The sequence below is a fragment of the Candidatus Francisella endociliophora genome, from assembly GCF_000764555.1.
Lineage (GTDB): Bacteria > Pseudomonadota > Gammaproteobacteria > Francisellales > Francisellaceae > Francisella > Francisella endociliophora.
Genome location: NZ_CP009574.1, coordinates 173,015 through 230,685, shown reverse-complemented (window position 1 = coordinate 230,685; position 57,671 = coordinate 173,015). Strand labels below are relative to the sequence as shown.

Here is a 57,671-nt window from a genome sequence, read left to right as displayed (position 1 = left end):
TTGAGTTAGAAGAAAAAGGTTATTCTTGGTTAAACAGCTAAAGGTTAAATAATGTTAATTGATAATAAATCTCTACCTACTACCAAGCAAGAAAGCTGGAAATACACAAATATAGCATCGATCTATAATAAAAATAATATTTCAGAGATATTAAAAGAATCTCCACAAACAAAAAACTATCTTGAGGGTTTTAAGTTTGATACTCAAGAAAATGTTGTAATAATTTTAGATGGTGTATTGGCTATTGATTATAATAAAAAGTTAAATCATATTAGTGCATTAGAATTACATAAAGATAATAGAGATATGTCGCGTTTAGCGATAGAAAATTCTAAGCATTTTAGTATTGATATTCCTAAAGATACTAAAGACTATTTAAGTCTTATTTTTATCAATACAGATATGGCAAAAGATAAACTTACAAATATCTCTCTAAAGCTTGATGTTGATATGTTTGCTAGTCTAGATCTTGATGTTGATTTTGTAAATCTTACAGAAAGTTCAGCTATAAATTTGTATTTAGACATCAATGTTGCTGAATCAGCTAAAATAAATTTTACTAATAATGCAGATAATCCAAATAATACAAATTTAATCACGACAGCAAACTATTTAGTAAACCTTGATAGAGCTGCTGAATTTAATGGATTTAACTTATTGAATAAAGATGCTCTTTTGAGAAATGATTTTGTAGTAAATCTTAATAAAGAATACTCGAGATTTGATATTAGAGGGTTATATTTACTAAATGATAGTGCTATTGCAAATACTTGCTTTTTAGTAAATCATAATGCTTCACATACTTATAGTAATGTGAACTTTCGAGGAGTTGCTAATGGCAGCTCTAAAGCATGGTTTAATGCTAAGGCTATTGTGAATCATGGTATACAGAGTATTCAAGCATTCCAGAATAATAAAAATATTCAGCTAAGTAATAAAGCTGAAATCAATACAAAGCCAGAGCTAGAAATATACTCAGATGATGTTGTTTGTACTCATGGAGCAACTATTGGTGAGCTTGATAAAGAAGCGTTATTTTATTTACAATCTAGAGGATTAACTTTAGAAGCAGCCCAACATTTACTTTTAGAAAGCTTTGTTAAATCTCAATTAACATCTGATGATTTTCCTTTTGAAAATGAAATTAAAGAAGAAATTATTGAATCTTTAGATGAGATTCTAGCTTCTATTATCTAAGCATATTTGCTATTTCTCATTAATAATACTCACAATTTCTGCTAAACTGAATTTAGTTTAGTAAAATTTGTGAGTTACTTATGAAAAAGATTCTTCCAATTGCATTATTCGGTTGTTTAGCTACAAATGTTGCTTTAGCTGGTAGTGATAATGATTGCCCTAAATATAATACTATTACATATACTACACAAGCTGAAACAACAGTTAAAAGTGATAGTATATTAGTACAAGTTACAGGCTACGCAACTACAACACTTGAAGATCAAAACAGTATCCAAAAAGAAATTTCTGATGAGGTTAATAGTATTGTAAAAGCGGATTGGAAAGTAAAAAATCTCGAACAAGATAAATCTAGAAGCGGTGCTTTAAATGTAACATTACAACTAGAAGCTAGAATATCTCAGCAAGATCTTAATAACTTGCAAAAGGCTTTAGAAAATCAAAAAGCTTCTGGTAAAAAATTAGTAGCTCAAGTTCTTGACTACAACCCTCCTGCAAAAGATATTCAAGCTGCTAAACAAGATTTGATGGTTCAAATTTATAAAGATACTAAAGCATATCTAGATAATTTTAATAAAGAAACTCATAGTAATTATCTAATTCAATCAATTAAATATAATGATACAAATAGTTATAGACCAAGAAATACAGTTATGTTTATGAAAGCTGCTAATAATGAAATGGATGCTAGTAGTACCAACCCAAATCCTGTAGCAGTCTCACAAGATATAACAATTAATGCAAATGTAACTTTTATGGAGAGATAAAAATGGCATTAAGTAATGTAATAAAAACAGATGAAGCAAATTTTGATAAATTAATAAATAGTACAGACAAGCCAGTTCTAGTTGATTTTTATGCTGATTGGTGTGGACCTTGTAAAATGTTAGGCCCAATTTTAGATCAGCTATCAAAAGACTACAAAGGGGCAGTTATTGTCAAAGTTGATGTTGATAGTAATCAAAATTTAGCCACTAAGTTTGGCATTAGAAGTATTCCTACGATGATTATTTTCAAAGATGGTAAACAAGTTGAGACTCTAAATGGTGTCCAAACCGGGTCTCAACTAGAGCAAAAACTAAAGGCTTATGAATAAAGTTCAATCTCAAATGTGTGATTTGTATTTCAATACTCTTTTTGAAGTGCCTGTTAAACCTAATAAATATCCTACTCAATTTGCAATTATTACTGCATATAATCCAATGAATAAATCTCTAAGTGAAAGTGAGAATATTTCAAGAAATAAGATTCTAGAAAAAGAACTTAAGCAAAAATATGATTGGATATATCAAATAAATGGTTTTGATAAAGATACTAAGCATAAAGAAAATGGTTTTATGTTTAATGCTGAGTCTTTAGATGAAGCATGTAATTTAGGTGAAAAATATTCGCAAGATGCGATTTATTTTGTTATTGATAGTATTTTGTATGTTTCGAAATGCTCAAAAGATTTAAGAGAGTTCATTAAAGTAGGAGGTTTTTTAGCTAGGATCTGTTGATACAAAATTAACAATCCTTTTTAATTCTGCAACATAATCTAAAAATAATTTTTTACCCTTTTCAGTAAGTTTATAGGTTGTTTCTGGTTTACCAGCTTTAAATGTTTTCTTATTGGTAACATATCCATTTTTGATAAAAACTTTCATATGTGTACTCATATGACCATCTGTCAATTCTAATAAAGTTTTTATGTCTTTAAAAGTTGCTCCCTCCACAGAATAGAGATATGTAATTATCTTTGTCCTAATAGGTTGATGTAGTATATCATTTAGCATGTTTTTACCTACTTTTTTCTAAAATTTTACCCATTACTATATAGGTTAAACCTAAATATACCATCATAAGTTGCCACAATATATTATTATAATCTTTAACAAAGAATATTGAAATAATACCTATAACAATATAACTAATAGAAATTTTTCTAATAATTTCTAATGAAAACCTTCCAAATAAGTTATATACAAGCCCTAAGAATATATATACAAATGAAAATGCTATATTACCAAAGCCACATATAGACAATATTATAACTGTTACAAACATGGTTTTTAAAATAACATCGTGTAAATCTATTGCTTTTTCGACATATATATTAACAGAAGGGTGGTAGCGATGATTTTTAGTAGTCTTAGTTACTAAAAAAACTATCTTAAAAAGGGCAATATAAAATATCACATTTATAAAAATACCTATTTCAATATTATGATAAATATAGCTAATTTTCCAAAATGATATATTTATAAGATACTGAATAACTGGAATAAGAAGAAATATTATACCTGCTACAATTAGTTTTTTGCCATCAAATATATATCTTCCTGAAGCTTTTAATGTATCTTCAATATTATTAATTTGCTCTGCTAAATTTTGATAATCACTCATAACTTTTCACTCAATAGTTTATTTTATTTAATAGTACTATTAAATAAATAGTTTGTCAAAGCTTTATTTTACAATGTTTTTCTTTAGGTAATAAATCTTATATAAGATTGAAAATATAATTATCAAAATTACTCCTGAATAAACCACCATGCGTTGATCTGGATCCCATAACATCCCCAATATCACGCAAGAATTAAATAGAATACTTAGATAAGGGATCACAGGAAATGCCCATGCTTTAAATTTTAAATTAGCGATTTGCTCACTACTTAATGATTTTCTAAAATAAACATGACATAAACTAATAATAATCCATATCATACAGCCAACCATACCAGATGATGATACTACCAATATAAATAGCTTTTCAGCACCAACAAATTTTGTAATCAAGCAAAGACAGGAAAGTATAGCAACAAATAAAACACCATATATTGGAACTTGTTTTTTACTAACCTTTGCAAATATTTTAGGAGCCTGATTATCTGAAGCCATAGACCACATTAATCTTGCACAAGTATAAAAACATGAATTAACAGCAGATAAACTTGCTGTTAAAATCACTAATTGCATAATTGTATCCACATATTTGATATTTACTAATTGCAGTACTGTGATAAAAGGAGTATTTGCGACACCGGAGTCTTTGTATGGAATGATATAAGCAATTATAAAAGAAGAAAATACGAAAAATAAAAGTATACGAATAGCGACACTTTTAACTGCTTTACGAATATTTTTTTCAGGATCTTTTGTTTCACCTGCAGCAATACCAACTAGTTCAGCACCTTGAAAAGTACATACGATAATCACTAAACCAAATAAAAATGCTTTAAAGCCATTGGGAAATAATCCATCTGCATAGAAATTGACCAATCCTGATATTGGTTTGTTAGAATGTAAAACTCCTGTAATAATGCCTATACCAATTATTATAAATACAATAATTGTGATAATTTTTATTGCAGAAAGCCAAAATTCAATCTCTGCAAAGACTCTAACAGCACATAAATTGAGTAGGCTAACGATAACAATAATTGCTAAGCAGAATTGCCAAACGCTTATCTCCGGATAAAAATTATGACAAATAATACCAGCTGCTACTAAACCTCCGGCTGCAGCAGTTAACCAGTTAAGTAAATATAGCCAGCCAGTTAGAAATCCTGAATATGGAGATATAAATTTTGTAGCATAAGTTTGAAAAGAGCCACTTATTGGCATCGCTATAGACATCTCAGCAAGACTTATCATCACCAGCATCATTATTATGCCACCGAGAAAGAAGCCTAATACTGTACCAAATGCACCAACTGAATTTAAGATACTACCAACACCTAGGAAGAAACTAGCTGATATAGTTCCACCAAGAGAAATCATTACAATATGACGCGCAAGAATATCTCTTTTTAACTTGTTTTCATTACTCATGATTTATTTATTTGAGGATGTAGATATATTTTGATTATTCCATAATTTTTTCTTTAAAAGGAAATTTTTTAACTACAAAATAACTTTTTTGATATTATTGCTAACATCTTTTTGAAATCAATTTTAAGCTTATGAAAAAAATATTAGCACTAGCTATCTGTGCAAGTCTTGGAACATCTTGTTCATTTTTAGGAAAAACAAATAATACACAGGTTACAAACTCCTATACTGTAAATGAAGAAAAATATGAAGATCAAGCTGATAAGCTAATATCTCAAATGACATTAGAAGAAAAGCTAGGTCAATTAAATTTAGTTGATGCTGGTCAAGCAACTACTGGAATTAGCCAGCAAAGTAAATTTTATGATCTTATAAAAGCAGGAAAAGCTGGGGGCGTATTTAATCTTAAAGATCCAAAAGATATTGCTAAAGCACAAAAAATGGCCGTTGAAGATACTCGTTTACACATACCACTATTGGTTGGTATGGATATCATTCATGGATATAAAACTGCTTTCCCTATACCGCTAGGATTATCAACTAGTTGGGATTTAGGTATGATTGAAAAAACTGCTCGAGTCGCATCTATTGAAGCAAGTAGTGAAGGTATCAATTGGGCATTTTCTCCAATGGTTGATATTTCTCGTGATCCTCGATGGGGTAGAATAGCTGAAAGTAGTGGTGAAGATACTTATTTAGGTAGTCAAATTGCCAAGGCAATGGTAAAAGGTTATCAACTAGATGATTTATCAAAAGATGCAACGTTATTGGCAAGTGTAAAACATTTTGCATTATATGGTGCTGCAGAAGCAGGGCGTGATTATAATACTGTGGATATGAGTAAGGTTAGAATGTATAACGAATATCTTCCTCCATATAAAGCAGCTATTGATGCTGGTGTTGGCACGATTATGGCATCGTTTAATGAGATTAATGGAGTTCCAGCTACTGCAAATAAATGGTTACTAACTGATTTACTTCGTGATCAATGGGGATTTCAAGGAGTTGTGGTTTCTGATTATACAGGTATTCCTGAGATGATAAATCATGGTATTGGTAAAAATCTTCAAGCTGTTTCAGCAGCAGCTTTAAATGCTGGTACAGATATGGATATGGTTGGTAATGGTTACTTAACAACTCTAAAAAAATCTTTAGATGAGGGCAAAGTATCTATAGATGAGATAAACCAAGCAGTTAAAAGAATTCTAATAGCTAAATTTGAGTTAGGATTATTCGATAATCCATACAAGTATGGCAATCCTGAAATAGCAAAACAACAAGTTTTCTCTAAAGAGCATAGAGAATTTGCCCGTAAAGTTGGTGCAGAATCTATGGTACTACTAAAAAATCAAGAGCACTTGTTACCACTTAAAAAGTCTCAAACTATCGCATTAGTAGGACCTCTTGCCGATGCTGCTAATAATATGGCTGGAACTTGGAGTGTCACAGCGGATCAAGATAAATCAATATCACTATTAAAAGGGCTTAAAGAAGTAGTTGGTCAAAAAGGTAAAATATTATATGCAAAAGGCAGTAATCTATCTTATAGTAAAGCCTTTGAAAAAAATGCAACTATGTTTAATAAATCTCTTGGTAGAAATGATAAATCTTCTAAAGAATTATTAGATGAAGCTTTAAAAGTAGCGAATAAATCTGATGTAATCATAGCTGCATTAGGTGAATCTGCTGAAATGAGTGGTGAAAGCACAAGTAGAACAGATTTGAGAATTCCAAAAGCACAGAGAGATTTACTAAAAGCATTAGTTAAAACTGGTAAGCCTATTGTATTAGTACTTTTTAATGGTAGACCTCTTGTTTTAAATGAAGAGAAAAAAGAAGTTCCAGCAATATTAGATGTTTGGTTCCCTGGTAGTGAAGCTGGCTTATCAATTGCAGATGTACTATTTGGAGATGTAAATCCTTCAGGTAAATTAACAGCGTCATTCCCTAGAAATGTTGGTCAAATTCCTATTTATTATAGCCATAAAAATACAGGTAGGCCTTTGGAAAAAAATGACTGCAAATTTGAAAAATTCCATTCAAATTATATGGATACTTGTAACACACCATTATATCCATTTGGTTATGGTTTGAGTTATACAACTTTTAATATATCTAAACCAACACAAAACCATAAAGTAATAAAAGAGGGTGATAAGTTAATAATTAAAGTAAATATTACAAATACTGGTGATTATGATGGGGCTGATGTTTTACAACTGTATGTTCATCAAAAGGTTCGTTCAATAACTCCTCCAGTAAAAGAACTTAAGAAATTTAAAAAAGTATTCCTAAAAAAAGGTCAAACTAAAACGGTAACATTCAAGTTAGATATAAATGATCTTAAGTTTTATAATAATGATTTAAACTATGTATATGAGCCTGGTGAATTTGAATTTTTTGTGAATGATAGTTCAGATGGTAAATTTACTAATAAATTTACAGTAAAGTAATTAATTCTAGTATAAAATCTGAATCTACATTACATTAAATAACTTAAGTAAGAAATATGGATAACTCTGTATCTCCAGAGGCTCTTAGTTTAATTATTGAGCTATCTTTTGTAACTCTTATAATTGCTTCTTTTGCTGTTTCAGTGATGTTTATTTTATCACAACAGAGACTTGCTAGAATACTAGCCAAGCAGAATGGGAGTTATAAAATTCATGGGGCATGGCTTTGGACTCAATTGCTGCCTTTATGGTCATATATAGCTTTAGTTGTTGTCGCTGTAAAGTTAGATGATCAAATTAAGATATATCAGTCAAAACATAATCAAACTCTAAAGTTCAAAGGAGTTTTGGTTTATTGGTATGTTGGATTAACTATATTAAACTTAGTGCCTCTTATCAATATTGCAACAACGATTATAAGTTTAGTTTTATTTATCATAATTTGGTCAAATATTGCTAAAACAACTAAGCAATTACTAGAAAAAGATAATTTAGAAAATTAAAAACAATTTATAATAAGAAAATCTTAGAGTTAAGTATTTATATATAAGAAAAAATGATTTATAAATATGATTTTCTATGAAATTTTATCTAGCAATTGAAATTTCTTTTATTGGTATCATTCAAGATAAATAATCAGTTTTATAGATTTGTTACTTATATAAACTATATAATAAAAGGGTTTTGGTATTTTTAGAAAAATTTTTTATAATGCAATACTTTTTTCTATAAGAATTTCTTATAATTAAGAAAACTCATATTTTTCAATATAGAGAGTATTTTTTGGTGTTTTACAAGTCTATTTTTTATGACTTTTAGCAGATAATATAATTGTCAGTTCATTATTGTTTTATGAACTTGTACCATAAAGTCTCTTTACTGGTATTTTTTATATAAAGTTTTTTTGAAAAAAAGAGGTTAATAGATTAGTAATGAAAAGTGATTTTTTAGAAATTATATACAAAACTAAAGAATTTTTTGATCAGAGCTTATCTGTTATTTTTAATAACTTTATATACAGTAAGGAGAATCAATATGTCCAGAAAATATTGTGTAATAAAAGAAAATCAAGGAATGAGAACTTTATTATCAATAATAAAATCTAACTATTATTCTGATAATAAAGACTCATTACAAGAGGTAAATTTAGAGCATGTTTTAAACAGAATTTCTAATAATGATATTAAGAAATTAGTGAAAAATGCTTGGAAGGATTTAGAAACGCTAGCAGGTGGTCAAGAGATTAGGTTACTTGAAAATAATTGCAAAAAAAGTTTTATAAATCGGCTATATAAAAAATCCAAAGATATGAGTTTCATTATTAAAACTCAAAATCAAAAAGAAGTTTCTAATTTTGATATAAGTTCAAAGAATTCTTTAGAGTTAGAGCACAAGTACATAGAAATCTAATCTCATAATATATCTTTTAAGTCTTTTATATTCTAGTAAACAAGCTAAAAGCCTTTAAAATCAATGGTTTTAGAGTTGTACAATAATTTCCACACAAATATAAACATTCGCATAATACATATTATGTTAAATTGTGTAAATGTGAAGAAAGTTATTTTTCTGCTGTGGATAACCCTATTCTTTCGTGATTTTTTAAAGGTAATCTTTTTGAAGTTTCTTTATTATTTCTAAACTTGCTGGAAGAAATTTAAAATTATTTAACTCAGAAATATTTATAAGTTGTAATCTTTGATTTTCTTTTGGGTAAGGAATGCCCTTATAGGCTTCAACAATGAAAAAATTGAGACTAACGTGAATATTGTCCTTATTAATATGTTTTTTGCTTATATAAGGCTTTAAAACGCATTTTTCTATTCCTACCTCTTCGTATAGTTCTCTTTTAACACATTCATCAAAGGTTTCATTATTTTCAAGCTTACCACCAGGGAACTCCCAATAATTACTATAAGTCTGATGCTTTTGCCTTAGGCTGATATAGACTTTAGATTTATCTTCATTTAAAATGATTGCCACTGCGGCTTTTATTTGAGCCATTTTTATAAAAAAGAAGTTAATTTTTATTAAGATATATAATATGTTCCAAAACCATAAAAGTGAAATTTTATTAGCAACACCACTCATAAAAAATGATGCTATATTTACCAAATCTGTTATTTATTTATGTCAGAACGATAAACATGGGGCTATGGGGTTAATTATTAATAAACCTCTAGAGGATACTCTAAAAGATGTGTTTGAGGAGCTTGAAATACCTTGTAATAATACATTTGAAGAAATATTACATCACCCTCTTTACATGGGTGGTCCGATTAGTCCACATAAAATTTTAATACTTCATACAACAAATGGTAGAAACTATAGTTCTACTATTAAACTTGATGAGGGGTTAGCTATTACTGCATCTATAGATATTTTAGAAGATTTGGCTAACAATATTCTTCCTGAGTATTTTTTACCAGTCGTTGGTTATAGCTGCTGGACAAAAGACCAATTGACAAATGAAATTAAAGCTAATGATTGGATTGTTACTGATAAATTAAGTAAAAAGATACTCTTTAATTATGAGAATAAAACAAAGTGGCAATACCATCTTGAACATGCCGGATATAGTCTACAAAATCTAGATTCATTATTTAAAAATATAGGTAATGGCTAATGTTTCAATCTTTAATTGCTATTGATTTTGGTAAGGCTCGTATTGGTCTAGCTAGTGGTCAAATGATTACTAAAACTGCTACACCTATTGGTACAGTTGAAGCTTATGATGGTGTGCCTAATTGGATAGACCTAGATAAAATTATTAAAAGATGGAATCCTTCTGATATTGTTGTTGGCTTACCGCTAGATACTCAAGATTTTGAAACTGATATAACCAAAGCAGCTAAAGATTTTGCTAAATTGGTAAAAGAGCGCTACCAAAGAAATGTACACATGGTTAACGAAGCTTATTCAACGCGTGAAGCTCGCTGGCGTCTTGAGAGTGTAAAAAATAAAAAAGTATCACACTTAAAAGTTGATGCCTTAGCAGCATGTGTAATTCTCGAAACTTGGATGTCTGAGAACTAGATATTTTCTTCATTTTCAAATAAAATTGACCTATCAAATTTTTAAATCTAACTATTAACTGGAATAAATATCTCAATGAGCGAATATAACTTTACTCAAATTGAGCAAGATGCTCAAAAATATTGGCGTGACAATGAGTCTTTTAAGGCTGTAGAAGACAAAAATAAAGAAAAATTCTACTGTCTATCAATGCTACCATATCCAAGTGGTACTCTACACATGGGACATGTACGTAATTATACAATTGGTGATGTGATTGCCAGATATCAAAAAATGCAAGGCAAGAATGTTCTTCATCCAATGGGTTGGGATGCATTTGGTTTACCTGCTGAAAATGCTGCTATCAAGCATAAAAAATCACCTTATGAATGGACAAAAAGTAATATTGCTTATATGAGATCTCAGCTTGATTCGCTTGGTTTTAGTTTTGATTGGTCTAGAGAGGTTGCTACTTGTGACGAAAGTTATTATAAATGGGAACAATGGTTCTTTATTCAACTATACAAAAAAGGGTTAGCATATCGTAAAAACTCAGTTGTAAACTGGGACCCTATAGATCAGACAGTTCTTGCAAATGAGCAAGTTGTTGATGGTAGAGGTTGGAGATCTGGCGCTTTAGTAGAAAAAAAAGAAATCCCACAATGGTTTTTAAAAATAACAGATTATGCTGATGAACTTCTAAAAGATATAGATCAATTAGATGGTTGGCCAGATGCGGTTAAAACTATGCAAACAAACTGGATTGGTAAGTCAAAAGGCTTAACAGTTAAGTTTAAAATTGAAAACTCTGATCAAGAAATTGAAGTTTTTACAACTCGTCCAGATACTTTAATGGGTGTTAGCTATCTTGGTATAGCACCTGAACACCCTCTTGCTCTTGAAGAAGCAAAAACTAACCCTGAATTAGCAGCATTTATAGATGAGTGTAAAAAGCTATCTACGATGGAGGCTGATCTAGCAACTCAAGAGAAAAAAGGCTTTAAAACATCTATTAAAGTAACTCACCCTATTTCTGGAGAAACTGTAGATGTATGGGTAGCAAATTTTGTACTTATGGGATATGGCTCTGGAGCTGTGATGTCAGTTCCTGCACACGATCAAAGAGACTGGGAGTTTGCACAGAAGTATAGTATCCCACTTAAACAAGTAATTGAGTCAAATGATAAAAAATTAAAGATAGATTTAGAAAAAGAAGCATTTACTGAAAAAGGAATTTTAGTAAACTCTAGTGAACTTAATGGCTTAAATTTCAAAAAAGCTTATCAAGCAATCAAAAAATATCTTTTTGATAATGATAAAGGCTATGAAACTACAAATTTCAGAATTCATGACTGGGGTATTTCTCGTCAAAGATATTGGGGCTGTCCTATTCCTATGGTTCATTGTGATGATTGTGGAGTTGTCCCTGAAAAAGAAGAAAATCTGCCAGTTAAACTACCTACAGATGTAACTCTTACTGAAGCTGGTTCACCTTTAAAAGACATGCCAGAATTTTTAGACGTAGCATGTCCAAGATGTAGTAAACCAGCAAGAAGAGAAACTGACACATTTGATACATTCTTTGAATCATCTTGGTATTATGCAAGATACACATGCCCTACTGCTGATAGAATGCTAAGTGATGAAGCTAATTATTGGCTACCTGTTGATAAGTATATCGGCGGTATTGAGCATGCAATTATGCACTTACTTTATGCAAGATTTTTCCATAAGTTAATGCGTGATGAAGGTTTAGTAACATCTGATGAGCCGTTTAAAGATCTGCTTACCCAAGGAATGGTACTAAAAGATGGTGCTAAAATGTCCAAATCTAAAGGCAATACGGTAGATCCTCAAGAGCTAATAGATAAGTATGGTGCTGATACTGTTAGACTGTTTAGTATGTTTGCAGCCCCTCCTGAGCAATCGCTAGAATGGTCAGAAACTGGTGTTGATGGGGCTAATAAGTTTCTGCGTAAGGTTTATAACTATGCTTATACAAACAAAGAAATATTGACAAAAAATGTCACTATAGATACTAAAGTATTATCAAAAGATGATAAAAAAGCTCGTTACGAAATCCATGTAAACTTAAAACAAGCTATTTTTGACTTTGATAAAAGCCAGTTTAATACTGTTGTATCTGCGTGTATGAAGATTTTAAATACGCTTAATAATTATGATGATTTATCTAATAGTGTTAAAGCCGAAGGATTTGGTATCTTATTGAAAATATTATCACCTTTCACTCCTCATATCTGTCATCACTTATGGCAAGAGATTGGTTTAGGCGATGATATTCTACATACTCACTTCCCTACTGTTGATGATAATGCTCTTGAAAAAGATGAGTTTCTTTTAGTGGTACAAATCAACGGTAAGCTAAAAGCAAAATTAGAGCTTGATGCATCACTTTCAAAGGAGCAGATAGAAGAATCTGTATTAGCTGATGAAGGAGTTAAATCTTTCATAGTTGATAAACAAATTGTAAAAGTGATTTATGTACCACAAAAGTTAATGAATATAGTAGTTAAATAGAGGTTTATTATGAAAAAATATATAGCTTTAGTTCTGGCATTTTTATTAGCCTTAGCCTCATGTGGGTTTCATCCTAGGGGTGTTATAACAGGAGCTAATGCAGGTAATTTTAATAGTATTATAGGAAGTAAGTTTTATATTCAAGGTAATAACTTTAGTTCATTTGCTAATGATGTTAGAAGCAGCTTAAATGGCTATAAGGCTCAAATTGTAACTGATGAAAAGGCTGCTGATTATATTATAAATATTCAAAATGTTCAAAAGAGATCACAAATGACCAGTGTTGTTGGTGGAGCATCAAACAATACATATCAACTTATTTATACGGTGACATATAATGTAGTTAGACCTGATGAGAAAACACCTGTAATACCTAATAAATCTTTGAGTACACAACAATTCTGGCAATCAAATACAGGTACTCAGCTAGCTCAAAATAGTGAAGCTGATAGAATCTATACTTATCTCCAAGGGCAATTAGTTAATAATATGATTTCTCAAGTTGCAGCACTATTACCAAGTAAGGATAATTCACAGCAAAAATCTTCTACTAAAACTAAGAAAGAATCTGAAGCATAGTATAAAGTTAACTTTGAATAAAAAAGGATAATAAATAATGATGGAAATATTAAAAGGTTACTATATAAACCTAATAGGACATAGTCAAATATCTCTTATTTTAGCATTCTTAACTATTTTTTTAATAGTACTATTATTATCTCTATCGATAGGGTTTATAATCAATAGATATATACTTTCTGTAGTTAGAAGTATATTTTCAAAAAGTAATATTTTAGCGGCAAATTTATTAGCTGAGAATAAAGTTTTTACAAAATTATCACGTATTGCACCAGCTATATTTATTTATGTAGCAATTGGAGTTGCTAGCCATCCAGAAAATAGTTGGACTATAAGTATCGTTGGCTTTATAAAACTAATGGCTCAAGTATATATTACGATATACTTAATATGGTTTTTAATAGCTCTTGTAGATGCAATTTTTAATTACTTCCAAACTTTTTCATATTTTAAGCATCACTCATTGAGAAGCTATGCTCAAGTTGTAAAAATTATTCTGTTTATATTAGGCTTTATTTTAGTTGTCTCACTTCTTTTGAATAAGTCTCCAATAGCCTTTTTAACAGGTTTAGGGGCAATGTCTGCAGTATTAATGTTGGTATTTAAGGATACTATACTTGGCTTTGTGACAAATATTCAAGTTGCAGCATTAGATCTTGTTAGAGTTGGTGATTGGATCACTATTCCATCGGCAGGAGTTGATGGTGATGTTATGGAGGTTTCTATAAATACTGTTAAAATTCGCAATTTTGATAAAACCATATCAACGGTACCTACTTACACTCTTATAAATAATAGTGTGCAAAATTGGCGAGGAATGGTTGAAACCGGTGGTCGTAGAATTAAAAGATCTGTTAATATAGATATTGATACTATTAGATTTTGTGAGCCAGAATTGCTTGCTAAACTTCAAAATGAAGAGTATTTAAAAGAATTTATTGAAACTAAAAAGAATCAAAAAATAACGAATATAACTCTATTTAGAACGTATATTGAAAATTATTTACGTAATCACCCTCAGATACATCTAGGCTTAACTTTTTTAATTAGAGAATTACAACCAACAGAAACAGGCTTACCTGTGGAATTATATATATTTACAAATGATACAAATTGGGTAAATTATGAGAAAATACAAGCAGATATTTTTGATTATGTATTTGCTAGTTTACAAGTGTTTGATCTAAAAGCCTTTCAAGCTGTTACTGGTAGAATAACAAAATAAGTTAATTAGCACTTTGGTAAAGTAACACCAACCTGTCCTTGATATTTACCACCTTTATCTGCATATGAAGTCTCACACTCTTCATCTGATTGGAAGAATAACATTTGAGCAACCCCCTCATTTGCATAGATTCTAGCAGGTAAAGGAGTTGTATTTGAAAACTCTAAAGTAACATAACCTTCCCATTCTGGCTCAAGCGGAGTTACATTTACAATGATTCCACATCTAGCATAAGTTGATTTGCCTAAACATACAACTAGGGTATCTCTTGGAATCTTAAATTTCTCAACTGTACGAGCAAGTGCAAAAGAGTTTGGAGGAATAATACAAACATCACCTTTAAAATCGACAAAATTTTTATCATCAAAATGTTTAGGGTCAACAATTGACGAATTAATGTTTGTAAAAATTTTAAATTCATCAGCACACCGAACATCATAGCCATAGCTAGAGGTGCCATAAGAGACTATCTTTTCATTATTTGCTACTTTTACTTGTCCTGCCTCAAAAGGATCAATCATATTATGATCTTGAGACATTTTCTTTATCCATTTGTCAGACTTAATTGCCATAATTTCTCTCTTAGTTTTCTAATTTAACACCAATAGAATCTAAACTACTTGCCTTTGGTAGTTTTTCAATTTCATTTAATAAGTTCTCAGCTACAGTAATATAACTATGATTTATATTATCATCTTTTTCTAAGCTTATATATGGTTTACCATTATCTGAATTTTCACGAATTGCTTTATGAAGAGGTAAATTACCTAGAAACTCAATATTGTTTTTACCACATAACAGATGCGCCCCATCCTCTCCAAAAATATAATCATTATGACCGCATTTTGGACAGATGTAATAACTCATGTTCTCTATGGCTCCAAGGGTTTTTATATCAACCTTTTCAAACATTGTAACCGCCCTTTTTGCATCTATTAAAGATAAGTCTTGAGGGGTTGTAACTATAACAGCTCCTGTTACAGGTATATTTTTTGAGATTGTAAGTTGGATATCGCCTGTGCCTGGTGGTAAATCTAAAAATAAATAGTCAAGTTCACCCCAGTTGGTGTCATTTAAAAGTTGCATTAATGCTCTAGAAACTATCGGTCCTCTCCAAATGACAGCAGAGTCAGGATCGATAAGATTACCAATAGAAATCATTTTTACATCATATTTCTCTAAAGGGATGATTTTCTTTTTATCGGTAGTTTGTGGGTTATCTTTCAAATCAAACAACGTTGGCTGACTTGGGCCATATATATCAGCATCTAACACACCTACTTTTGCTCCCATTTTTGCAAAACTTACGGCTAAGTTTGCTGTAACAGTAGATTTACCAACACCACCTTTTCCTGAAGCTACAAGGATTATGTTTTTTATATTGGGAATTAACTTTTGTCCTTTTTGAACTTTTCTTTTAAGTGTATTTTCTATTTTTGTCATAAGTAAAAGTTAGCTTTTTAAATTTTATTAGCTATCATTGAAATAATTTGGATGTAATTATACTTAATTAAATATGCTTAAAAAAGAAGAATTTAAAACGATTTTATTGACTAGTATAGGCGGAATGCTAGAGTTTTATGACTTTGTAATATTCGGTATGTTTGCAATTATACTTGGTAAAACTTTTTTTCCTGCTGAAGGTTCGCAAGCTTTACAAGCATTATCAGCATTTACAGTTTTTGCTGTAGGATACTTCGCAAGACCTATTGGTGGAATTATATTTGGTCATATAGGTGATAAATATGGACGTAAAAAGTCCTTTATATTGACGATATTGCTCATGGGTCTGGCTTCTTTTCTAATCGCTCTTTTACCTTCTTATAAAGCTGTGGGGATTTTAGCAACCCTACTGTTTGTAATTCTAAGAATAGTCCAAGGAGCTGCTATAGGGGGTGAAATTCCAAGTGCTGTAGTTTTTGTTAAAGAATCATTATTGAAAAATGGTGGTTTGGCTTGTGGAATAATATTTTGTTTTATTAATTTTGGAATATTTTTTGCAGAAATTACTAAAATAGTTACTACATACCTTTTAACAGAAGAGTATGCTTGGAGAGTTGCTTTTATGCTTGGAGGTATTGCTGCTATAGTGAGCTATTTCTTCAGGAAAGAAATTCATGAAACAACTATATTTTTAAATAAAGAAAGCAATTATAAAGTACCTATTTTAAGCTTATTCAAAAAAGAAAAGAAAGCTATAGTTAAATCAATAGCTGCTATTTCAATATTCGCTATGGTCATAGGATTTTTCTCTCTCTATTTACCAACTTATTTTGAATTGAATCATATACAGGGTGGATCGACTCTTATATTAATAAACTTATTTGTTTTTTCTATAATATCTATACCAGCTGGATATATGGCAGATAAGTTTGGCCCTTTACTTATTTTATTGATAGGAGCATTTGGTTTATTAATTTTTGGTAGCATTTTTTATTATTGTATAGTTAAAAATTCAAGCTTTTTACTAGAGGTAATGCTTATAAATAATGTATTTATGGGATTAATAGTAGGTGTTGCTACGAATTATGCTAGCACCTTATTTACACCAGGAGTGAGAGCATCCGGTTTAGGTCTTAGTTATAATATTAGTTTTGCTATTTTTAATGGCGCATTTTTAGCACTAGCTAGTTTTGGAGTTGCTGAAGGTTTTATGTTTACTCCTTTAATGCTTATTTTAACTGTAGTGACTATTTCTATAATTACTCTATGTTTACTAAAAAATATTAAATAGCTGTTAGATATGTGGTTATCCGATATGTTAGAATTTTAAAATAAACCTATATTTTGCAATAAGTATGGATAACTTTTTTTCAAGCTTGATATATATTTTAGAAGCAAATATTGTTTTATTTATATGTCAAATTTTTACTATTTTTATAGTATTAAAGCTTATTGTTGACAAAAAGTCAGCATCAAATATTCTTGCTTGGCTTTTAGCTATACTGTTTATACCATATGTAGCAATTCCTTTTTTCTTTATATTTCAGCGTAAAGATAGACGTAAATTTTGGCAAAAAGGAGCTATGAATATCCATGATTCTTTATTGTTTGATGAATATTGCATAAATAATAAAAACTGCGAAAATTTACCCACTAGTGTAATAAGCACTTTTGAAAACTTAGAATTATCAACTCTTACTAGAAAAAACTCTTTTGATATATATACGGACGGTATTAAATCATTTGAAACTTTTATAAATGCAATAAAAGCTGCTAAAAAAAGTATCTATATTCAAACTTATATTATTAAAAGTGATAAAACATCTAAACTTGTTATAAAAGCTTTAGAAAAAAAAGCTGCTGAAGGTTTAGATATAAAGCTTATGATAGATTCTTTAGGTTCTTTTTATATTTATCGTCACAATAAGAGAATATTTAAAAATTTACGAAAATTAGGTGCTGAAGTAGTATTTTTTATGCCTGTAATATCCAATCCTATTCGTAATTACATTAACTATAGAAATCATCGTAAGATATTCATATTTGATAATGAAACTGTACTAAGTGGAGGAATGAATATAGGTGATGAATATATGTCACCTATTCATCATGATGGTATGTGGAATGATTTACTATTTAAAATTCAAGGAGAATCTATAGTTCATTTTTTAAAAGTCTTTTGCTCTGATTGGCATTTTGCTACAGATGAAGAATTAAGTTTTAAAATTCAAAATAATGTAAGAGAAGATTGTTTTGTTCAAGTGATTCCATCAGGTCCTGATATGCATAAAAATCAGCTATATGCAGGTTTGATAGCTGCTATTAATTCAGCTCAACGTAATATTTATATTCAAACATATGTTTTTAAGAATGATACTACATCAAAGTTAGTAATAAACGCATTAGAAAAGAAAGCTGCAGATGGAGTTGAAATAAAACTTTTAATAGATTCTTTAGGTTCATTTTATGTATATAGGCACCAACGAAAAATATTTAAAAAACTACGTAATTTAGGTGCTAAAGTTGTATTCTTTATGCCGGTAATATCCAATCCTCTACGTAATTATATAAATTTTAGGAACCATCGAAAAATTTATATTTTTGATAATCAGACAGTCTTTAGTGGAGGTATGAATATAGGCGATGAATATATGTCTCCTATGGAACATGAGGGTATGTGGGATGACTTACTTTTTAAAATTAACGGTGAGTCAATAGCTTATTTTCTAAAGATATTTTCTTCAGACTGGCATTTTGCTACAGGTGAAGAATTAGAGTTTGAAGCTCCTAAAGCAATAAAGCAAGAAGGTTTTGTTCAAGTTATTCCTTCAGGTCCTGATTTACAGCAAGATCAACTATATGCAGGCTTATTAACAGCTATTAACTCAGCTAAAGAAAAAATATGGATTATAACCCCTTACTTAATTCCATCAGCGGAGTTATATCAAACTATTATTTTAGCTAAGAGACGTGGAATAGATGTAAAGATAATAACACCAAAAAGCTCTAACCATAAGATTGTTGACAGAGCAAGAGCTAGTTACACCAGAGATTTTGTTGCTTGTGATATTGATGTTCATTTTACTGAGAATATGATGCATGCTAAAGCTGTATTAATAGATGATAATATTGCAATGTTAGGTTCTGTAAACCTTGATAATAGAAGTCTTTTCCTAAATTATGAGATAGCAACCTTTCTTTATAGTAAGCATCATGTACAAGAAGTTTATAACTGGGCAAATAAATTATTAGCAGATTCTACATTAAAAACGGACCATATGAGTAATAAGCGTAGTAGTCTTATTGTAGAAAGTATTTTGAAGATATTAACTCCATTAATGTAAACTTGATAGTTATTAATATAAAATATATCATCTTACAAAATAAAATTTCAATTTTCATTTTAAAGTGGAGATAAAATAAGATGAATCATTTTTTAAAAAAATTTCTAGTAAGCTCTATATTGTGTACAAGTGTTGCTTTTGCTTATGATAAAAAATCTATAGACAAAGAGCAATTTGTAGTAAACCTTGATGATCCGTATGCTTATTTTAGTAGAGAAAGCGATCAAACAGAATTTGACAGAGATTTTCTTGTAGTATATAACACAGATAAAGTTGTTGAAGGTGCTCTTATTAGTTCGACTGACTATACTCAAAAGCATATTGGTCTGCCCAAAGAACTTGCTTCTAAATCTGTAAAGATAGATCAGCTTGTGAATATTGGTTATAACAATATCTTAGTTTTAGTAACTAATGAAAAATCCAATTCAAATTTTGCTTATATCTATTCTATAGAAGACTTACTAAATGGCGATAAAAAAGATAAAGCTATAAAATTAAAGCTTCCTAATGGATATAACCCAACTATTACTTACAATAATGAAAATTGGTCTAACCATATTGCTCAATATTTCACTTATGCTGTAACTAGTGATAAAGATAAATCATCTCCTGTGAGTGCCTATCTTTTACAATCTAAAAAAATTAATGATGAATATCAAACATTTACACAAATTTCAGAATTTCAACTTCCATCAGATATTGATGCTGAACATATTGAATTAGCGACATTTAGCAAACCTAACCCAACTCCTGGACATGGTTATGATTTTCAATCAGCTTTAGTATATAAAAATGCAGATTTAGAATTTGTACAATCATGTATTTTAACTCCTGGACAGTTTAATAATGTCACTTGTGGAAGTATTAAAAATACTAATGATTTTGAAAATCCTGCTATTGCTAGTTTAATGCGTAATGAAAACATGGCGCTGTTTGCTAATGGTGTTGATAAAGATAACGTTTATGCTACTACATTCAATAAAAATAACTTAGATACTACTAATTTATCAAACATAAAAAATCAAGGCTATAATGTGGATATTGCTGCAATAGATACTTCACCAAATTTTGATGGTGTTACCGATAGAAACTATACTATTATAGAAACTCATAGATCAAAAGATAATTCTGTATGGGCAAATATCTATAGTTATACAGATAAAAATAAAGAGTTCTCTTTAGAGAAGTCTATAGTGATAGAATAGATTTTTTAGTCTAAATTCTATTCTGCAAATTTTATTATACGTTTATCTATCATGCATTCAAGCATATTTCTTGTGCTATCTGATAGATTCAATCTTTCATATAGAAATAATTTTAGTTATTTTGTGGTTTTATTTTGTATAATAAAACTTATTATCTTCAGCTTCTAAAATATTTCCTTTGATTGAAAGCGTTAAAAATTGAATTTTGCATCATGGGAAGTGAATTTCGTAGTAAAAAAACATAGTACTAAAGTTATCTAGCCCCTTTTTTTATACTAGTATTAAGTGTAGCTTTAAGTGCTTTCATTGTACCTCTAAACTCTAAAACAAAATATTGAGTAGACTCACCTTTATCATTGGTGCGTAAAAATGAATTTAGGTATGTATCATGCCTTGCTCCAATAGGTATACTACTTTTGTTTGTAGGTGATTTTAAGGATATTTTATCCTTTGTATTATTTCTTAATTCTATTCTATTATTTAATATTTCATTATTATGACTTATTTTCCTTCTAGGCGATTTAATCTCTTTTAAAATATTTAAGTTATTTATAAGGTTGTCTATAATTTGCTGATTATGTTCTTTAATCAATTTATATTCTTCAATGGAGGTATCGGAGGTGTAATTATTAAGAATTAGTAATTCTTTATTTTCCTTTATAAAATTAACTATTTTTTGAATCTCTTTTTCATTTAAAGTAACTACTAGACTTTCAAGTCCTATTTTTATCCATATATAGTTATAAGAATTTTTGATACTTGATAAACGTTTAGGTTTAGGAGTTTTCATATTATTAAGAAATTTAGTAGCATATTTGTATTGCAGAGATAAAATTGGAACTTCTAATAATTTTAGGAATATAATATTATATAAGGTATCTCTCTTCACATTTATCCCCATTAGAGAAAAAGTATTTTTAAAATTTCCCCAAAGTTTTTTATATTTATCTAATGGATTAATTTTCATATTATCCATGATCTTTTTCTTAAGTGACTCAGCTTGAGGTTTATATGCTATTCCTTTGCGGCGATTATATTTTTCTAACATTTCATCATCATGTTTTTTCATAATATAGTCAGAATAATCTGGATCTTTTTTAAAGAGGAAAGATATAAACTCTTCTTCTATAACATTAATTTTTTTAAAAAAATTTTCGAGTATAAAATGTTCTACATTAGAACTATCAAAGAAACGACTAATTTCATTTATACTACATGATAGATTTAAATGAGCTCCTTTGGTATTTAACTCAGTTGTGTCTTTAATATTATTCTCTAATAGTGATTTAGGTTCCTCTCTGTCTAATTCATAATAGTGAGCCATAGAAGACTCTTCAATACCATATGGTTCTTTAATAGAGTATTCCATACTAATATCTAATTCTTTTTCTATAAAACTCTTAATATCCACAAGATTTTCATTATGTAAATTTTGTTTTAAATATATTAAGAATCTTAAGCATATAATACTGCAAATCTTATATTTATCTTGTTCTTTGTCGAGATAGATATATAGCTTTGGGCTTACTAGTTCTAATTTTTGATTTGCATCAGTTTCTATTTTCCAACAGTTTTCGTCACCACCACTCTCTTCCAATAATATATTGTGTCCTTGAATAAGGCGTTTTGTCATATCACCTTTCTCTTTAATATCGTATCTTCCAAATTCAGACTCTAAACCAAATATTATTAATTTTGTGTTATATTCCTGCATCTTTAAAATATTTTTATTAGAGTTATTAAATTTTATAAGCTCAATAATTAAGATGATTAAATACTTATCTGACTTGAATGTCTTAGTAATGTCATCAACAACATCAATAGAATTAAATCCTTTTTTTTTGGATTCAATATAATTAAAGATTTGATTGGAAATACCTATAAGCTCTTGAATTGTTTCATTAGTTTCTTTATTAGCTTTTATTCTATATTCGTCATTTATTGAATTAAATCTTGGGGTGGTAATTGGTGGGGCTGAGAGATCTCTTTTATTATTACTATTTCCCAACTCGTTAATATTTTTATTAGGGCTATTTACTCTAGCAAACCTCGGCAAAATTCCTAGATTTTTATTTGTTATTATTCCAAGTATTGAGTTTGTAATGTGAACGGGTCTATAATGACGTTCGTCTTTAACCAAATAAATAGAGTTCTCTTCATTTAAGCTTTCTTCAAGTTCCTTTATGGAGTTTATTGACTTATACTCAAAATTTAGGTCATAACAACTGAGTCTAAATTTTCTATGATTGTAGTTGTATATATAATAATTATTATATAATGTAAATTTTTTTTCCTCTTCACTTTGAATAACTTCATTATCTTCTTGTGATTTATCTATATTATCATTAACAATACCTTCAAATAAGTATATTTTTTTTTCATAAAAATATATATATAGAAATAATATACCATTATCGGCATACATATTATATTCAAAGAATCTAATATAGTATTCTTTAACTTTTTCATCAATAAAGGAATGATAATTATATATATCAACCTCATCAATATCCAATTTCACCACACTATCAGAATAGTATTGCTCCTGTATAAGTGAGTTTATCATTATATTAAAAACTTCTTCTTCTCTTTTTGATATTTCTTTCAGATTTTTAGTATTTTCTAAAAAAGTAATAATTCTATAAAGAAAATCTTTCTTAAAATTAGAAGTCTTTTCTTCTAAATCTATCATTTCCTTTTCAAAATATCTTTGTTTTCTTATGTTTTTAGCTATATTTACACTCTTATAAACTGAATCAAAAAAGCAATTACCATCTCTTAAAGCTTTTAATACTCTAACATTTTTTCTATTAAACCAATCATATAATGTATATGTCTCTCTTTCATTAGTATCATTAATAGGAGAAGCGTTATCTTGATCTCTATCATAAGTAACATGATGATTAATATCTTTCTGATTATATTCTTTTAATCTTTTATTAACTATAATCAAAAATGGGTTATTTAAAATATCATGGGAAATATTATTTTGAGAATCCCTATCATCTCTATCTATTGATATGAATGTTTTTGAATTTTTTTTAATATTATGGTTGTCAAAAGTATTATTCAGCTTACCTTTAAATAACAATTTCCTTGTATTATTTTTAGATATAGTGCTATTAAAAATAGGATGGGAAGTATTATGTTTATATCTTATTTTGTTCAGATCTTTTGATAATGTGGATATTTTTAAATTTTCTTTAGTGTCACGGTTGTTAAAAGTATAATGATTTGTATTCAGCTTATCTTTAAATAAAGCTTTCCTTTGTAGTGAATTTTTTTGCGTATCTTTTTTTGTATTTCTTTGACGTATTTGAGTTCTTGATCTAGCGTTTTCTTTATAATCTAATGTTGATTCTTGTGTATTGCTTAGCTTTGGTAGTTTTAAATAAGTTCGTTGAGGCGGAGGTGTTTTTTGTTCCACTCTGTTTAGAGGTGTTTTTTGTTCCACTCTGTTTAGAGGTGTTTTTTGTTTCACTCTGTTTAGAGGTGTTTTTTCTCCTATAGTTTTTAGATTAATAGTAAATTTTTCTTTTTCAAGCAGATGAGTTTTTTGTTTCACTCTGCTTAGCTCTGGTAGATCTTGTTTTTGAGGCGGAGGAGTTTTTTTACGACTTTCAGGGTGTGTCATTTTTACTCCTGAGAATATAGCATAATTTCGTTTGTGTCTATTATTATTTATACATATTGAACAAAGGGATATTAAGCTATTTTTAAATAGCTCTTCACCACATTTCTTACACTTTGGCATGATTTATATATAAAATTTTTGATATTATTTTTAAATCTATCATTTTATTAAACCGACTAAAACACTTTATTTATAATTAAATTTAATATTTTTTCAGTAAATACCTCTAGCAATAACCTTTATTTACGAAAAATTTGGTTATTTAAAAAAATATATTCAGAGAAATAGTTTTGGTTATCAAAGATATTGATTTTTTAATGTAAAGCCTTTTTCTATACTCTTTGCTCAATATCAAACTTAGATTTTAATATTTCTAACACCTTTTCAGTACTTTCAACAATAACTTTATCTTCAAGAGTTTGAGCATTATCTTGGAAAAGCATACTTAAAGCGATACTCTTTCTTTCATTCTCTTGTGACTCATAAATATCAAATATACTAACATCTTTTAAGATATCTATATTTAAATCAGTTATTGCTTTTGTAATATCTCCAGCAAGTACAGATTTGTCTACTAAGAAAGATATATCTCTAGATACAGATGGGTATTTTGAGATTTTCTCAAAACTTGGTATTTCCTTCTTAGTTAAAACATCTAAATCTAATTCAAACACTATAGGTGCTTTTGCTTTGATTTGGAAAGTTTTTAGAACGCTAGGATGAATTACACCAATTACACCAATTTTTTTACCATCAGCTAAAACATAAGCTGACTGACCTGGATGAAGCCAATTAACATCATCACAAACTTCAAAGCTTAGATTAGTAATATCAGCACAAAGCCCTTCGATATCCGCTTTAACATCAAAGAAATCAACTTTTTTAGTATTTGACCAGTTAGGATTTAAAAGTTCACCATAAGCTAAGCCAGCAATTCTATCAAACTGTACCCTTTGATTGTTTTCTAATTTAAAACAAGCACCCTTCTCAAAAATTCTAATTCTATTTTGCTGACGCGCAGTATTTGCTTTGAAAGAGTTTATTAATCCCGGTATCAAGGATTGTCTCATTACAGATAAATCTTGTGAAATTGGGTTTTGGATAGCTATACCCTTTTCCTCAAAGAAAAACTCATCAAACTTAGGATCTATAAAGCTGTAGTTAATAGCTTCATGATAACCCCTATCAACTAATCTAGCATTTATAGTATCTAGAGATTGGTTTGTTTCAGAAATATTGATTTTTGAAGCATTATATTTAGGCATTGTTTCAGGCAAGTTTGAATAACCATATACGCGTGCAACTTCTTCAATTAAATCTTCAGAAATTTCCATATCAAAGCGATATGACGGTGGAATTACCTCTAAACAACATTCATCTGATTTTGCAACTTGCATGTGTAAGTTTGCAAGAACTTCAGCTACATATTCAATAGTAAACTGGGTTCCTAAAACTCTATTTAGTTTTTTAACACATAAATTTATAACTGTATTTTTTTCTATAGCTCCAGAATCTTCTGCACCTGATATAGGAGCAACTTCACCACCAGCAATTTCCACTATTAAATTAATAGCTATCTGCATAGCATCCTGAGGTAGCTTAGGATCCACGCCTCTTTCAAATCTATGAGAAGAGTCTGTATGTAGATTGTATTTACGTGCTTTACCAGCAATTTTTTCTGGTACAAAATGAGCACTTTCTAGAAAAATATTTGTAGTATTATCTGTAATCGATGAATCTAAGCCGCCCATAACACCAGCTATTGCAAGTGCTTTTTTCTCATCTGCAATTACTAGAGTATCAGACTGTAGTTTAACTTGAGTTTCATCTAAAAGAGTCAGCGCTTCATTATCATTTGCATAACGAACATTGATACCACCTTCTAACTTATCTAAATCAAAAGCATGCATCGGCTGACCTGTTAGTAACATTACATAATTTGTTACATCTACAAAAAATGAAATACTACCTACACCACTTCTTCTTAGCTTTTCAACCATCCATAGCGGAGTTTGAGCCTTATTATCTACATTCTTAATAATACAACCCAGATATGCCTTACAAGCATCATTAGCTGATATTTGCACATCTTTTGTATCTTCTAGAGAAATGTCAGAAGCTTTGATTTCAATATCTTTGAGTTGCGTTTTTGTAAGAGCAGATACTTCACGAGCAATACCATATACACTTAGGCAATCTGCTCTATTTGGTGTTAAATCAACCTCGATAATATTATCATCTAGGTTTAGGTATTCATTCATATCTGTACCTACAGGAGCATCTGCCGGTAAATCCATCAAACCATCTGCTTTTTCAGCTAAACCAAGTTCCTCTTCTGAGCACATCATACCAAAAGATTCTTGCCCTCTTAGCTTAGATTTTTTGATTTTAAAATTACCTGGTAAAACTGCACCGATTTTGGCAACAGGAGCTTTCATACCTTCATAGATATTTTTAGCACCACAAACTATAGTTAGAAGCTCATCTTCAGCGACATCTACACTACAGATATTTAGTTTATCTGCATCTGGATGTTTGTTGATAGTTTTGATTTGCCCTACTACGACACCTGTTACTTTTTCAGCAACTACTGGCTCGATTGCATCTACTTCTAGACCAGCTAAAGTTAGAGTATCTGCTAGATTTTGGCTATCTTGAGTATTACCTAGATATTCATTTAACCAATTATGTGAAAATTTCATTTATAAACCTCAATAACAAAAATTAAAACTGTTTCAAAAATCTTAGATCATTCTCAAAGAACATTCTTAAATCATCAATACCATATCTAAGCATCGCTAATCTCTCAACACCCATACCAAAAGCAAAACCTTGGTATTTATCAGTATCAACATTACCAGCTTTTAATACTTTTGGATGTACCATGCCACAGCCTAGCACTTCTAACCAGCCAGTGTGTTTACACACTCTACAACCTTTACCATCACACATTACACACTCCATATCTGCTTCTGCTGATGGCTCTGTGAAAGGGAAATATGATGGTCTAAATCTTACTTTTAGATCCTTTTCAAAGAATGAATTTAAAAATGCGTGTAAAAGACCTTTTAAATCAGCAAAAGAAACGTCCTTTTCAACCAATAGTCCTTCTACTTGATGAAACATTGGCGTATGAGTAATATCAGAATCACAACGATATACTCTGCCTGGAGCTATAATCCTAATAGGTGGCTCTTGCTTTTCCATCGTACGAATCTGCACACCTGATGTATGAGTTCTAAGTACATGAGTTTCATCAATATAAAATGTATCATGCATAGCTCTAGCTGGATGGTGAGATGGGATATTTAGAGTTTCAAAATTGTAGTAATCACTCTCAATCTCAGGACCAACCTCTACTGCAAAACCATTTTGTTTAAAGAAAGTTTCAATACGATTAAGAGTCTTGGTAACAGGATGAAGTGATCCTTGATTTTGACCAACACCTTTTAATGTAACATCTATTTTTTCACTAGCTAATTTTTCATTTAGCTCAGCTTCTTCAAACTTTGCTAGTTTTTCATTTATTGCATTTTGTAAAGCTTGTTTAGCTATATTTACAGCCTGACCTAACTTTGGCTTTTCCTCATTAGGTAGTGTAGCAATTAGCTTCATCATACCTGTTAATTCACCTTTTTTACCAAGGTATTTTACTCGAATATCATCTAAAGATTTTTTATCAGTAACAAGCTCTAGCTCTGCTAAGGCTTGATCTTTCATTTGATCAACGATTTGCATGTTAATTCCTATTTTAAAAGTTACGCAATATTATAGACAAAAATAAGGTTTATTAAAATGTTGAGAATGCTGTTTTATACATGATTTATATAAAAGATGTATATAAATATTACTCTTGAATCATTTTATTAAGCTTTTTACCAATTACAAAAGCAAATACGGCAACTACTATTGCAAATATACTAATATAAGCAAATAAGTGTTGATAGTTATGATAACTTTCAATAGCCATTTGAGTATCAAAACCTTTATTTGTATCATATTTTATACCAGTACTTACAAATCCAGCTAGCATAGTACCAAGCTTGATACCTATAGCTGAGGTTATAAACCATGTACCCATTGCAAAGCCCATTATTCTTTTTGGTAAGAGTTTTGCCATAAGAGCTAGTCCTAGTGCACTGATTAAAAGTTCAGATGATGCAAAAAATACTGTAATAGCAAGTACTTCCCACCATATACTAATTTTTGCAGTTGGTTGATTTAAAAAACATGCTAAAAACATAGTTCCATAAGCACAGCCACATAATAATAGCCCCATAGCAAATTTATGTGGTAAGCAAAGATCTTTATCTTTCAGTTTAGTATAAAGGATAGCTAATAGAGGAGAAAGTAACACAATGCCAGCAGTATTCAATACACCTGGGATTGATTGAGGATTAACATCCATACCTAAGAAATGTAAATTTACATGATGTAGATTAAATAGTAGAACTGTTGTAAATTTTTGTTGATATATAATATAGAAAACAACAGCATAGAACAAAAGGATAATAGCAACTATAATTTTCTTTCTAGCTAGTGAATCTTTCTCTATAAATATCTGTGATGCAAATATTGCAAATATAAATATAGCTCCCCCCCAAAGAACTATATTTGCTATTTCTCCATAGGCTAATACTACACTTAAGATAGCTACTGTAATAGCAACTCCTATGATAAATTGGATTAGTGTTTTTAGGCTAAGTCCAAGCTTTCCAACACTATTGTCAACATCATTTATACTAGAATAACTAATTAATGTATTTGCAATAGCTAAAACAAAACCAAATGAACATATAAAATATGTAAACATATATCCTAATCTAGCTGATAATACAGGAACAAGAAGTGAAGCAGTCAGAGATCCTAAATTTATTGACATATAAAACATCGTATATAAAGAATCAATCTTTGAATGATCAGTATAAATTCTTGAAATAAGATTTGTTGGAGCAGGTTTAAATAATGCTGCTCCAAGAATAACTGTGGCTACAGCAACATATAAAACCTCTTTTGTAGCTATTGCAGAGCCTATAGCTAGGGTTGCATAACCAAGCATTAGCATAATACCTCCAGCAAACATCGTGCGCTTAATACCAAGAACTCTATCTGCGATAAACCCTCCTATAGCATTAAACACATAGCTAAGAGCTGCAAATGCTCCAAATAATACAACAGCCTGACTTTCTGTAAAATTAAAGCCATAATTACTCATAAAGAATAAAATAGAAGTATAACTAAAACCGTAATACCCAAATCTTTCAAAATATTCAAAAAAACATAGAAGAAAGAAAGGGTTTTGTTTTCTAAAATTTATCATTAATTTTTTACTAATAGAATTGATATCAGCCTGATTATAACTTTATTTCACTCTTTTTTTAAGAAAAAGTTGAGTAGCAGATTTATAATATAATGTTTATAATAAAAATATATTATGCTATGTAACTTAATTTATGCTACTAAATAAAAAAGGATTTACTCTAGTTGAGTTGATGGTTGTTATTGCAATCATTGCAATCATTGCTGCAATAGCAATACCAGCCTACTCTAATCACATCTTAAAAACCCAACTTCAAGATGAAATCAACAAGATGGATAATTACCGCAAAGCAATTGCTGTATTTATTCAAGAAACTGGAGCAACAAGTGATGAAGAGTTCCAATCAAATATTGCTAATGTAAAAGATAATTACCTTGGTGATGCTAATGTTGCTATCATGAGTGAACTAAAGCAAAATAATGGTCGTTTACTAGCTCATCCTGTGATAAATGGTACTACTTACCAAATAGCCCTAACTCCGCGTATCAACGATAATGGCTCGCTAATTAACTGGGAGTGTAATATTACTGTAGAGGACGGCGGCTCATATTCCACACCACCATCATCAGCAATGCCTGGTAATTGTAATGCCTCTTCTGGAGATCTAAATGATGACCAACAGGCTTATATTAATACATTTAATGAAGAGTTAGTGAGTGTTAGAAATGCTGCTTTAACTCAAGCTAAAGATGAATGGGATGACTTATATGATCAAAAAGAACTAGAAGATGAGAATAGTGCTGAAGAAGGTACTTTAGGTGATTTAAATTCTAAAATTGAAGATGCTGAAGATATTATCGATCAGCAGCGAACTCTACAAGCGGATCCTCTTGATGTATTCAGAGATGCTGGTCTTGGTACACCTAATAGTGTTGCTGGCTTTGATAATGCATTTGATCAAAAAATTACTGATTTAACAAATAATGATAATGGCGTAACGCAACTTAATAGCGAGCTTTCAACACTAGAGGCTCAGCGAGATAGTTACGATGGAGATACCTCTGATCAAGCTTACCAAGATATACTATCTGATATTGCTGCAAAAGAAACAGAGATATCTAATGCAAGAGACGGCCAAGGTTTAAATCAACTTACAGCTTATAGAGATAGCCTTGATCAAAATGATCCAAATTATACAGCTGCTGCTCAAACTGTAACTAATAGACAAGACGAAATAGATACTCTTAATACTGCAAAAACAACTTATGATAATGCCCAAGATGAAATTGATAGTCAAAACCAAACTATTTCAGGGCTGAATCAAGATGTCATCGATAGAAAAGGGGTTTTAAACGATCAGGCAAGATCAGAATCTAGTTATGATTCAAAAGTTACCTCTGCAAACCAAAATTTTAACGATGGCTTAGATGAGCTAAATGCTAGTGATGCCTTTGGGCAAGATCATGTTACTACTAATACAACTAAAGTGGCTTTGGATAGCACATCATCAAGCCAAGAATTAGAGTGATAAAACATCTTTTATACTAAGGAAGAAAAATGCAAAAACTTAAAAAAATGATTACTTTTTCAACATTAGCGTTTAGCATATCCTCAACTAATGCAAATACTTCATCAAGTGTAGATATAAATGATCTACGAATTGCTGTAGATCTATCAAATGCTGTATTTTGTGAAGAAGATTACGGGGATAGTTGTATTAAAGAATATGGCTTTTTGGGAAGAAGTAAGTCACCAGAAAAAGTAAATGTATTTATTGGCAACAATGTTAAAAGCTCTATAGAGAGTAATAAAAAGATTATTGATGAAACACCAAAAGCCTCAGATCTATCTCCTCTTATGGGCGAGTTAAGAAAAATTGATAGATCTAAAGACCTCAAAGGTGCAAATGATTCATTCCAAGCTTTTGGTATTTATGATAGTACAACAAATACTGCATTTGTAACTATTCGTGGTTCTGTAAGTATTTTAAACTGGTTGATGGATGCTACTATTGTCTCAGAGCAGTTTAGAAATGATCCCAAAGTTAGAGTGCATAGTGGTTTTAATCATCATTTAAAATCAATGCTGGCAACAAAGGCTGTAGATATAACTACAGGAGAAAAGCAGCCTGAAACTTTACAGCAATGGTTAGACAGAATGAAATTAGAGCACGGTGATTTGCATTATGTATTTACAGGTCTAAGTTTAGGGGCTACTTCAGCAGTCCTTCTTGGAGCAACTATGATAGACCAAGGAGTATCTCCCGATCATATCAAAGTTATAACATTTGGCCAACCGGCTGTTGGTTTATGGGGGTTTGTAAGTAAGTATCAGCCTCTTCTTCAAGACAATTATATTCGTGTTAGAAATATTGGTAACCCTGAAAAAGTATTTGGTAGCTTTTACCCTGCTACTATTGGTGACCCGATAATCGTTTCTACGGGACCTTTTAATTATCATCATTTTGGCAAAGAGTTGATAGTTTCAGAAGACAAATATCATTACTTTGCTGATACTTTACCAGATTGGATACCTGAGCAGTTTAAATATCTATTATCTTTGCATAACAGAACGAACTATGCTGATTTTATCTGTAGTTGTAACCCCTTGAGGGAAACTTGCGATACTGTAACAGATGGCAACATGCTGTTTGACTTAACTAGATTTAAACCAAATTGTAAATTAGAATATTAATAACAGTGGCTTATTTACTCTTTTTTGTTTTAAATTAATCTTTAATGTTTTATATTTAATCAAATAAAATCTTTTTTATCAAAAATCATGTCTCAAAATAAACAAGTCAAATTAAAAAATATGATTGCCTATGGTTCAGGTGATTTTTTTGGTGGTGGTGCTTTTACCATTCTTGGTTTATGGTTAATGTATTTTTATACAAATATAGCAGGACTCTCAGCTGCTGAAGCTGGTCTAGTAGTTGCTATTGGTAGAGGTCTAGATGTATTTGCTGACCCAATTATGGGCTATATTTCAGATAACTGGCGAGGTCCTTTAGGTAGAAGAAGATTCTTCTTTGTTATAGGTGCCCCACTTGTCTCCGTATTTGCATTATTATGGATTCCTGGGTTTGGTTTTTGGTATTACTTATTTGGCTATATTGCCTTCAACTTTATCTTTACGATGATTCAAGTCCCTTATGAGACTTTAGCTGCTGAGATGACAGACAGCTATCATGTCAGATCTAAGATGACTGGAATTAGAATGGTTTTCTCACAAAGCTCGAATATAGTGGCAGGATTTTTACCAGCAGCTATTATGTATTTCTTTGCAGATGAAAAGACTTCTTTTGTTATTATGGGTGTGATTTGCGCTATTTTATTTATGCTTCCATGGTTTTTTGTTTATAAATTTACATGGGAAAGAGATGTTGAAGTTTCTAAAAAACAATATATGACTTTATTCAAAGAAATTAAATCAATTTTTGTAAATATCTTCTCAACTCTTCGAGTTAGAGCATTTAGACTTAATCTTCTGATGTATATTGGAGCATTTGTAGCTTTAGATGTGTTTGGTGCTAGCTTTGCATATTACTTTACATTTATTCTTGACTACAATGTTAGCTCTGCCTCTATCGTATATACTTGTTTCTCAGTGATTCAGGTTATTTCCGTACCTATCTTTGCATATTTATGTATAAAAATTGGCAGCGTAATGAGTTATAGAGTAGCTATTAGTTGTCTTCTTATTAGTATGCTTAGCTTTTTGATTATTCCAATATTTAGCCCTGCTATTGCTTTTGCTCTTTTTGTAATGATTATCTTTGTATTAGGCTTTGCAAGAGCTGGATGTTACTTCACACCATGGAATATATATAATTTTATCGCTGATATTGATGAAGCATTAACTACAAAAAGAAGAGAAGGTACTTTTGCGAGTACTATGACAGTTTCGCGTAAGTTAGTTCAAGCACTTGCATTTGCTATAGTAGGTTTTACATTATCAGTTTTTAGCTTCAAAGCTGGTGCTACGGTACAGTCTAGTTCTGCCCTACTTGGTATAAATATGTGTTTTATTGGTGGAACTGTATTATTTTGTATTATTGGAGCTATCGCTGCTTCAAGATTTAGATTAACACAAGCTAAACATTTAATTTTGGTGAGTGAGTTAGAGAGACTACGAGATGGTGGAGAATTAGAACAAGCTCCTGTGGAGGCTGTTAAAGTAGTTGAAGAATTAACGGGATGGCCACATGAAAAGACTTGGGGTCGTAATAACGCATTTTAGGATTAAAAATTATGCTAGATATTTGTAAATTTAAACTAAAAGATATCAAAACTGATCATGTCATATTTGAACTATTTGAAAAACAAATCTTTGCTCAAGTATTCATACTAGAAGAGAATATATTTAGAATTCTTTTCACAAAATCCTTAAAGCCAACTTTAAGTAAGACATGGTCAATAACGAAAGATGATATACCTTTTGAAGGCGTTGATAGATTAGATACATCTAGCTTTAGCTGTCCTAATTTTGAAACTTATGGTGATGAAGATAATGCTACTATAGAAACTAATAGCCTAAAATGTGAAATAGATCTTAACGGTTTTATAATTAACTGGTATAAAAAAGAGTCTGATAAATGGACTTTAGTATCACAAGATTTGCAAACACAAGCTTATAATTTAGACTTTTGGTCAGATAGAGGTGCATATCATGCTATCAAAAAAGAGCATAATTCTATGTACTTTGGATTGGGAGAAAAATCAGGTTCTCTTAACCGTGATAAAAAACGCTATGAGATGAAATCAATAGACCCAATGGGGTATGATTCAGAAAGCTCAGACCCTTTATATAAACATATTCCATTTTTTATATCTCATAATCCTACAAGCAAAACATCATTTGGTATTTTTTATGATAATTTAAGTGATAGTATTTTTAACTTTGGTAAAGAAATTGATAATTATCATGGTCCATATATTAGTTATGAAGCCAAAGCTGGAGATTTAGATTACTATTTCATTTTAGGGGATAAAATTGCTGATGTTACAGAAACTTTTAGCACTATAACTGGTAAAACAATACTACCACCCTATTGGAGCTTATATTACTCAGGCTCTACTATGACATATACAGATCTTCCAGATGCGCAAAAACAAATGGATAATTTTATAAATGATTGCCAAAAGTATGAAATTCAATGTGGCTCATTTCAGTTAAGCTCTGGATATACCTCTATTGGAGATAAGAGGTATGTATTTAATTGGAATCATACAAAATTTCCAGATATTGAAGAATTCACTAAAAAATATTTAGATAATGGCATTAGGTTATGTGCGAATATCAAACCTTGCCTACTCCAAGATCATCCTAAATTAGACGAAGTAGCTAGTTTTGGTGGGTTTATATATAACAAACAATATCAAAGACCTGAATTAGCACAGTTTTGGGATGAGCTAGGGTATTATCTTGATTTTACAAATCCAAAAACCATCTCATGGTGGCAAGATAATATTACAAAACAGCTATTAGAAAAAGGGATAGAATCAACTTGGAATGATAATAATGAATATGAGGTCTATAATGGTGAGGCTGTTTGTTATGGTTTTGATAAAGAAATAAAGGTTAAACATATCAAGCCAGTTCAGTCTTTGTTAATGACAAAAGCCAGTTTTGAAGCTCAAAAGAAATTTGACCCTAATAAACGCCCTTACCTTATCACAAGATCTGGATGTGCTGGTTTACAAAGATATGCTCAAACTTGGACTGGTGATAACTATACAGAATGGAAAACCCTAAAATATAATCTAGAAATGGCTAAAGGTCTATCTTTATCAGGAATTTATAATTTTGGTCATGATATTGGTGGCTTTAGTGGGCCAGCTCCAGATTCAGAATTATTAATTCGCTGGATTCAGCACGGTATATTTTATCCTAGATTTACAATTCACTCATGGAACGATGATAAATCAGTAAATACTCCTTGGATGTATCCAGAAGCTTTAGAGACTATTCAAAAAGCTTTTGATTTGCGTAATGAGATAACCCCATATATTTATCAGTTATGTTATCAAGCTCATGCTAATGCTAAACCTATTTTAAAGCCAACCTTTTATGATTTTGAAACTGATGAGAAAGCATTTCAAGAAAATGAAGATTTTATGATTGGGGATCTATTTATAGCAAACATACTTGAAAAAAATCAAAGAGTTAGAGAAATCTATTTACCTAAAGGTTCAAACTGGTATGACTACTATACTGGTGAAGTATATGATGGTGGAAAAATTATAAGTCTAAATATTGATATCAAAAGTATTCCTATATTTGTTAAAGAAGGAAGCATAATTGTTACAAATAAATGTAAGGCTAAATTTAATAATTTTGAGCAAGATATTGTTTATAAGGTTTATCCTTCTTTAAATGAGGAAACTACGCAACATCAAATATATCTAGATGATGGTGAAAGTACTAAATACTTAGATAATGAAAGTGGTTTCCTAAATATTCAAATTACCAACAGAAATGATAAACTAAATATTAATTGGCAATATGAGGGTCATGATAACTTCAAAGTGACTAACCCTCAGATAATCAATATGAATAAGGATTTAGAATATAATGCTTAATCTTCAAAGTTTACAGAATTGTAACTTACCCAAATATAATAGATCTGATTTTAAAGCTGGTATTTTACATATAGGTATTGGAGCTTTTCATCGAGCACATCAAGTTTTTTATATAGATAAATTACTTAATTTAGGCGATAAAGATGCTTTAAATTGGGGCTATATTAGTGGAACAATCAGAAGTAATAAAAAATTGATAGATGATCTTAAAAAAAATGATTGTTTATACACACTATCTACAAATAGTGAATCTGGAACAACTAATACCGTTATAGGCGCATTAAAAGATGTATATTTTGCTGGAAATGGACAAGTAGAAAATCTAATACAACAAATTGCTGACCCTAATATAAAAATAATTACCTACACAGTTACTGAAAAGGGTTATTATGTTGATTTATCAACTCAAAAGCTAGATTTTAAAAATGCTGATATTATTCATGATCTAGAAAATCTTAATTCTGCGAAAACAGCAATAGGGATTACTGTAGCTGGGCTATATAAGCGTTGGCAAGAAAATGCTAGTGCTATAACGCTACTTAGCTGTGATAATATGCCAAATAATGGCAGAATCCTTAAAAAGGCTATTTTAGAGTTTTCAAACAAAATAGATAAAAAGCTAAATATTTGGATATCAAAAAATGTAACTTTCCCAAGCTCAATGGTTGATCGAATTGTTCCTGCGGTTACAGAGCAGACTCTTGATAATATTGAAAATATGATAGGCCAAAGAGATATTTGTGCTGTAGCTACTGAAGAGTTTTCTCAATGGGTTATTGAGGATGATTTTGCAAATGGTCGCCCTGCTCTTGAAAGAGTTGGTGTAGAGTTTGTTGATAATATTGAGCCTTTTGAAAAGCTAAAACTTACTATGCTAAATGGTAGTCATAGCCTAATTGCATATTTAGGTGCTTATGCTGGTCTAAAAACTGTTGATGAAGTTATAGCAAAACCAGAATTTTTTAACTTCATTAAGAAGTATATGTTAGAGATTGCTGCACCTCTTGTTGAAGGTTTACCTAAGGATGTATCAACTTCTGATTATGCAGACAAATTATTATATAGATTTGCTAATCCACATCTAAAACATCGTACTGAGCAGATAGCTATGGATGGTTCTAAGAAAATTCCTCAAAGATGGCTTGGATCTTTAGAATACTTATTAGAAAATAATGAGAATTATGATATTTTAGCTATTGGTTTAGCTGGTTGGATATTATTTAATTCAGGTATAAATGAAGATGCTCAAAGCATTGAAATATCTGACCCTTTGCAGGATAACTACATAGTCATATATCAAAATAATAGCACTATTTATAAAATAGTTAAAGAGTTTCTAAGCTTAACAGAAATATTCTCAAAAGAGTTATCAGACAATAAAGAATTAATTGAAAAAGTTACACACTATGCTCAAGAAATAAAGGCAAAAAGTGTATTAAAAGTTATTAGTAATATTTAAGAATCAGAGGTGTAAAATGATAGAATCATGGCGTTGGTTTGGACCAAATGATCCTGTATGTATAGAAGATATTATGCAAACTGGGGTTACAGATATTGTAACTGCCCTTCACCATATTCCAAATGGTAAAGTATGGCCTGTAGAAGAAATTAAAAAAAGACAGCATGAGGTGGAAAACTCTTCTAAACTTGGTAAAACAAACTTAATTTGGTCTGTTGTAGAAAGTATTCCAGTTCATGAAGACATTAAAAGAGGTAAATCTACTCGCGATGAATATATCGATGCCTACTGTCAAAGTATCCGTAACCTAGCCCAATGTGGTATTAAACTGATTATTTATAACTTTATGCCCGTATTAGATTGGACTCGTACAGATCTTGGTAAGCAAACTGCAACAGGTGCTAAGACATTGTCTTTTGATGAAATAGCTTTTGCAGCTTTTGATATCCATATATTTAAGCGTAAAGATGCAGAAAAAGCTTATAAGACTGAAATAGTATCTCAAGCTAAAAAGTACTTTGACGATATGACTCAAGAAGAGATTGATAAACTTACTGGTAATATAATAGCTGGCCTTCCTGGTGCAGAAGAGAGTTTTTCATTAGAGCAGTTCCAAGCAGCGCTAGATGAATACAAAGATATCAATAAAGAAAAGCTACGAGAGAATCTAATCTATTTCTTGAAAAAAGTAATTCCTGTAGCTGAAGAAGTCGGAGCTAAAGTTGCTATTCACCCAGATGATCCTCCATTTGAGTTATTTGGATTACCTAGGATTATTAGTACTATTGAGGATTATGACTGGTTATTTGAAAATATACCTTCTATGGCAAATGGAATTACATTTTGTGCGGGTTCATTAGGTTCTAGATGGGATAATGACTTACCTCTTATGGCTAAAAAAATTGGCAGAAGAATATACTTTACTCACTTAAGAAATGTAGCTTTAGATCCGAATAATCGTAGCTTTTTTGAAGCTGAGCATTTATGTGGAAGTACGGATATGTACTCATTGGTTAAAGAAATTATGAAAATTGAAAAAGATTCTCAGCCAATATATATGCGACCAGATCACGGTCAACAAATGCTTTCTGATTTAGATAAAAAAACCAACCCTGGATACTCATGTATTGGGCGTATGAAAGGCCTTGCCGAAGTTCGTGGTGTCGCTTATGCTGTCAAAAGAGAACTAGAAAATGAGTCAAAATAAACTACTAGCAATTGGAGAATGTATGCTTGAGCTTAGTGGTCAAATTGAACTAGGTTCAAAAGCTAAACTAAGCTTTGGTGGAGATGTTTTAAATACAGCTCTATATTATGCAAGACTAAATGAAAATGTTTCATTTTTGACAGCTTTAGGTGATGATAATTTTTCTACTCAAATGATAAATCATTGGAATGATGAAAATATAGATACATCTACTGTCATAAAAATCAAAGATAAAGTTCCTGGTTTATATGCTATTCAAACAGATAGTTTAGGCGAAAGAAGCTTTTATTATTGGCGTAATGATGCTCCAGTTAAGGAGTTATTTAATAGTGTTTCCACAGAGCAGCTAGATAAATATACCCAAGAATACAAATACATTTATTTTTCAGGTATATCTTTATCTAGATGGGATGAGAAGCAGTTAAATATTTTTGCAAATTGGTTAAAAGATTTTAAGAATTCTGGCGAAGATAAAGAAATAATTTTTGATCTAAATTATCGCCCTAAATGTTGGCAATCTAAAGAGCAGACTAAATCCTATTTAGAAAAGATTCTAAAATATGTAACTATAGTCATAACAACTTTTGATGATGAAGAACTTTTATTTGATGATGTTAACTATCAGCAAACTCTTGATAGATATAATAAGTATGATATTCCTTTAGTTATTATAAAACATGGAAAAAATCCTACTGTATTACAAACTAAAGATAAGCTTGAACATATAAGTCCAACAAAAATAGTCTCTCCCATAGATACGACAGCTGCTGGAGATAGTTTTAATGCTGCATTTTTAGCAGCGTTTACAAATAATAATGTAGGTTTACAAAAAAGTATCGAGTTTGCACAAAACTTTGCTGCTGAAATTATACAACATCAAGGTGCTATAATAGATAAAAAATATACAGATCAGTATATAAATATTTTAAAGGAGTTATAAAAAGTGAATTTAGAGAATATTTTAGCAAAACACCCTCTTATTCCAGTTGTTGCAGCTGATGATATTCATGAGGCGAATAATATATTATTTAAACTTAGAAATAAAAATATAAATATAGTTGAATTTACATTAAGAACTCCAAATGCCTTAGAAGTTATAAAGGAAGTTATCAAAACTAATGATGATTTCGTAATAGGTATTGGTACTATTACAAGTCTTGAGTTATTAAGAAAAGTCATGCGACTTGGAGCTGATTTTTTAGTTTCTCCAGGAAGCACTGAAGAGATGTTAAGATTTGCTCAAGATCATAACTTACCATATTTACCAGGTGCTGTGACACCTTTTGAAATTATGACTATTTTAAGCTATAGATTTCATTTAATTAAATTTTTTCCTGCTGAAGCATCTGGTGGAATTAAGTTGTTAAAAAACTATAAAGCTGTTTTTCCTCAAGTTAAATTTTGTGTTACAGGAGGAATAAACTCTCAAAACCAACAAGAATATTTAGATCAAGAAAATATTATTGCTATAGGAAGCTCATCGTTAATATAGAAGGAGATAGAGAATATGTTAAACGATAATGTTTTAATGCCTGTAGATAAACAAACTAGAGATCTAGCTCTAGAGATTTATCATCATATAAAAGATCTATCCATTATAAGTCCTCATGGGCATACTGATCCAGCATGGTTTGATGAAAATAAGCCTTTTGAAAATCCTGTAGAGTTACTTATAAAACCTGATCACTATATTTTTAGAATGTTCTATTCTCAAGGTCTAAGGTTAGAAGACTTTGGTATTAGTAGAAAAGATGGCAAGCAAGTAGAAACAGATCCAAGAAAAATTTGGAAAAAAGTAGCTGAAAACTGGTACTTATTTCGAGGAACTCAAGTTGGACTTTGGTTTGATGCTCAACTAAAAGATGTTTTTGGTTATAATAAATCATTTACTCCTGAAACAGCTGATGAACTATATGAACATATAGATAACTGCTTGAAGCAAAAAGAGTTTCTACCTAGAGAAATTTGTGAAAGATTTAATATCAAAGCAATAGCAACAACAGATGACGTAGCCGATAATCTACAGCATCATAAAAATATTGCTAACTCTAGTTTTGACTGTAAAGTCCTGCCTACATTTAGACCAGATAGTGTTACAAATCCTGAGCTTCACCCTGTTCATAAAAATATCAAAAAGCTTGCTAAAAAATTAAATACTAAAATAGACTCTTATGAGGATTTTATAAAAGTACTTGCTGAGCGTAGAGAATATTTTAAGAAAAATGGAGCAACTGCTACAGATCATGGTGTAACTGTTCCAAATACTTATGATCTAAGCAAGTCAGAGCGTAGAGAGTTATTTAAAAAAATCGTATCAAATACCGCATCAAACCAAGAAAAAAGTATATTTAGTGGTCAAATGCTTACTGAAATGGCAAAAATGGCTACTGATGATGGTCTTGTTATGCAAATTCATGCTGGAGTATTTAGAAATCATAACTCTCGTATCCAAAGAAAATTTGGTAATGATAGAGGCTGTGATATTCCATTAAAATGTGATTATGTAAATGGTTTATATCCACTTCTAAATAAAGTTGGTAATAGTCGCAATTTTAAAACTGTGCTATTTACAATGGACGAGTCTACATACTCTCGCGAACTAGCGCCCCTTGCTGGACACTATCCAAGTGTTTTTTTAGGACCCCCATGGTGGTTCAATGATTCTGCTGAAGGTATGAAAAGATTTCGTCATGCAGTAACTGAGACAGCTGGATTCTATAACTGTTCTGGGTTTATAGACGATACTCGTGCCCTACTCTCTATACCGGTTAGACATGATATAGCACGTAGAGTTGATGCTATTTATTTAGCAGAGATGGTTCTTCAGGGAAGAATATCAAAAGAAGATGCTTTAAGTATTGCTTATGATATTACATATACTCGGTCTATTAAGATTTTTAATCTCAGCTTATAAAAATCTTTAAAGTATTTTTTTATTATTTTCCTAAACAGAGTTTAACTCTATAAGTCTTATGAAAATATTTTCATAGCTACATTATAAGAACTTGGACCATAGGGAGCGAATGAACAGAAAGTTACGGTTTGGATTCATTTTTAATGTTGATGGTTGTTTGAATGATTTTGTAAAACCTCTACATTTTTTATAACCCCAATTGAGTGACGATATACTAACTCAGCTCCTAAATAACCTGTAAATAGTGCTAAACATACAGGTATTATAAAACCCATCATGAAGAAAGCTGATGGAAATTTCTTTTTCCTTGAAAGAATCACAGCCCAAATAATAAATATAAATATTGAGAAGGTAAATATTAACGCTATATTTCTATGCAATACCATAGCTTTATGTGCTATCATATTATGAAAATTCACAGTATAAAAAGCATAGAATCCTGCGAAGATAGTTAATATTATAAATATTCCTAACATATATAAAATCATTTCAGCAGAATCAAAACATTTTTTTGATATTCTATCTAACTTTAAAAAACTAAAACCATAACCTAAATTTAAAAGAATAAAACATACTATAGTGAGAGCAATTGAAAAATGCACTAAAAAGGGATGTATATTAGGTATAATCTCTATCATTTTTTATCTCCTTTTAATTCCCATTTAATTAACAGATACTGATAATATAAAGCAGGCAATAATATTAGAGAAAGTATTAAAGTACTAAGCATACCGCCTACCATAGGGGTAGCTATTCTTTTCATTACCTCAGATCCTGCACCTGAACTTAAAACTATTGGTATTAACCCTGATATAACAGCTACAACAGTCATAGTTATGGCTCTCACTCTTAAAGTTGCACCATCTATTATGGCATTATTTATATAATGTAGTTTCGTTAATTGATTATTTTTAAGAGATTGTTTTATGTAAACTAACATTAAAACATTAATCTCAATAGCTACGCCAGCTAAAGCTATAAAGCCTACTCCTATTGCAACCGAAAAACTATATCCAAGCAAATATGTAAGCCAAATTCCACCAACTATAGCTAATGGTAAGGTTAATACTATGATGATGACATCAAAAATATTATTTAAACTCATATATAAAAGTAAAACTATAATTATTATAGTAAAAGGTATAACTTTGAGTAGTTGTTGGTTAGCACGTTGCATATATTCATATTGTCCTGAAAATGTAATTGAGTATCCAGTTGGAAGTTTCAGGTTTTTTTTAAACTCCGATTTCACTTGAGAAATATAATTACCAATATCTACATTAGAATCAACATCTACAAGAACTAAACTAGTCAAGCGACCATTCTCACTTTTTATAATAGGGGGTCCATTGTCAATGTATACTTTTGCAACATCATCAAGGGGAATTTCGGCACCTGTTGGTGTAATAATAGGAAGAAGTTTTAATTTTTCAATAGAATCTCTTTCATACTGAGGAAATCTGAGATTAATAGGATAGCGTTCTAAACCTTCTATAGATTCAGAAATATTAATTCCTCCTATTGCAATTGAAACTAAAGATTGAATATCAGCTATTGATAATCCGTAGTTTGCTGCTTTTACACGGTCAATATCTACATTGATATACCTTCCCCCTTCAGCTTTATCTGCATATACTGACGATGTGCTAGGAATTTTTTTTAGCAAATTCTCTATATTTGTACCAATATCCTGAAGTTTAGTTAAATTAGACCCAGATATTTTTATACCAATTGGTGTTTTAATTCCTGTAGCAAGCATATCAATTCGTGTTCGAATAGGCATAACCCACGCGTTAGTTACTCCAGGTAGCTTAACAGTTGAATTGAGTATTTCTTTTACTTTATTAAATGTCATACCCTTGCGCCATTCTGATTTAGGCTTAAATTGTATAATAGTTTCAATCATTGTTAGCGGAGCAGGATCTGTTGCTGTCTGAGCCCTACCAATTTTTCCAAAAACTGTTTTTACTTCAGGCACAGATTTTATTAATCTATCAGTTTGTTGAAGAATTTGTCTAGCTTTCCCTATAGAAACTCCTGGCATTAATGTTGGCATATACATAAGATCACCTTCATTCATTTCGGGCATAAATTCATTACCAATCTTTTTTATAGGGTATATAGTTATAAAAACAATAATTATTGATATCAGAATAGTAGTTTTTGAATATTTTAAAATTTTGGCTAATATAGGTTTGTAAATGACTATAAGTAACTTATTTATAGGATTTTTATGCTCCGGCACGATCCTACCTCTAACTAAATACCCCATTAATACTGGTACTAAAGTTATAGATAATCCTGCAGATACTGCCATAGCATATGTTTTAGTATAAACTAAAGGAGAGAAAAGTTTACCTTCTTGGGCTTGTAAAGCAAAAACAGGCATGAAACTTAAAGTAATTATTAATAAAGAAAAGAAAATAGGTGGCCCTACTTCAGATGTAGCAGATGCAATAATATTCCACCGGTTTTCTTTAGTTACTTCATTTTTTTCAAAGTGCTTATGAAGATTTTCTATCATTACGATAGCCGCATCTACCATAGCTCCAATAGCTATTGCAATTCCTCCTAATGACATTATATTTGCATTAATACCTTGAAGCCTCATGATTATAAATGCACACAATATACCTATAGGTAAACTTATTAATATTACTAAAGATGAACGAATATGAAATAAAAATACTAAACAAACTAAAAGTACAATCAAAAACTCTTCGACGAGTTTAGAACTCAAATTATCAATAGCATTATTTATAAGGCTAGAACGATCATATGTTTCGATGATTTTAACGCCATCAGGAAGACTTGATTTTAAAGATTTTAATTTATCTTTCACTGCATTAATCGTTTTGAGAGCGTTCTCTCCTGTTCTCATTACTATAATCCCGCCTACAGTATCACCTTGACCATTTAAGTCAACAACTCCGCGCCTCATTTCAGGTCCAACTTTAATAGTTGCCACATTTTTAAGTAATACAGGGGTTCCGTTATTTTCTATTCCAACAGGTATATTTTCTATAGATTTAATATCTTTTAAATAACCATTTGTTCTAACCATATACTCAGCTTCAGCTAACTCTATAACAGACCCTCCGACCTCCTGATTTGAATTAGTTATTGCTGTTTTAATTTGTTTAATACTCAACTTATAAGCTCTCATTGCATTGAGATTAAGTTCTATTTGATACTGTTTTACCATTCCTCCTACAGTTGCTACTTCAGAAACCCCTGAAATAGTTTGTAATTCATATTTTAAGAACCAATTCTGTAGACTAGTTAATTTTGAAATATCTAAGGTGTGTGATGTATCAATTAACGCATACTCGTAAATCCACCCGACTCCAGTTGCATCTGGTCCTAAAGACATTTTAGCTGATTTAGGCAATTCAGATGATATTTGATTTAAAACCTCTAAAACTCGAGATCTAGCCCAATACATATCTGTATTTTCATTAAAAATAATATATACATAGGAGTCACCAAAGAAAGAATATCCTCTTACTGTTTGTGCTCCTGGAACTGTTAATAATGCAGAAGATAACGGATAAGTAATCTGATCCTCTACTACTTGTGGTGCTTGACCTGGATAACTTGTTTTTACTATAACCTGTACATCTGATAGGTCAGGTATAGCATCAACAGGAGTATTTTTAACTGAATAAATACCCACACCTAAGAGAAAAAACATAGCAACCAATACTAAGAATCTATTTTTAATCGACCAGTTAACTACTTTGGTAATCATTTTTATGATCCTTTTGATTCTTTTAAGCTAATAGAAATAATAATATTATTTGGAGCATTTTTTATATATTCAAACTTAATAGATTCACCTAATTTAAGGTCATTAATATCTATATTTTTCTCGAGTTTGAAGCTCATATCCATATTCATTTTTTGATGGAATACAGTTATTTCACTACTGACCTTATTAATCCTTTTAATAATTCCTTGAGCTGAAAAAACATTATTTTGTTTACTATTATTAGTAGAATCTGAAAGAGTTAATCTTTTTAAACTTTCTTGAATATTAGACTCTGAATCAATTAGAAAATGCGAAGAAATAACAACTTCATCATTTGCTTGTAATCCTTGTAAGATCTGAGTATATCCTTGAGCTGTTTGACCTATTTTTACTTTTTTAGCAAAAAAATCATTACCATTTTTTACAATCACATAATCAAGATCTTTACGTCTTATTATAGCAGAAGTGGGTATAGTTAACTGTCTAGTTAAATTGTGTTCTATAGATATATCCGTATATAAGTTAGGCCTTAACAAATATTTTTCATTATTAAGTGTAGCTCTAACTGAAATAGTTCTTGTAGTGGGACTGATTTTAGGAGAAATAAAGTCTATTTTCCCAGTTATATTTGCATTAATTTTATCATTTTTGATTATTAGCTTATCACCAACTTTAATATCTTTAGCTTGACCAGGAAATAATTCAGCACTTATCCATACGTTATCAAGATTAGCAATTGTTAAAATATTTGTATTATTTTCAACATACATGCCTTCCCGGGTTTCAATATTTGAAACAAAGCCAGAAATTGGTGCTACTATATCTATTAATAAATCAGGTTTTCTATTTTTCTCTATACGTTTAATTTGTTCCTCAGAAACTCCAAGAGATAGAAGCCTACTCTTTGAATTTAAAGCATAATCTTTACCCCTAAATATTCCATTTAAATAATCTTGCTCATCTACATATAATTCAGGTGAATATACTTTTGCTATTACCTGACCTTTTTCAACTCTATCACCAACCTCACTTACATATAGCTCTTTAATCCAAGCTTTTCTATATAGATGAATATGTTCTATATTATTCTTATTTTCTTTTATTATCCCAAGAGTATTTATGCTTTCTGTAAGACTTCTACTTTTAGCTTTAGCAATTTCAATACCAATATTATTAATTACTTTGGGAGAGATAGTAACTCCAAGAGAATCAGACTTTTCTGCATAAACAGGTATTAGCTCCATACCCATTGGAGACTTGCCTGGTTTGTCACTTTTATAGTTAGGATCCATAGGAGCTACCCAATATAAAGGATTATCAGATAGTTCGTTCTCTAATTTATTAGTTTTCTCTATATAAACAAAATGATATAAACTCAATCCCATTATTACTCCGGTGAGTAATAAGAGTATGATTTTAAAAACTTTATGAATTTTTTTTATCATAAGAATTCCTATTTTTAACAGAGTTTATTTTTTTGTTTCTATAAATGTCATCATTCCAGAATGCATGTGATATAGCATATGACAATGTATAAACCATTTACCTTTAGCGTCTGCTTTTAAAGCAATTGTCACACTTGATTTAGGCTCAACATATATAGTGTCACGTATAACACCATCTTTGAGTGGTTTTCCATTTATATCAACTACTTTAAAAACATGTCCATGTATATGTATTGGGTGAGACATACCAGTATTATTTTCAATCTTAAATAGATAAGTTTTTCCATAGTTTAACTCTATTGGAGATATATTTGGCCAGGTTTGCCCATTAATCTGCCAAACATAACTTTGCATATCACCACTTAATTTCAAATCTATAGTTTTTTCAATATCAGAGGTATCTATATCATCATTTTTAGCATGAAGCCTTCTTAATTGATCATAGCTAAATGCTTTAGAATCAGTTTTAGACAGTTTCTCTATAGTTAGTTTTTTAACACTTTTTTTAGTCTCAGTAGTTAAGATAATACCAGTTTGATCTTTCTCTCCCTCAACTTGACCTAATATAGGAAAAACACCTGAGGCTGGAATTGTAATTTCTACATCCATCCTTTGAGCTATAGCTAATTGGAAAGTACTATCTTTATAAGATTTAACATTAACTCCATCGACAGCGATAACCTTACCTTTTAATTTACCTAGATTTATCCAAAAATTTGTTGATGACGAACCATTGATAAATCTTAAACGATATTTTTCTCCTGGTATTACTTGTTTTATTTCAGGATTATCAACACTTTTATAATTTGTCAAAAATGCATCATATGAAACATCATTTAAATCTGGCTTCATATCATTATCCATTGCCATACCCATGTTGTGCATAGCATGCATATGATGATTAGTGTTATCACTATGTTTAAGATCTTTTATGATCTTTTCTGGTTTTTTAAAACTAAAGTCTTGAAACATAATTACTATATCATTTTTAGGATTATATCCCTTTGGATAAATTATAAGAGGTGCCTCTACATATGTTTGCTCCTGAAAACCATAATGTGAGTGCATCCAGAATGTACCACTCTGCTTTAGTTTAAAATTATAATTATAAGACTCTCCAGGCTTTATATATGGTTGTGTAAGTTCAGTACCATCAGCTTTATTTGGTAATAATAATCCATGCCAGTGTAGTACGGTCGGCTCTTTTAAACCATTTTTAACTGTAACATTAAAGTTATCACCTTCGGTTCCATAGTAACCCCAGGTCCCATCTGGTTGAACTACTGTATTTACAACAACATTTTTACCATCAACTTGTATAGTTTTATTAGTTACTAATAGTTCTACACCATCCTTATTTTTAGGATAAAAAAATACAGCTAATAAAATTATTACTACTACTAATAATAAAACAAACAAAAGTTTCTTTAATTTTTTCATTTTAGACCTTAACCATTTACTATATACATAGCACCCATACACCCATAATTATCATCATTATATTTTCAGTTAATGATAAAAAACCAAGAGGCACTTTACTATTGCCACCAACACAAGCACACTTAAGTTCACGCTTTTGGATATATACAGCATAATATACTGAGACAGCTCCTATAGAACCGATAATTATCGCGATCACAGCTATTATTGAAGTAAATATACTTGCCACGATCCCTATACCAACAACTGCTTCTGCAAATGGATAAATATATGCATAATGTAGCCATCTCATAGCTAATAAATCATATGTGATAAATTGATTTAAAAATTTCTCGATATCCTGGAGTTTTAACATAGCTAATATAGATATGCTAAAGCCCATAAATAATTTAATGATAGATAAAAAACCTAAGCCATATGTATAACTAGTTGCACTAGCTAATAAAAAGGCTATAGCAAAAACAGCTATAACAGGAGTATATGATTTTTCTTTTTTAGGTTTATCCTCTCCAAAAAATACTAGAAGATCATCGTAACCACCGATTCGCTTACCATCTATAAAAGTTTGTGGAGTAGTCTTTACACTATGCTCTTCTTTAAATTTATCAGTCTCTTCTCTAGTTTTTAGATGATTATCTTCAACTTCATAACCTTTTTTTTTCAAAAGATCTTTAGCTTTTATACCATATGGACAAATATGCTTATCTGTAACCATTCGATAAAGAACAGCTTTTTTTACTATGTTTTGCTGATTATCACTCATAATGACTCCTTCAATTTACTCGTACTTTTTTAGTAGAGCCATAATCTCTGAGATTTTTTCCTCTCGAGCATCTTGATCATTATGACACTCCTCCAAACAAGACTTCATATGTGTTTCTAAAACTGCTAGTTCTACAGCTTTTAAAGCACTTCTTGCTGCCTTTATTTGAGTCATGATATCTACACAGTATCTATTCTCATTGATCATCTTTTTTATAGCCTCAACTTGACCAGCTACTCTGTTTAACTTGCTTAAATGTTTCGAATGACAAGGATGCATATTTGTAAATTTATTTAATAAACACTAATTTTATTATATACCCTATGGCGGTATATTGTAAATAATTTTATCTTGTTTAGTACTTTTAGGAGCGAATTAACAGAAAATTACGGTTTCAAACGAATTTTTAGATATTTCTACTATTCAAACCGTAACTTTCTGTAAGAAATTCCACAAACACAGGATATGCTACTCTGTTTCAATGAAATATGTACCATTTGGCAATACATGCTTGAATGGTAGCAGTGATATATGAGATAGAGTTTCTTTACTAACCTTTATATTCTGTTTTTCTAATGATTTTATTATTTCGTCTATTTTTATAGTGTTCCACATCAATATGGCATTTGAAACCAAGCTTAGACTACTAGCTTTATTCATTATCTCTTCATAATCACCAGTAGTAAATTCTCCTTGATTAGCAAAGAATATCCAGCGAGGGAGCTTATGTCTATATTCTCCTTTATTAAGCTGAGTTTGAACCGTTTGTCTTAGATCTTTATCGGTTAGATATTGAAGTATATATTTGGTTTTTACAATCCTACCAAGATTTATAAAAGCTCGTGTTAATCTATCAGCTGGGCCACTACTGGTTAAACGTTGAACAACAATGTTTGCTTGAACAGTTTTTCTTTTCAGCGATATCGCTATTCTTAATATATTATCCCATTGTTCTTGGATTATATCTAAGTCAACTATCTTTGTAAGTAATGACTCAAAAGCCCCATATGAATAATTTCTATCAACTTTATACAACTGCTGATCTTTTAAATCCTTAATTCTAGGCATAAAGAAAAAATCTAATATATAAAACATCGCAAAGACTATTTCTGTATATCCATGAGTATCAGTAGTGTGAGCTTTAATACCTAGGACAGTATTATTTTCTAATAATCCATCTAAAACATATAGTGCTTCACGAGGTCCACAAGATATAGCTTTAGTATGATAAACAGAAAGTTGATCAGAGACATGTGTATATATTCCTATAGCTTTCTCATAATAGCCATAGTATCTTGGATAGTGAGAAGCCATTAAAGAGCTTGCTCTTATTTTAAACCTCTGTAAATCTGAAGATGAGATTTTTCCATCACCTTGTATAGAGCTTAAAGGATGATTATGATGATGCTTTACTATTTCAGCACTTGCTTGATTAATATTTTCCTCATTTATATAAGTTCCAATAACATGTCTAAGCATATCAACAGTTATTCCAGGAACACTTGCACTAGTTGCTTGGATACCTAAATTTGTAGCTTGAGATATAATGGCTGCTATTAAAGTTTTATAAAAATTATTTGGTCTAGATTTGTGTCCTTGAATAGGTGTAAAGTACTTACTAAAACCTGTGACTTTATCTATATCTATAAGTAATTGCTCTATACGTATTGGAGATAGTCCTGACTCTATTAACTTTTGTATTTTTTCAACCTCGTCAGAGACGATTAGTTTATCTTTTCTTTTAAGCTTTAGCTGGCCATTAATAATAGTTGCAAAATCATCTTTATTCCAGGCTTTCACATACTCTGCAAGTTCATTGTTAAAACCATTTACTAACTCAGATTTTATAATATATTGTGATGATAAGCCTAGCTCATTAGGCGCTTGCTGTCTTACATTCTCCCATGTTAGATCATCAATCATCATATTCCAAAATGGTATATGCTGTCTACTTTCAGCAAGATAGAGATCTCCAGATCGTAATTTTTCACGCATTTCTATAGCTACACTAAGTTCCCAAGCATTTCTATTAACCTTATTATTATCTTTTAACCTAGAGGATAAATCTTTAGTAGCAAAATCATGTGGTGCATTTGAAGGAAGTGTTTTTATTTTACTAGCATCTAAATCTCTTATTATATTTATGCATTCGAGTAAGTACTCACTGCCACTCTCAACTTTAAAAGGTAAATTAATAAAATTGGCAAAGTATTTTCTGAAATTTGGATATCTACGTAAAATTGTGTCACTTAACCCTTTCTCATCTAATAGTTTGTAAGCTTTTAGATTATTTTTATGTTCAAGTAATTTTGAGTCTTGTATTTGATCAAATAATGACTCAATACTAATATTGTCATCCTTTTTAGCATTTAAAATAAGTTCACTAAATTCAATCATATAATCTACATCTTTTCCATGAGATCTACGATTCTGTTTGAACTTTTTTTCATAAGCATTTTTACAGCTGCGTAACATTTCCTGTATAAATTGATCATGCATTTTGATTAAGTTATCTAGCAAATACTTTTTACTTTCAATAAGAAAACAAATCATTAATGCATATCGTTTATGTCCATTAAACCTTTTGATATCTCTAGAATTATAGTTTTTAGTTAGCTTAAAAATATAGGCTAAGAATTTTGAATTTATAAAATTGCTATTAATTCTTTCAAGATTAAAAGAACTTAGCTTTTCATATAATTGCAAATATGTGTTTATAGAAGAAGCAGTTGAATATGGGGGATATTGTTTTAGCTGACTAAAATATGATTTAGAGTCATTGGATGAATCTAATGCTTCATCTATCTGTTCTTTAAGATCAATAGGCAAGCTATTATAAATCTTTTCAAATATTTCACTATGAACTTTATTACAAATACTTGTTATAGTTCTGTCTAATACTGATTTACCTGGAATGACTATTTTATTTTTAAGTAGAAATGCTTGAGCTTCATTATTTAACTCATTTGGCAACATACCTTGTCTAGCCTCTGACTCTATCCATGCTTCAAAGCCTAAAATAATTAAGCCTTCATATTTTTCAAATTCTAAATATGATAATAATTTTTGGCGATGTTCTGTAATAGTTGCTTTACGAGATGGCTCATTAACTATCAAAGTAGGTGGCAATTTTAACTGCTTACTTAAGTAGTTAATGATATCAGCAGGAATATCATTACAATATTGAATAAATTTACCATTGTTTCGTAAAGAGCATAGTTGTATGGATAAATATAATCTGAATTCAGCTTTTACGCTTTTAACTTCGTTTTTATCATCTTCTGATAATGTCCAATTTTTAATAATAAGTTCTTGAGATAATTTCTTTTCCATAATTTTGTCCATTTAGAGTATAGTCTAATCTGACTGTCAGGTCAGTATATAATATGTGTCAGTTATAGGTATGTATTTTACTTTATTGACAAAAACCATTCAAACTTATAGAATCTAATCTGACACTATTTTATGCGAATCTAAAATGACTGGTAAAAAAATTGGTTATATCCGAGTAAGTACTTTAGCTCAAAATCATGAGAGACAATTACATGGCTTAAAATTGAATAAGATATTTATAGATAAAGTATCTGGTAAAAATATCAATAGACCTGAGCTAATGAATCTTTTAGAGTATGCGAGAGATGATGATATTGTTTATATCCATAGTATGGATAGACTAGCAAGAAATCTAGAAGACTTACGTAAAATTGTGACTCAATTAACATCAAATAATGTCGTAGTTAAATTTGTTAAAGAGGGTTTAACATTTTCAAGTGAAGATAATCCTATGTCTATTTTATTACTGTCTGTTATGGGAGCTTTTGCTGAGTTTGAACGCTCTTTGATTAAGGAACGACAACTTGAGGGTATAGCCCTTGCTAAAAATAAAGGTATTTATAAAGGAAGAAAACCTACCTTAGACAAAAATAAAATATTAGAATTGAAAGAGCGTGTGAGCAATGGAGAGAAAAAGACGCATTTAGCTAAAGAGTTTGGTATAAGTAGGGAAACTTTGTACCAGTATTTACGACAATAATTCCAAACCGTAACTTTCTGTTCATTCGCTCCCTAAGGTCCAACTTATCAAAAGTCTACGATATTAATTACTGTCTTTTCATCTACAGATACTTTAAATAAGTATAACATAAGGTGTTGAAATATAATTTATTTGGCAATTTATACAAGTGCATTTTGTTGTTGACTAAGATTATCAGGAATTTTTAACTTAAAGTGATTATACGCTAATAAAGTAGCTATTCGCCCTCTTGCTGTACGCATTATATAGCCTTGCTGGATTAGATAAGGCTCAATTACGTCTTCTATTGTTCCTTTTTCTTCACTTAAGGCTGCTGCTATCGTATCAAGACCGACAGGGCCACCAGCAAATTTTTCTATCAATGTGAGTAGATATTTATGATCCATATGATCAAACCCTACTGGATCAACTTTTAACATTGTAAGAGCTTTATCTGCTATTTCATAGTTAATCTCACCAGTACCTTTTACTTGAGCATAATCTCTAACTCGACGAAGAAGTCTATTTGCTATCCTTGGTGTACCACGAGAGCGTTTTGCAATCTCAGTAGCACCATCATCAGTAATATCTAAATCAAGAAGTTGAGCTGAACGATATACAATTTTAGAAAGATCTTCTATCGAATAAAATTCTAATCGCTGGATAATACCAAACCTATCACGTAATGGAGATGTTAGAAGTCCTGCTCGAGTAGTTGCTCCTACTAATGTAAATGGAGGTAAATCTATTTTGATAGATCTAGCGGCTGGACCCTCACCTATCATAATATCAAGTTGATAATCTTCCATAGCAGGATATAGAATCTCTTCAATAACAGGACTTAAGCGGTGAATCTCATCTATAAATAGAACATCATTTTCTTCAAGGTTTGTAAGAAGTGCTGCTAAGTCCCCTGCTTTTTCTAAAACTGGACCACTAGTTTGTTTAAGTTCAACACCCATTTCATTAGCTATAATATTTGAGAGTGTAGTTTTACCTAAACCAGGAGGACCAAAAATCAAAGTATGATCAAGAGCATCGCCACGAGATTTAGCTGCTTGAATAAATATCTCCATTTGTTCACGAACTACTGGTTGCCCCTCGTATTCAGCAAGAGTTTTAGGTCTTATTGCCCTATCTATAGCATTTTCATCATTAGTTTTGATTGTATTTGCGGATATTATTCTATCTGTTTCAATCATATTTATATTTCATAAAATAAGTTAGCTTGATTATAGCATCATTAGCCTTGACTATCGAGCTGTATAACCTCCATCAATAGGAACTAAACTACCAGTCATGAATCTACTTTTTTCACTTAATAAAAACATCACTAAATCAGCTATATCTTGTGGTTGAGCAATAGTGTTTAGTGGAAACTCTTGACATTCTTGTTTATGTGCTTGCTCAAAAGAGATACCAACATTATCAGCATATTTTTGGATTAAATCTCTATAAAGATCAGTATCTACAGTACCTGGACAAACTGCATTCACTCTAATTTGATATTTAGCCAAATCTATAGCTAATGATTTAGTCATTTGAGCAATAGCTCCTTTACTCATTGTATAAGCAAAACTATCTGGTTTAGCGACAAAACATTGATCAGAGCCATTAATAACTATAGATGCACCATTATTAATACTATGTTTTAGTCCTTTAATAATATGAATAATGGACCAAACATTTATATCAAGAACTTTTTTAATATCTTCTATGCTAATATCAAATACAGATCCTTTAACTAGTATACCAGCATTAAAGAAAATACCATCAAACTGAATATCTTTTATTTGAGATATAGCATCAGATATCTCTAACTGATTAATTAAATCTGCTTTTATATAAGTAAGATTTTTTTTGTTATTACTATCAGTAATATCTATATTAAAAACATTATTATTTTTATCCTGTAAAAGTAAGTCAATAGCCGCTTGACCTATACCTTTTGATCCACCTGTAACTAAATAGTTTTTCATGCTTTATCAATCAATCTATATAATGATATAAATAATAGCTGATAAGCTTTGAAAAAGACAAATATTTTGTCTAAACTTTAGATATCAATTCCACATTTTATAGGAGAATCTAGTGGATCTAAAAGACTTTAAAAAAATAGAACTTTCTCATTTTACGGATATGAAACAAATTGGCTATCTAAATGATGAAATAAATAAATTACTATATTTAAATAGTCCTGCATTACGTGTATTCAGAGATTTCAAAAAGCATAAGGCCCTAGTTGTCAGAGGAGACACAAATATAAAAGATGTTAAAACTAAGCTAATAGATAATCATAAAGATTTTATTTTAGTAACAAATGCTGATGATAAAGTCATAGGAACTATTTCTCTTCATTATATAGAGGGACAAGCTTTACAAGAAAGAGCTAGAAGCTTAGATGTAAAACCTGCTGATTTAACAGCTAATGATGCTAAAATTTCTCTTTCTATGGTAAATGTTGCTTCATATCCTATAATAGAAAGTTCAAAAGTTGGACATATTTTAAATACTCTAATTAACTCTGAATATCATCATATTGTTGTTCATGATAAAGATGAAAATGGTGAAAAATATATTAGAGGCTACTTCTCTTTACCTTTTATTAGAAAAAAATTAGGTTTGGATTTAACACATTCTGATTATAGAATGAACACTTTAAAAAAAGATCTATAAATAATTTTTAAGGACATTATTAAACATAGTTGCCACAATTGTATATCCCTTAGCATTTGGATGTACCCTATCAACCATTAAATCACTATGTCCAAATAAACCATCTAAAATATTTGGCACAAGTAAGCAACCATTATCTTTTGCAAATTTAATATAATCATCAGCATAATCTTTACTATAGTAAGGAAAGTCAATTCCGCCTATTACAACTAGCGCCCCATGATCTTGTAGTTTATCTACAATTTCTTTTAAGTTATAAAAAGCTTCACTAGCAGGAGTATTTTTCTTTAAATCATTTCCTCCAAGAGTTATCAATACTATTTTTGGATCCTGAGCTATTACAGAATTCACTCTCTGTAGTGCTTGAGCTGTAGTTTCTCCCGAAATTCCCATATTTATGACAGGTTGATTAATCATTTTAGAAAGCAGAGCTGGATAGTTTTCTGCTTTGTCAACACCATACCCTGCTGTTAGGCTATCCCCAAAAGCTACAATAGTCTGACCTTGTGGTTTGCTATTGACTATATTCCAATTGTTTATGTTTGATCCAAATAGTGTGTTATACCCAAAATATAAAACTAATACAGTAAAAAAAACCACTATTATCTTTTTCATTCTTCTTTATACCCGTTAAGATAAAAATTAATAATTTAAGATTACCATTAATATCGTTAAATATGCAACAAAGCATTCATATGATATTTGATATTATTATATTAAGTTTATCTTCATAGACTTAGAAAGATATTAGTAAGAATATTCTTGTAAAGAATAAATAGGTTATTATTTTAACTTTTTATATAAAAAAAGAACTTTACCAGAAACTAAAGCAAATATATCTATTCTTCAAAATAGTTACAAACTTTATCATTTGTGTTACCAGTCTCTTTAAGAACTGAATGATTTTTTTATTATCACTTATCTTTACTATATTAGTTTATCAATCTCTTTAGATATTTTTTCAACAGAAATATTACTATAATCTAATAATAAATCTTTTGTACCATGGTTTAAAAATTCATCCTGAAGACCAAAGTTTTTAACAGTAATTTTTTTAGTTAAATCTTTTGCTATTAGATATTCGTTAACGGCAGATCCAGCACCACCAGCTATAGAGTTTTCCTCCAGAGTTACTAAAATATCATGTGACTTACAAATCTCATTTATGATATTTTCATCAAGAGGTTTTACAAATCTCATATCAATAACTGTAGCATTATATTTATCAGCAACTTGCTTTGCGATTGGAAGTAAAGTTCCAAAATTTAAAATTGCAATCTTAGATCCTTTTCTAATAGCTTTTGCTTTACCTAATTCAAGATCTAAGCTATCGGTAATCTTAACACCAGTACCAGTTCCACGAGGATAACGAACCATCGCAGGACCTTTATATTCGTATCCTAGCTCAAGCATGTGATGAGTTTCATTCTCATTACTTGGAGTCATAATCACATGATTAGGAATACAACGCATAAATGATAAATCAAAACTACCATCATGAGTAGCTCCATCTGCACCAACAAGCCCTGCTCTATCAATTGCATACAGAACATCTAAATTTTGTAATGCCACATCATGTATGACTTGATCATAAGCTCGTTGTAAAAATGTTGAATATATCGCAACTACTGGTTTAAGTCCTTGACAAGCCAAACCTCCGGCAAATGTCACAGCATGTTGTTCTGCAATTGCCACATCAAAGTACCTATCAGGA

At 30.3% G+C, this 57,671-nt stretch carries 46 protein-coding genes and 3 pseudogenes (2 of these 49 running past the window's edge); 28 read left to right on the top strand and 21 right to left on the bottom strand.

Translation table 11 applies throughout. The annotated features are described in order from the left end of the window. From sufC to QI37_RS01100, 5 genes are all read left to right on the top strand, one after another. Positions 1-41: the final stretch of a Fe-S cluster assembly ATPase SufC gene (sufC, locus tag QI37_RS01120; protein WP_040007771.1), read on the top strand. It extends 709 nt beyond the left edge of the window; the window shows 41 of its 750 coding nt (coding positions 710-750); its start codon lies beyond the left edge, outside the window; its stop codon occupies positions 39-41. 10 nt (positions 42-51) lie between these two features. Further along, positions 52-1,197 (top strand): Fe-S cluster assembly protein SufD, encoded by a 1,146-nt coding sequence (sufD, locus tag QI37_RS01115; protein ID WP_040007770.1) that lies wholly within the window; start codon positions 52-54, stop codon positions 1,195-1,197. Between the two features lie 80 nt (positions 1,198-1,277). Continuing rightward, positions 1,278-1,964: a hypothetical protein gene (locus QI37_RS01110; protein WP_040007769.1), complete on the top strand. Its 687-nt coding sequence runs from the start codon at positions 1,278-1,280 to the stop codon at positions 1,962-1,964. Positions 1,965-1,966: 2 nt separating this feature from the next. Beyond that, a complete protein-coding gene (gene trxA, locus QI37_RS01105; RefSeq protein ID WP_040007768.1) occupies positions 1,967-2,293 on the top strand; it encodes a thioredoxin in 327 nt (108 codons plus the stop codon). Next, the gene (locus QI37_RS01100) at positions 2,286-2,696 is read left to right on the top strand and encodes a DUF3293 domain-containing protein (protein ID WP_040007766.1); all 411 of its coding nucleotides are present in this window, start codon (positions 2,286-2,288) and stop codon (positions 2,694-2,696) included. Before trxA ends, QI37_RS01100 begins: the two co-directional genes overlap by 8 nt. Here QI37_RS01100 and QI37_RS01095 read toward each other — a convergent pair. From QI37_RS01095 to QI37_RS01085, 3 genes are all read right to left on the bottom strand, one after another. Further along, positions 2,679-2,972 (bottom strand): winged helix-turn-helix domain-containing protein, encoded by a 294-nt coding sequence (locus QI37_RS01095; RefSeq protein ID WP_040007765.1) that lies wholly within the window; start codon positions 2,970-2,972, stop codon positions 2,679-2,681. The two genes, QI37_RS01100 and QI37_RS01095, sit on opposite strands and share 18 nt — an antisense overlap. Positions 2,973-2,976: 4 nt before the next feature. Continuing rightward, positions 2,977-3,582: a hypothetical protein gene (locus QI37_RS01090; protein WP_040007763.1), complete on the bottom strand. Its 606-nt coding sequence runs from the start codon at positions 3,580-3,582 to the stop codon at positions 2,977-2,979. Positions 3,583-3,645: 63 nt separating this feature from the next. Next, positions 3,646-5,010: an amino acid permease gene (locus QI37_RS01085; RefSeq protein WP_434061678.1), complete on the bottom strand. Its 1,365-nt coding sequence runs from the start codon at positions 5,008-5,010 to the stop codon at positions 3,646-3,648. 131 nt (positions 5,011-5,141) lie between these two features. On the opposite strand from QI37_RS01085, the gene bglX reads away from it, so the two are divergent. From bglX to QI37_RS01070, 3 genes are all read left to right on the top strand, one after another. Next, the gene (bglX, locus tag QI37_RS01080; protein WP_040007759.1) at positions 5,142-7,463 is read left to right on the top strand and encodes a beta-glucosidase BglX; all 2,322 of its coding nucleotides are present in this window, start codon (positions 5,142-5,144) and stop codon (positions 7,461-7,463) included. Between the two features lie 56 nt (positions 7,464-7,519). Beyond that, positions 7,520-7,966, top strand: coding sequence for a hypothetical protein (locus QI37_RS01075; protein ID WP_040007757.1), 447 nt, complete (start codon positions 7,520-7,522; stop codon positions 7,964-7,966). A gap of 532 nt (positions 7,967-8,498) precedes the next feature. After that, positions 8,499-8,873, top strand: a complete 375-nt coding sequence (locus tag QI37_RS01070) for a hypothetical protein (RefSeq protein ID WP_040007755.1) — start codon at positions 8,499-8,501, stop codon at positions 8,871-8,873. Between the two features lie 192 nt (positions 8,874-9,065). Here QI37_RS01070 and QI37_RS01065 read toward each other — a convergent pair whose 3' ends face one another. Next, positions 9,066-9,467 carry a (deoxy)nucleoside triphosphate pyrophosphohydrolase gene (locus tag QI37_RS01065; RefSeq protein ID WP_040010633.1) on the bottom strand — a complete coding sequence of 134 codons (402 nt, stop codon included), beginning with the start codon at positions 9,465-9,467 and terminating at the stop codon, positions 9,066-9,068. Between the two features lie 40 nt (positions 9,468-9,507). Here QI37_RS01065 and QI37_RS01060 point away from each other — a divergent pair, with 40 nt between their 5' ends. The 5 genes from QI37_RS01060 to QI37_RS01040 all read left to right on the top strand — a co-directional run bounded on the left by QI37_RS01060 (position 9,508) and on the right by QI37_RS01040 (position 14,820). Next, the gene (locus QI37_RS01060) at positions 9,508-10,089 is read left to right on the top strand and encodes a YqgE/AlgH family protein (RefSeq protein WP_040007754.1); all 582 of its coding nucleotides are present in this window, start codon (positions 9,508-9,510) and stop codon (positions 10,087-10,089) included. After that, the gene (gene ruvX / locus QI37_RS01055) at positions 10,089-10,499 is read left to right on the top strand and encodes a Holliday junction resolvase RuvX (protein WP_040007752.1); all 411 of its coding nucleotides are present in this window, start codon (positions 10,089-10,091) and stop codon (positions 10,497-10,499) included. The genes QI37_RS01060 and ruvX overlap by 1 nt, the downstream gene beginning before the upstream one ends. Before the next feature lie 75 nt (positions 10,500-10,574). Continuing rightward, positions 10,575-13,016, top strand: a complete 2,442-nt coding sequence (gene leuS, locus QI37_RS01050; RefSeq protein ID WP_040007750.1) for a leucine--tRNA ligase — start codon at positions 10,575-10,577, stop codon at positions 13,014-13,016. A gap of 6 nt (positions 13,017-13,022) precedes the next feature. Next, on the top strand, positions 13,023-13,595 hold the full coding sequence (locus tag QI37_RS01045; protein WP_040007748.1) for an LPS-assembly lipoprotein LptE: 573 nt from the start codon (positions 13,023-13,025) through the stop codon (positions 13,593-13,595). 40 nt (positions 13,596-13,635) lie between these two features. Continuing rightward, positions 13,636-14,820 carry a mechanosensitive ion channel family protein gene (locus QI37_RS01040; RefSeq protein ID WP_040010632.1) on the top strand — a complete coding sequence of 395 codons (1,185 nt, stop codon included), beginning with the start codon at positions 13,636-13,638 and terminating at the stop codon, positions 14,818-14,820. A gap of 5 nt (positions 14,821-14,825) precedes the next feature. On the opposite strand, the gene dcd is transcribed toward QI37_RS01040, so the two are convergent. Both dcd and QI37_RS01030 read right to left on the bottom strand, forming a co-directional pair. Continuing rightward, positions 14,826-15,392, bottom strand: a complete 567-nt coding sequence (gene dcd, locus QI37_RS01035; protein ID WP_040007747.1) for a dCTP deaminase — start codon at positions 15,390-15,392, stop codon at positions 14,826-14,828. Between the two features lie 10 nt (positions 15,393-15,402). Beyond that, positions 15,403-16,263, bottom strand: a complete 861-nt coding sequence (locus tag QI37_RS01030) for an Mrp/NBP35 family ATP-binding protein (RefSeq protein ID WP_040007745.1) — start codon at positions 16,261-16,263, stop codon at positions 15,403-15,405. A 73-nt stretch (positions 16,264-16,336) separates the two neighbouring features. Here QI37_RS01030 and QI37_RS01025 point away from each other — a divergent pair, with 73 nt between their 5' ends. The 4 genes and pseudogenes from QI37_RS01025 to QI37_RS01010 all read left to right on the top strand — a co-directional run bounded on the left by QI37_RS01025 (position 16,337) and on the right by QI37_RS01010 (position 20,812). After that, on the top strand, positions 16,337-17,554 hold the full coding sequence (locus QI37_RS01025; protein WP_040007743.1) for an MFS transporter: 1,218 nt from the start codon (positions 16,337-16,339) through the stop codon (positions 17,552-17,554). Positions 17,555-17,618: 64 nt separating this feature from the next. Beyond that, positions 17,619-18,299: pseudogene (locus QI37_RS10355) on the top strand (phospholipase D-like domain-containing protein); the annotation flags it as partial. A 282-nt stretch (positions 18,300-18,581) separates the two neighbouring features. Continuing rightward, positions 18,582-19,607, top strand: a pseudogene (locus QI37_RS10350) (phospholipase D-like domain-containing protein); the annotation flags it as partial. Positions 19,608-19,687: 80 nt separating this feature from the next. Beyond that, a complete protein-coding gene (locus QI37_RS01010; RefSeq protein ID WP_040007741.1) occupies positions 19,688-20,812 on the top strand; it encodes a hypothetical protein in 1,125 nt (374 codons plus the stop codon). Between the two features lie 253 nt (positions 20,813-21,065). Here QI37_RS01010 and QI37_RS01005 read toward each other — a convergent pair whose 3' ends face one another. The 4 genes from QI37_RS01005 to QI37_RS00990 all read right to left on the bottom strand — a co-directional run bounded on the left by QI37_RS01005 (position 21,066) and on the right by QI37_RS00990 (position 29,766). After that, a complete protein-coding gene (locus QI37_RS01005) occupies positions 21,066-24,446 on the bottom strand; it encodes a hypothetical protein (protein WP_040007739.1) in 3,381 nt (1,126 codons plus the stop codon). A gap of 332 nt (positions 24,447-24,778) precedes the next feature. After that, positions 24,779-27,148, bottom strand: a complete 2,370-nt coding sequence (gene pheT, locus QI37_RS01000) for a phenylalanine--tRNA ligase subunit beta (protein ID WP_040007737.1) — start codon at positions 27,146-27,148, stop codon at positions 24,779-24,781. Positions 27,149-27,170: 22 nt separating this feature from the next. After that, entirely contained in the window at positions 27,171-28,184 is a 1,014-nt protein-coding gene (gene pheS, locus QI37_RS00995; protein WP_040007736.1) for a phenylalanine--tRNA ligase subunit alpha, read from the bottom strand. A gap of 109 nt (positions 28,185-28,293) precedes the next feature. After that, complete coding sequence (locus QI37_RS00990; protein WP_040007734.1) at positions 28,294-29,766, bottom strand: peptide MFS transporter; 1,473 nt, start codon at positions 29,764-29,766, stop codon at positions 28,294-28,296. A 133-nt stretch (positions 29,767-29,899) separates the two neighbouring features. Here QI37_RS00990 and QI37_RS10480 point away from each other — a divergent pair. The 9 genes and pseudogenes from QI37_RS10480 to uxaC form a co-directional block, all read left to right on the top strand. Further along, a pseudogene (locus QI37_RS10480) lies at positions 29,900-30,002 on the top strand (prepilin-type N-terminal cleavage/methylation domain-containing protein); the annotation flags it as partial. Positions 30,003-31,263: 1,261 nt separating this feature from the next. Next, a complete protein-coding gene (locus QI37_RS00980) occupies positions 31,264-32,400 on the top strand; it encodes a lipase family protein (RefSeq protein WP_040007732.1) in 1,137 nt (378 codons plus the stop codon). Positions 32,401-32,487: 87 nt separating this feature from the next. Beyond that, positions 32,488-33,948 (top strand): MFS transporter, encoded by a 1,461-nt coding sequence (locus QI37_RS00975; RefSeq protein WP_052399112.1) that lies wholly within the window; start codon positions 32,488-32,490, stop codon positions 33,946-33,948. An 11-nt stretch (positions 33,949-33,959) separates the two neighbouring features. Continuing rightward, entirely contained in the window at positions 33,960-36,290 is a 2,331-nt protein-coding gene (locus tag QI37_RS00970) for a glycoside hydrolase family 31 protein (RefSeq protein ID WP_052399111.1), read from the top strand. After that, the gene (locus tag QI37_RS00965; protein WP_040007727.1) at positions 36,283-37,749 is read left to right on the top strand and encodes a mannitol dehydrogenase family protein; all 1,467 of its coding nucleotides are present in this window, start codon (positions 36,283-36,285) and stop codon (positions 37,747-37,749) included. The genes QI37_RS00970 and QI37_RS00965 overlap by 8 nt, the downstream gene beginning before the upstream one ends. A 16-nt stretch (positions 37,750-37,765) precedes the next feature. After that, a complete protein-coding gene (gene uxuA, locus QI37_RS00960; RefSeq protein ID WP_040007725.1) occupies positions 37,766-38,956 on the top strand; it encodes a mannonate dehydratase in 1,191 nt (396 codons plus the stop codon). Further along, positions 38,943-39,896 carry a sugar kinase gene (locus QI37_RS00955; protein ID WP_040007723.1) on the top strand — a complete coding sequence of 318 codons (954 nt, stop codon included), beginning with the start codon at positions 38,943-38,945 and terminating at the stop codon, positions 39,894-39,896. Before uxuA ends, QI37_RS00955 begins: the two co-directional genes overlap by 14 nt. 3 nt (positions 39,897-39,899) lie before the next feature. Continuing rightward, entirely contained in the window at positions 39,900-40,448 is a 549-nt protein-coding gene (locus QI37_RS00950) for a bifunctional 4-hydroxy-2-oxoglutarate aldolase/2-dehydro-3-deoxy-phosphogluconate aldolase (RefSeq protein WP_040007721.1), read from the top strand. Between the two features lie 15 nt (positions 40,449-40,463). After that, positions 40,464-41,870, top strand: a complete 1,407-nt coding sequence (gene uxaC, locus QI37_RS00945) for a glucuronate isomerase (RefSeq protein WP_040007719.1) — start codon at positions 40,464-40,466, stop codon at positions 41,868-41,870. A 140-nt stretch (positions 41,871-42,010) separates the two neighbouring features. Here uxaC and QI37_RS00940 read toward each other — a convergent pair whose 3' ends face one another. From QI37_RS00940 to QI37_RS00910, 7 genes are all read right to left on the bottom strand, one after another. Then, positions 42,011-42,508, bottom strand: a complete 498-nt coding sequence (locus QI37_RS00940) for a DUF2231 domain-containing protein (RefSeq protein ID WP_040007718.1) — start codon at positions 42,506-42,508, stop codon at positions 42,011-42,013. Next, positions 42,505-45,564 (bottom strand): efflux RND transporter permease subunit, encoded by a 3,060-nt coding sequence (locus QI37_RS00935; RefSeq protein ID WP_425460485.1) that lies wholly within the window; start codon positions 45,562-45,564, stop codon positions 42,505-42,507. The genes QI37_RS00940 and QI37_RS00935 overlap by 4 nt, the downstream gene beginning before the upstream one ends. A gap of 59 nt (positions 45,565-45,623) precedes the next feature. Further along, entirely contained in the window at positions 45,624-47,066 is a 1,443-nt protein-coding gene (locus QI37_RS00930; protein WP_044526204.1) for an efflux RND transporter periplasmic adaptor subunit, read from the bottom strand. 24 nt (positions 47,067-47,090) lie between these two features. Beyond that, positions 47,091-48,506, bottom strand: a complete 1,416-nt coding sequence (locus QI37_RS00925) for a multicopper oxidase family protein (protein ID WP_040010627.1) — start codon at positions 48,504-48,506, stop codon at positions 47,091-47,093. Between the two features lie 19 nt (positions 48,507-48,525). Next, a complete protein-coding gene (locus QI37_RS00920) occupies positions 48,526-49,269 on the bottom strand; it encodes a MauE/DoxX family redox-associated membrane protein (RefSeq protein WP_040007702.1) in 744 nt (247 codons plus the stop codon). Positions 49,270-49,284: 15 nt separating this feature from the next. Further along, positions 49,285-49,548 (bottom strand): metal-sensitive transcriptional regulator, encoded by a 264-nt coding sequence (locus tag QI37_RS00915; RefSeq protein WP_040007701.1) that lies wholly within the window; start codon positions 49,546-49,548, stop codon positions 49,285-49,287. A gap of 189 nt (positions 49,549-49,737) precedes the next feature. Further along, the gene (locus tag QI37_RS00910) at positions 49,738-52,602 is read right to left on the bottom strand and encodes a Tn3 family transposase (protein ID WP_158409058.1); all 2,865 of its coding nucleotides are present in this window, start codon (positions 52,600-52,602) and stop codon (positions 49,738-49,740) included. Positions 52,603-52,747: 145 nt separating this feature from the next. On the opposite strand from QI37_RS00910, the gene QI37_RS00905 reads away from it, so the two are divergent. Further along, positions 52,748-53,302, top strand: a complete 555-nt coding sequence (locus tag QI37_RS00905; protein WP_040007700.1) for a recombinase family protein — start codon at positions 52,748-52,750, stop codon at positions 53,300-53,302. 140 nt (positions 53,303-53,442) lie between these two features. Here QI37_RS00905 and ruvB read toward each other — a convergent pair whose 3' ends face one another. Both ruvB and QI37_RS00895 read right to left on the bottom strand, forming a co-directional pair. After that, entirely contained in the window at positions 53,443-54,483 is a 1,041-nt protein-coding gene (ruvB, locus tag QI37_RS00900; protein ID WP_040007699.1) for a Holliday junction branch migration DNA helicase RuvB, read from the bottom strand. 51 nt (positions 54,484-54,534) lie between these two features. After that, a complete protein-coding gene (locus tag QI37_RS00895) occupies positions 54,535-55,260 on the bottom strand; it encodes an SDR family NAD(P)-dependent oxidoreductase (protein ID WP_040007698.1) in 726 nt (241 codons plus the stop codon). Between the two features lie 112 nt (positions 55,261-55,372). Here QI37_RS00895 and QI37_RS00890 point away from each other — a divergent pair, with 112 nt between their 5' ends. Continuing rightward, positions 55,373-55,957: a CBS domain-containing protein gene (locus QI37_RS00890; protein WP_040007696.1), complete on the top strand. Its 585-nt coding sequence runs from the start codon at positions 55,373-55,375 to the stop codon at positions 55,955-55,957. On the opposite strand, the gene QI37_RS00885 is transcribed toward QI37_RS00890, so the two are convergent. Continuing rightward, complete coding sequence (locus QI37_RS00885) at positions 55,952-56,572, bottom strand: arylesterase (RefSeq protein WP_040007694.1); 621 nt, start codon at positions 56,570-56,572, stop codon at positions 55,952-55,954. The two genes, QI37_RS00890 and QI37_RS00885, sit on opposite strands and share 6 nt — an antisense overlap. 312 nt (positions 56,573-56,884) lie before the next feature. Continuing rightward, positions 56,885-57,671, bottom strand: the 3' end of a protein-coding gene (gene dxs, locus QI37_RS00880) for a 1-deoxy-D-xylulose-5-phosphate synthase (protein ID WP_040007692.1). 1,058 nt of this gene lie beyond the right edge of the window; the window shows 787 of its 1,845 coding nt (coding positions 1,059-1,845); the start codon falls outside the window, past its right edge; the stop codon is at positions 56,885-56,887.

Bases quoted from the DNA above. Each gene is read 5' to 3' on its own strand.
- QI37_RS00915 (WP_040007701.1), bottom strand. From the start codon at position 49,548: ATGCATCCTTGTCATTCGAAACATTTAAGCAAGTTAAACAGAGTAGCT.
- QI37_RS00955 (WP_040007723.1), top strand. From the start codon at position 38,943: ATGAGTCAAAATAAACTACTAGCAATTGGAGAATGTATGCTTGAGCTT.
- QI37_RS00965 (WP_040007727.1), top strand. From the start codon at position 36,283: ATGCTTAATCTTCAAAGTTTACAGAATTGTAACTTACCCAAATATAAT.
- ruvX (WP_040007752.1), top strand. From the start codon at position 10,089: ATGTTTCAATCTTTAATTGCTATTGATTTTGGTAAGGCTCGTATTGGT.
- uxuA (WP_040007725.1), top strand. From the start codon at position 37,766: ATGATAGAATCATGGCGTTGGTTTGGACCAAATGATCCTGTATGTATA.
- uxaC (WP_040007719.1), top strand. From the start codon at position 40,464: ATGTTAAACGATAATGTTTTAATGCCTGTAGATAAACAAACTAGAGAT.
- QI37_RS01110 (WP_040007769.1), top strand. From the start codon at position 1,278: ATGAAAAAGATTCTTCCAATTGCATTATTCGGTTGTTTAGCTACAAAT.
- QI37_RS01040 (WP_040010632.1), top strand. From the start codon at position 13,636: ATGGAAATATTAAAAGGTTACTATATAAACCTAATAGGACATAGTCAA.
- QI37_RS01095 (WP_040007765.1), bottom strand. From the start codon at position 2,972: ATGCTAAATGATATACTACATCAACCTATTAGGACAAAGATAATTACA.
- QI37_RS01100 (WP_040007766.1), top strand. From the start codon at position 2,286: ATGAATAAAGTTCAATCTCAAATGTGTGATTTGTATTTCAATACTCTT.
- QI37_RS00940 (WP_040007718.1), bottom strand. From the start codon at position 42,508: ATGATAGAGATTATACCTAATATACATCCCTTTTTAGTGCATTTTTCA.
- QI37_RS00975 (WP_052399112.1), top strand. From the start codon at position 32,488: ATGTCTCAAAATAAACAAGTCAAATTAAAAAATATGATTGCCTATGGT.
- QI37_RS01085 (WP_434061678.1), bottom strand. From the start codon at position 5,010: ATGAGTAATGAAAACAAGTTAAAAAGAGATATTCTTGCGCGTCATATT.
- QI37_RS00885 (WP_040007694.1), bottom strand. From the start codon at position 56,572: ATGAAAAAGATAATAGTGGTTTTTTTTACTGTATTAGTTTTATATTTT.
- QI37_RS00935 (WP_425460485.1), bottom strand. From the start codon at position 45,564: ATGTTTTTTCTCTTAGGTGTGGGTATTTATTCAGTTAAAAATACTCCT.
- leuS (WP_040007750.1), top strand. From the start codon at position 10,575: ATGAGCGAATATAACTTTACTCAAATTGAGCAAGATGCTCAAAAATAT.
- pheS (WP_040007736.1), bottom strand. From the start codon at position 28,184: ATGCAAATCGTTGATCAAATGAAAGATCAAGCCTTAGCAGAGCTAGAG.
- QI37_RS01030 (WP_040007745.1), bottom strand. From the start codon at position 16,263: ATGACAAAAATAGAAAATACACTTAAAAGAAAAGTTCAAAAAGGACAA.
- QI37_RS01090 (WP_040007763.1), bottom strand. From the start codon at position 3,582: ATGAGTGATTATCAAAATTTAGCAGAGCAAATTAATAATATTGAAGAT.
- QI37_RS00910 (WP_158409058.1), bottom strand. From the start codon at position 52,602: ATGGAAAAGAAATTATCTCAAGAACTTATTATTAAAAATTGGACATTA.
- QI37_RS00925 (WP_040010627.1), bottom strand. From the start codon at position 48,506: ATGAAAAAATTAAAGAAACTTTTGTTTGTTTTATTATTAGTAGTAGTA.
- QI37_RS01065 (WP_040010633.1), bottom strand. From the start codon at position 9,467: ATGGCTCAAATAAAAGCCGCAGTGGCAATCATTTTAAATGAAGATAAA.
- QI37_RS00905 (WP_040007700.1), top strand. From the start codon at position 52,748: ATGACTGGTAAAAAAATTGGTTATATCCGAGTAAGTACTTTAGCTCAA.
- QI37_RS00990 (WP_040007734.1), bottom strand. From the start codon at position 29,766: ATGATAAATTTTAGAAAACAAAACCCTTTCTTTCTTCTATGTTTTTTT.
- QI37_RS01070 (WP_040007755.1), top strand. From the start codon at position 8,499: ATGTCCAGAAAATATTGTGTAATAAAAGAAAATCAAGGAATGAGAACT.
- QI37_RS01060 (WP_040007754.1), top strand. From the start codon at position 9,508: ATGTTCCAAAACCATAAAAGTGAAATTTTATTAGCAACACCACTCATA.
- QI37_RS01005 (WP_040007739.1), bottom strand. From the start codon at position 24,446: ATGACACACCCTGAAAGTCGTAAAAAAACTCCTCCGCCTCAAAAACAA.
- QI37_RS00980 (WP_040007732.1), top strand. From the start codon at position 31,264: ATGCAAAAACTTAAAAAAATGATTACTTTTTCAACATTAGCGTTTAGC.
- trxA (WP_040007768.1), top strand. From the start codon at position 1,967: ATGGCATTAAGTAATGTAATAAAAACAGATGAAGCAAATTTTGATAAA.
- QI37_RS00895 (WP_040007698.1), bottom strand. From the start codon at position 55,260: ATGAAAAACTATTTAGTTACAGGTGGATCAAAAGGTATAGGTCAAGCG.
- QI37_RS00930 (WP_044526204.1), bottom strand. From the start codon at position 47,066: ATGATAAAAAAAATTCATAAAGTTTTTAAAATCATACTCTTATTACTC.
- QI37_RS00920 (WP_040007702.1), bottom strand. From the start codon at position 49,269: ATGAGTGATAATCAGCAAAACATAGTAAAAAAAGCTGTTCTTTATCGA.
- QI37_RS01025 (WP_040007743.1), top strand. From the start codon at position 16,337: ATGCTTAAAAAAGAAGAATTTAAAACGATTTTATTGACTAGTATAGGC.
- QI37_RS01010 (WP_040007741.1), top strand. From the start codon at position 19,688: ATGAATCATTTTTTAAAAAAATTTCTAGTAAGCTCTATATTGTGTACA.
- pheT (WP_040007737.1), bottom strand. From the start codon at position 27,148: ATGAAATTTTCACATAATTGGTTAAATGAATATCTAGGTAATACTCAA.
- QI37_RS01075 (WP_040007757.1), top strand. From the start codon at position 7,520: ATGGATAACTCTGTATCTCCAGAGGCTCTTAGTTTAATTATTGAGCTA.
- ruvB (WP_040007699.1), bottom strand. From the start codon at position 54,483: ATGATTGAAACAGATAGAATAATATCCGCAAATACAATCAAAACTAAT.
- bglX (WP_040007759.1), top strand. From the start codon at position 5,142: ATGAAAAAAATATTAGCACTAGCTATCTGTGCAAGTCTTGGAACATCT.
- QI37_RS00970 (WP_052399111.1), top strand. From the start codon at position 33,960: ATGCTAGATATTTGTAAATTTAAACTAAAAGATATCAAAACTGATCAT.
- sufD (WP_040007770.1), top strand. From the start codon at position 52: ATGTTAATTGATAATAAATCTCTACCTACTACCAAGCAAGAAAGCTGG.
- dcd (WP_040007747.1), bottom strand. From the start codon at position 15,392: ATGGCAATTAAGTCTGACAAATGGATAAAGAAAATGTCTCAAGATCAT.